The organism is Arthrobacter sp. P1_H7 (assembly GCF_056405215.1).
The window spans coordinates 1-56,584 of sequence record NZ_JBFUCO010000015.1 but is presented as its reverse complement, the minus strand read 5'-3'; the positions used below and the strand labels follow the sequence as shown (position 1 = coordinate 56,584).

Below are 56,584 nucleotides of genomic sequence, written 5' to 3'. Positions count from 1 at the left end.
GGGGCAGCGACGCGCTGGCCGCCGGTCGCCTGTCCGCCGGACGGCCGCTGGCCGGCCTCCCGGGTGCCCTGCAGCAGCCCCGCGAGGCCCTGCTGGACCATGCGCTCCGACGGGATGTCCAGCGAGGACGTGGCCTCGTCCAAGATCAGGACGGCCGGGCGGGCCAGGAAGGCGCGGGCGAAGCTGATCAGCTGGCGCTGCCCTGAGGAGACGCGGCCGCCGCGCTTGTTGACGTCGGTGTCGTAGCCGTCCGGAAGTTCCATGATGAAGGCGTGCGCCCCCACCGCCCTGGCCGCGTCCTCGATCTCCCCGCGCGAGGCTTCGGGCCGGCCCAGGGCGATGTTGTCCGCCACTGAACCGCTGAACAGGAAGGCCTCCTGGGTGACCATCACGACATTCCGGCGCAGGTCCTCGGTGGTGAGCTGGCGCAGGTCCACGCCGTCGAGGGTCAAGGACCCGGCCGAGACGTCGTAGAAGCGGGCAATCAGCTTCGCGAGGGTGGATTTGCCGGCCCCGGTCTGCCCGACGAGCGCGACCGTCTGGCCGGCGGGGATGTGCAGGTCCAGGCGCGGGATGACGACCGGGCCCTCGCCGTAGCGGAATTCGACGCCGTTGAAGTCGATGCTGCCCCGCGCGTGGGGCAGGGCCGCGGGTGTTTTCGGCGGCCGCACCGTGGGGACCTCCTCGAGCAGGCCCGAGACCTTTTCCAGGGCCGCCTGGGCGCTTTGGAAGGAGTTGTAGAACATCGCCATCTGGTCCACCGGCTGGAAGAAGCGCTTGGCGGACAGGATCAGGGCCAGGAGCACGCCCACCTCCAGGTCGCCGCTGAGGACCCGGAAACCGCCGGTGAGCAGCACGAGGGCCACGCACACGTTCCCGATCAGCACCAGCCCCGGCTGGAAGATGCCGTTGAGGTTGATGGAGCGGACGGTCGCGCGCCGGTAGTCCTCCGACAGTTCGGCGTAGCGCCCGGCATTCTCGCGTTCCTTCCGGAAGGCCTTCACGGCGCGGATCCCGGTCATGGTCTCCACGAAGTGCACGATCAGCCGGGCCGAGACCACCCGGGATTCGCGGAAGGCGATCTGGGAGTGCTTCTGGTACCAGCGGGCCAGGAAATACATCGGCACGCCGGCGGCCAGCACCAGCACGCCGCTGCGCCAGTCCAGGGCGAACACGGTCACGGCGGTGAAGGCCATGAACAGTGTTCCCGAGGCCAGCGAGCTCACGCCGGAATCCAGGAGTTCGCGCAGGGCCTCCAGGTCCGACGTCTGCCGGGCGATGATGCGCCCCGAGGTGTATTTCTCGTGGAATTCCAGGCTCAGCCGCTGCGTGTGGCGGAAGACCCGGACCCGGAGGTCCAGCAGCATCGCCTGGCTGAGCCGCGCCGTCGAGGTCACGTACAGGGCCGTCAGGCCGGCCGCCACGATGGCCGCGGCAAGGTAGGCGACGCCGGCGAGCACCAGGGGAAGGTTGTTGCCGGCGCGCACGGCGGGCAGGGCGTGGTCGATGCCGAAGGCGATCAGCGCCGGCCCGGCAACGCGGGCGGCCTGGGACAGCACGACGGCGCAGATCGTCAGCCAGAAACGGGCCCGGACGGGGCGGATCAGGGAGCCCAGAAGGGTCAGGGAACGCCGCCGGACGGCCTTGCTTTCGTTCCTGGTGAGGTGCGCGTTGTCCTCATTGGCGGTGCCGAACGTGGCGCTGCTCATCGGGAAATCTCCTCGGACTGGTCCTCGAGGGCGGACAATTCTGAATCCAGGTCCCGCGGTTCCGGGTCCAGGCTGGCGATCACGTAGCGGTAATGGCTGTTCGTGGCGAGCAGTTCCGCATGGGTTCCGACGGCGGCGATCCGGCCATCCTCGAGCAGGGCCACCCGGTCGGCCAGCGCCACCGTGGAGGGCCGGTGCGCCACGATCAGCGTGGTGGTGTCCGCGAGGACCTTGCGCAGCCGCGCCTCGACGAGCACCTCGGTGTTCACATCCAGCGCCGAGAGCGGATCGTCCAGGACCAGCACGGCCGGTTTCGCGGCGATGGCCCGGGCCAGGGCAATGCGCTGGCGCTGGCCGCCGGAGAGGCTGAGGCCCTCCTCGCCGATCAGCGTATCCACCCCGTCCGGCAGGGAGTAGGCGAAGTGGGCCTGGGCGACGTCGAGGGCTTCTTCCAGGGCCGCGTCGCGGCCTTCCGCCGATCCGGCGTCGGGCGCGCCGAGCAGGACGTTGTCCCGGACGGAGCTGGAGAACAGCGTGGTGTCCTCGAACGCCACCGCGACCACGGTGCGCAGGTCCTCCACGGCGAACTCGCGCAGGTCCACCCCGTCGATGGTGATGGCACCGCCGGTGACGTCATAGAGGCGGGGGACCAGCTGGATCAGGGCGCTTTTGCCGCCGCCCGTGATGCCCACGAGGGCCATGGTTTCGCCGGGGCGGATGTCCAGGGTGATGTTCTTGAGGATCGGCTTGTCCGGCGCGTCCTCGAACGCGAACGAGGCATTGCGGAAGCTGAGGGCACCCTTGAGGCCGGCCGGGCGGCGGGGCTGGTCCGGGCTGGTGATTGTGTTCTGCGCGTCCATGACCTCGAAGTGCCGGTCCACCGCGGACTTCGCGGTGAGGGCCATCGCCAGCAGCATGCCGCAGAACTCGACCGGCGCGGCAACCACGGCGGCGGTGGCGAAGAAGGCCACCAGGGAGCCGATGGAGAGCTGGTTTGTGGATGCCAGCAGGATGCCGACGACGAGGCCGGCGCCGAGGGCGAGCTCGGGCAGGAGCGTCACCACCAGGCTGAAGGTGGCCAGGTGCTTGGCCTTGGCGATCTCGGTCTGCCGGAGTTCCTCGGCCTGTTCGTTGAAGTTCTCCAGCGCCTCGCGGCTGCGGCCGAAGGCCTTCAGGACGCGGATGCCGTGCACGGATTCCTCGACCGTGGTGGCGAGGTCCCCGGCCTGGTCCTGGCTGCGGCGGGCCACCTTGCTGAACCGGGTGCGGAAGCGGAATCCGTAGATCATGATCGGCACGGCGGCGGCCAGGAAGATCAGGGCCAGCTGCCAGCTCATGGCAAACATCACCGCGACGCCGATCACCACGGTGAGCGTGGTGACCACCAGCATGATGGCGCCGAAAGCCATCCAGCGGCGCAGGAAGTTCAGGTCCGTCATGGCCCGGGACAGCAGCTGCCCGGAGCCCCAGCGGTCGTGGAAGGCGACCGTGAGGTCCTGAAGGTGCCCGTAGAGCGAGACCCGCATCCGGGTCTCGACGGTGGTGGCGGGATTGATGACGAACTGCCGGCGCAGGGCCACGAGGCCCGCCTCGGCGATGCCCAGGACCAGGATGATGAGCGAGGCGGTCCAGACGGCTTCCGCGCTGCCGCCGGGGGTCAGGGACTCGTTGACCAGCACGCGCAGCACCTGCGGGATGGCCAGTGCCATGACGCTGGCCAGCAGTGCGCAGAGCAGGCCCAAGACCAGCCGGGGCAGGATTGGCCTGACGTGCGGGTAGAGACGGCTGATGGAGGTGAAGAATGAAGTCTGCTTGGCCATGCCTGCTTCTTAAGACGCCCGTGCATAGATCGCACCGTTGAATGTAGTTTCCTGTAGCAACTACCCTAGGCCATCGGGTGACCGGATTCACACGTTGTTCAGAGCTCCCAGCATCTCGCCCAGTCATTACGATCCGCAATGGGGTACGGGCGGCGGGGGACCCCGGGACATGTCCAGTGGTGGCCGAGTCCGGGGGGCATGTCCGGTGGTGGCGGCGAGTCCGGGGGGACATGTCCAGTGGTGGGGCCGAGCCCGGCGGGACATGTCCAGTGGTGGCCGTGGCGGGTGGGCATTGTGGGTCTATGCCCATTGCTCGCGGCCAAGGGAGGGCATATCCCGTGGGCGCGGGCGCGAGGGGAGGGCATGTCCACCCGCCAAACCGGAGGACCCGCCGGACCGGAGGACCCGCAGGTCGAGGATGACGGGCAGGACTGGCTGCGGCCAGGCCTAGGCGCGGGAGGTCAGTGTGAGCAGAACGGCTTCGGGCCGGCAGGCGATGCGGACCGGGGCGAAGCGGGACGTGCCGATGCCGCCCGAGACGTTCACCGGCGTCGTCCTGCCATTGCTTTCCCAGGTGTGCAGCCCCCGGGCGCGCCAGGAGGGCAGGTCGCAGTTCGTGACCAGGGCCCCGTAGCCCGGGACGCAGATCTGGCCGCCGTGGGTGTGGCCGGCCAGGAGAAGATGGGCGCCGGCTTCGGTGAAGTGGTCCAGGACGCGCTGGTAGGGTGCGTGCGCGACGGCGATGCGCAGGTGCGGGTCGGCGTCCCGGCCCTTGGTGCCGCGCGGCCAGCCCGCGTACCGTTCAAGGCGCAGGTGGGGGTCGTCGACGCCGGAGAAATCGAAGCGCATGCCCTTGAGCACAACGGACTGGCAGCGGTTGGTCAGGTCCAGCCAGCCGGACATGCCGAACTCGGAACGCAGCCGCGGCCAGTCGAGCTTTTCCGGGTCCTTGCGCTCGCCCGAGGGCCCGAACAAATATGACGCCGGGTTCTTCAAGCTCGGGCCGAAGTAGTCGTTCGAGCCGGGCACAAACACGCCCGGGAATTCCAGCAGGGGCCGCAGGGCCGCCACGAGGGGTTCCACGCCTTTGGCATGGCTGAGGTTGTCGCCCGTGTTCACCACGAGATCCGGCTGCAACTGCGCCAGGGAGGACAGCCACCGCGCCTTCCGGTCCTGGCCCGGAACGAAGTGGATATCGGACAGGTGCAGGATCCGGAACGGGCCGAACCCGGCCGGCAGGATGGGGAGGGTTTCCTCCCGGAGCATGAACTGGTTCTTCTCCCACAGCCCGTAGCCGGTGGCGGCCGCCCCTGCCGCCGTTCCGATCGCGGCGGTCACGGCAAAGCCGCGTCCGATGCTTCGGACGCGGCTCGCCAGATCATTGCCCAGGGTCATCGGCTACTTCTTGCCGGACGACTTCGTAGGCGCCGGCGCCGGGTCGGCGGACGGTTCCGAGGACGGTTCCGCGGCCGGCTCGGTGCTCCGGCTGGTCGGGATGGAGATCCGCGGCGGTGCTACCGGGGTCGGGGCGTACAGCATGTCCGACGGCGGAGCCGGGAACGGATCGGTGCCGTAGGCCGGCGCCACCTGTGCCATGTAGTTCGAGAACTGCGGACCGGCGATCATGTAACCGTCGATGCCCTTGTAGAAGTTGCCGTTGATCGTGACGTTCTGCCCGGCGCGCAGCTGGTCGCCCAGGGGATCGCCAAACCAGGTGGCCGTCGCCAGGCCGCTGGTGTAGCCCGCCACCCAGGTGGAGCTGTTGTTGTCGTTGGTGCCGGTCTTCGCCGCGATGGGGAAGGTGGTCTTGGTCGATATCCGGGGCACGATGAGCGCGCCCGAACCGCGGTTGAGCACTTCCTGCATGGCGTAGGCGACGCCGTGGGCCACCTCGGGCTTGACCGCGTCCCTGCAGTTCGGTGACTGGGCCGGCAGCTGGGCGCCGGTTGCGTCCGTTACCGACTCAATGGCCATCGGTTCGCAGTACTTGCCGTTGTTGGCGAAGGTGGCGAATGCGCTGGCCATGGTCAGCGGCGCGGTCTGGCGGGAGCCGATCAGGCTGCTCAACCGGGTCATCGGAACCTTGGGGTTGGGATCGTCACCGTTCGGGCTCGGCAGGCCTTCGTGGATCCCGACGGCATCCACGATCTTCTGGATCCCGCAGAGGTCCACCTGGGCGGCAGAGGCGAACGTGATGGTGTTGATGGAGTTCGCCAGGCCGTCAAGGACCGACATGTACTTGTAATGGTTCTCGTCCGCGTTCTGCAGGTCGTGGCTGCCGGGGACGGTGTCGTCGTACGAGTCGGTCGTCGGTGTGGGGCAGGTGTTCTTCCACGGGAAGCCGGGGGGGTATCGGCGCACGGCGCCGTTGAGCTGCGTGCTCATCGACTTGCCCTCATTGAGCCACTCCGCGAACGTGAACGGCTTCATGGTGGAGCCAGGCTGGAAGCCACCGAGGCCGTTGAGGTCATTGCCCTTGGCGTCCTGCACGTCCACGTTGAAGTTCTGTGTCTGGTCGAACTTGCCGTCGGCCGGGAACCAGACGGTGTTCTGGGCCATGGAGACGATCTTGCCCGAGCCCGGCTGCACGGACACCAGCGAGGCGCCCCACTTGTCCGGGTTCGCGCCGGCCGACCCGTCCACCTGGGCCTGGGCCACGGACTGGGCCTTCGGATCCAGCGTGGTCTTGATGGTCAGGCCGCCGCGGAAAATCTTCCGCTCACGCTCGGCAGCGTCGGCCCCGTAGGCCGGGTTGTTCAGGAGCAGGTGGAGCACGTAGTCGCAGAAGTACGGCGCGGTCTGTGAATAGGCACAGCCCTGCCGGGGCTGGGTGACCTTGGTCTGCACCGGCGTCGCGACCGCTGCGTCGTAGTCGGCCTGCTTGATCTTGCCCTGCGTCAGCATCGCACGGAGCACGAGGTCGCGGCGGACCTTGGCGTTCTCCGGATTCGTGATCGGGTCATAGTAGGACGGGCTGTTCACGACGCCGGCCAGCAGGGCCGCCTGGGGCAGGGTCAGGTCCTTGGCCGTGGTGCTGAAGAAGAACTTGGACGCGGCTTCGATGCCGTAGGCGTCCCGGTTGAAGAACACGATGTTCAGGTAGCCCTCGAGGATCTGCTCCTTGGTGAACTTCTTCTCCAGCGCGATGGCCAGCTTCATTTCACGGAGCTTGTCCCCGACGCCCTTGTTGACGCCGTTGAGGAGGACCTCGTCGCCCTTGCCTTCGGCCTCCAGCGAGGAGTTGATGACGTTGTTAACGTACTGCTGCGTGATCGTGGACGCACCCTGCTTGTTGCCGCGGGCGGTGCTCACGAGGGCGCGCAGGATGCCGGTGGTGTCCACACCGCCGTGCTCGTAGAAGCGGCTGTCCTCGATGGCGATGATCGCATCTTTGATGTGCGGGGACATCTGGTCCAGCGAAACACGGGTGCGGTTTTCCGCGTAGAGGTTGGCGATCGGGCTGCCGTCGGACGCCAGGATCGTGGTCGACTGGCTCGGCGGATCGACCTTCAGCTCTGCGGGGAGAGTGTCAAAGAACTGAATCGAACCGCTCGCCGCGCTGCCCGAAACGGCCGCCGCGGGGACCAGGAGGCCCGCCACCAAGACACCGCAAATAGCGCTCACGCCCAGGAAAAGAAAGATCTTTCCGAGGGTGGTGGCCGTGTCGAATAAAGGGTTCTTGCCAGTCGCCATGTTTTCCACTTTACCGGCAACGACTAGGCTTTATGTCATGACCAAATGGGAGTACGCCACGATTCCGCTCATTATCCACGCCACAAAGCAGATCCTGGACCAGTGGGGCGAGGACGGCTGGGAGCTCGTCCAGGTTGTTCCGGGACCCGATGGAAACGGCCTGGTTGCCTACCTGAAGCGGGAGAAGCAGTAGCCATGAGCACCCCCTCAGAAGCCGTTCCGGCCACGCCGGGCGGCGCCGAAAACATCTCCGAAAACACGGCCGGCGCAGAGAGCCGCACGGGCGGCGCGGGCGCGTCGTCCGCCGTCGAACAGCGCCTCGCGGAGCTGGGCCTGACGCTCCCCGACGTCGCGGCTCCGGTCGCGGCGTATGTTCCCGCCGTGATTTCCGGCAACCACGTCTATACCTCCGGGCAGCTGCCGTTCATCAACGGCAAGCTCGAGGCCACCGGAAAGGTTTCCACCGGTTCGGCGGGCGCCTCCGACGAATCGACGGTGTCCCCGGAAGACGCGAAGGCCTACGCTGCCGTCTGCGCCGTCAACGCCCTGGCTGCCGTCAAGAGCGTGATCGGCGACCTCGACCGCATCACGCGGATCGTCAAGGTTGTCGGATTTGTTTCCTCCGACCCTTCCTTCACCGGGCAGCCCGGTGTCATCAACGGCGCCTCGGAGCTGCTGGGCCAGGTCCTCGGCGACGCCGGCCAGCACGCGCGTTCCGCCGTCGGCGTATCGGTCCTGCCACTCGACTCGCCCGTCGAAGTCGAATTGATCGCTGAATTCGCCTAGTAGACCGGTTACTTCGTTGCCTCAGTTAGAACGCCGCCTGTTTGTCCTGCCCCCAGATCTTGAGGGGGCAGCGCGCAGCTGGATTGAACACGGTGAGCGGACGCCCCGCGCGCCCCGTTTTGCCTCCTCGGTAATCCTCCTGCGGGATTCGCCCACGGGCCTGGAGACCTGGCTCGGCTACCGGACGGGATCCTCCCCGCTCGGTGTCCTCGCCTTCCCCGGCGGATCGCTGGAAGCCTCCGACGACGACGCCGTCGGCTGGCTGGGCCCCTCACCCCAGCACTGGGCCGAGCAGATGGGGACGTCCGACGTCGGGCTGGCGCGCCGACACGTCATCGGTGCCATCCGTGAACTGTTTGAGGAGACCGGCATCCTGCTGGCCGGCCCCGACCTGTCCACCACGGTGGAGCTGACCTCCAGTGCCGAATGGATGCGCGCCCGCGAAGCTGTGGCCGAGCAGGAGAAATCCTTCACCGACCTGCTCGCCAAGCGGGGGCTCTCGCTGCGCACTGACCTGCTCAAACCCCTGGTGAACTGGCTGAGCCCCGATTTCGCGCACCGCCGGTTCAACACCCGGTACTTCGCCGCGACGGTGCCCGTGAACCAGCAGCCCTCGCTGCTGGCCAGCAAGGGCGTCTGGGGCCGCTGGGTGTGTGTCCGGAAGGTTGTGCTCGAGCGGGAGACCACCGTGCTGGGTGACGAGGTGGGGCAGGAGAACACCGTCGGCCGGACCCTGGGCGAACTCCTGGTCCCCGGCTCAGAGATCATGCTCGAGAAGATGGCCAAGGCCAACGGCTGCATCGCCTACCTCAGTTACAAGCGCAAGGCCCACGTCTACCAGCCGAAGCTCGTCGAGGAAGACGGCCGGCTCATGCTCGAAGTCGAAGCAGCCAAAACGATCGCCGGCGAACCGCAGCGGGAACGCTAGGCCACGGGGCGCCGACGCCACGGAGGCCAGGCTTCGGGCTGGCGGCCGGTTAGGGCTTGAGCGGGGAGCGCGGGCAATCCCGGGACATGCCCCGCCCTGCTCCTCAGCACTGGACATGTCGCTTCATGCCGCGCGCCGGCCCGGGACATGCCCCGCCCTGCTCCTGAGCACTGGACATGTCCCTTCTTGCCGCGCCCTGGCCCGGGACATGCCCTCCGTTGGCCCTGGCCCGTGGACATAGTGGCGTTATGTCCAGTCCTCGCGTCCGGGGCTGGAGATGTCCCGTCTTGGCGCGTGCCGGCCCGGGACATGCCCCGCTCTGATCCTCAGGACTGGACATGTACCGCGGACAACCAGCCGGGACCGCCGACAGTTAACGGCAGAAGGCCGGTCCCGTTTCCGGGGCCGGCCTTCGTGGTTGCTGCTGGGGATCCCTAGCGGGAACGCTGGCGCAGGCGCTGCATGTCAAGGATGACGACGGCCCGCGCTTCCAGGCGCAGCCAGCCGCGCTGCACGAACTCAGCCAGAGCCTTGTTGACCGTTTCACGGGAGGCGCCGACCAGTTGGGCGAGCTCTTCCTGCGTCAGTTCGTGGGCGACCAGAACTCCGTCGGTCGCCGGGCGGCCGAAGCGGTCGGCCAAGTCCAGCAGCGCCTTGGCCACACGGCCCGGCACGTCGGAGAAGACGAGGTCGGAGAGGGAGTCGTTCGTGCGGCGCAGGCGGCGTGCCAAGGCCTGCAGCAGCTGGGCCGAAACCTCGGGGCGAGTGCGCAGCAGCGCGTTGAGGCTCTCGTTCTTCAAGCCGGCGAGACGCGTCTCGGAAACGGCAGTGGCCGTGGCCGTGCGCGGGCTGGGATCGAAGAGCGCCATTTCGCCGAAAAGTTCGCCCGGGCCGAGGATGGCCAGCAGCGATTCGCGGCCGTCCGGCGACGTGCGGCCGAGCTTCACCTTGCCGGAGACAATGAAATAAAGCTGGTCACCCTGATCGCCTTCCCGGAATACCGAGGCACCGCGTGAAAGGTCCACCTCGGTAAGTTCGTCCGTCAGCAGACGGAACGCCTCGTCGTCGAGCGTGGCGAAAAGGGGTGCGCGGCGCAATACCTCGATATCCATGAAATCTCCTGACTAGCTGTGTCGGCTGGGGCGCTTCAGCCATTCTTTCAGAATTTTGGAGCTTCTGTGACGTAGTTGGCACGGAAACGCCCGAAGGGGCCGAAAGCGCACGGCTGGGAAAGTCCGCGCAGATCCCTGTGCAGGCTGGCGGCCGGTCGGCAAACGTTCAGCTTACACCGGTACAATCGTCGCTGAACTGTCTGTGAGGAGCCCCGGTGTTTGGCTTGACCATTTTGGACCTGGTGTTGGTTGTGGCGCTCTTGTCCTACCTGATCCACGGCCTTCGCAACGGCTTCCTCGTGACGCTCGGAGGCATCGCGGGATTCGCGGCAGGCGCCGTCGCCGCATTCGTCTCCGTTCCCATCGTCAGCGGCCTCGTGGAGGACAGCGGCTGGCGCCTGACCGCCATCGTAGCCACCGCGGTCCTCCTGATGATCGTAGGCAACGGCCTTGGCACCATGATCGGGCGGCGGATCCGCAGTGTGGTCCCCTTCAGCCCCCTGCGGGCGGCGGACCGCCTCGTGGGCGGAGGCGTGAACGTGGTGGTGTCGGCCCTCGTGATGTCGATGCTGGCGTTCAGCATCGGGGCCCTGGGCGTGCCCTTCGTATCCCAGCAGCTCGCGGAATCCAAAGTCATCAGGTTCATCGACGGCGTGACGCCGATGCCGGTCAAGGCATCGATGGCCCAGCTGCGCTCCGCCGTGATCGGCGAGGGCATCCCCACCCTGCTGGACGGCTTCGGCCAGAGCCAGCCCGTTGCCGTTCCGGACACCAGCACGGACACGCCGGCGCTGAACAAGGCCGCCGCGTCAGTGCTCAAGATCGCCGGAACCGCCTACCAGTGCGGCCAAAACCAGACCGGAACAGGCTTCGTGGTCGCCCCCGGGCGGGTGGTGACCAACGCCCATGTGGTCGCCGGGGTCGACGAACCGGTGGTGGAGACGCCCGGCGGCCGCGCACTGCCGGGGCGCGTGGTGTACTTCGACGCCCAGCACGACCTCGCCGTCGTGGCCGTTGACGGCCTGCGCTCGGAACCCCTCGCGCTGGCCGCTGACCTGCCGTCCGGCAGCGCCGCGGCCTTCGCCGGCTATCCGCACGGCGGGCCCTTCCAGTCCAAACCGGCCACAGTCCAGGACATCGCCACGGTGCTGGTCCCGGACATCTATGGCAAAAATGCGTCGCCCGAGGACGTCTACCGGCTGGCGGGCGACGTGCAGCCGGGCAACTCCGGGGGCCCGCTCCTGACCATGGACGGGCAGGTGGCGGGGGTGGTCTTTGCCAAGGCCACAACCGAGTCCTCGCTCGGATTTGCGATCACCATGAATGACCTGAGCCCCGTGGCGGCCCAGGCGCCGGGTCTGGGCAGCGCCGTCTCGTCCGGACAGTGCATCAAGAAATAGCCGGACCGCCACACTGGCTGGCGCACTCAGGCTGGCGCCGCGCTCAGGCTAGAGCCACTCCAGGCTCTGCCCGTGCGGGCCCGTGATGGCCGTCGGCTGGCCGTCCTGCAGCAGCAGGAACCGGCCGCGGAGCCGGGCGTCATCCATTTCCGGGACCACACTGGACCCGTCCGCCTGCGCAACCACCATGTGGCCTTCGTTCGAGAGCCAATGGCAGCCCCGCTCCGCGGCAAGATCCGCCATGGTGCGCCGGAACCGGGCGCGGCCGCCGGCATCCAGGTACGCCATGACGGCGCTGTGGAATACCACCAGGACGGCGTCGGCAGGGGCGCGGCCGGCGAGTGCCACAAGTTTTTCGTTGAGGTCGCCGGCCACCAGCAGCGGCGGCCGTTCCCTGGCAATGGCGATCGCCTGGCGCAGCCGTTCAAGCCGGAACTCCTGCTCCGGCCAGACGAGGGCTTCGAGCCAGGCGACGTCGTCCGGGTTGCGCACGTCCAGGGGGTTGAGATCGATCCCGGCACGCCAAGCCACCCGGGGAATTTCCGCCGGCAGCGGCACCGGGCCCGAGGTGACGCAGCGCAGGACCGGAAACGTGCCAGGCTGGGCGCCATCCGGAACCAGCCGCGTCGTCCTTGCTTCCGCCGCCAGGCCCGCCCCCGGCTCATCCGGTCCGCCGGCCCCAGCGTCAACAAACTCGTAGCCGTAGCGGTCAGGGAACAGGGCCAGCCCGGCCGAGGCGCCCACCTCGATGAGGGCCAGCGGCCGGCCCTCCATTGCGGAAATCTGCGCGAGTGAGGGCAGCAGGGTGGCGCAGCGTCCGGCCTCGTTCGTCTGCGTGGACCGGGACAGTACGATTTCCGAGACCGCTGCCCAGTGACTGTCCAGGAATTTCCGGAAGTCGCGGTAGGGGCTGACCTGCGCGCCCAGGAAGCGGGCCGCGGCGAGGATCAGCAGCGGCTGGCGCTTGTTGTGCGGCCACTGATCGATCCGCCGGATCAGCTCGGCGTCCCCGGCGATCCCCACGGCCCACTCGGCATAGCAAGGGGAGGAAGCAAGCGCGTCGGTCGTGCCGAAGTGCCGGTACCACTGCGCCGTGTCCGAAACAGTGTCCGACGCCGTGCCCGCGGCCGGCCGCGCAACCGGTCCCGGATTCCCGGACGGATCTGCGGCAGGATCCCCGGACGCTTCCGACGCCGCCGCGGGTTCCACGGGGGACATGCTCAGTCCTCGGCCGCGTGCAGCCCGGCGAGGTATTCCACCGCGAAGCGGTAGCCCAGGATCCCGGCGCCGGCGATCACGGCCTTGCTGATGTCCGAAAGGTAGGAATGGTGCCGGAAGGGCTCGCGGGCGTGAACATTGGTGATGTGCACCTCGACCGTCGGCAGGGCAACAGCGGAAATGGCGTCCCGGATGGCCACGGACGTGTGCGTGTAGGCCCCGGCGTTGAGCACGATTCCCACCGCCTTCCCGCGTGCGGCGTGGATGGCGTCCACCAGGGCGCCCTCGTGGTTGGACTGGAAGCACTCGACGTCCAGGCCGTGCGCGGCGCCGGCGTCTTTGGCGAGCTGCTCGACGTCGGCCAGCGTCGCCGTCCCGTATTTCTCCGGCTCGCGGGTGCCGAGCAGGTTCAAATTGGGTCCGTTGAGGACCAGAATGGTGCCGCGGCCTGCGCCGCTGGCGGGGGTGGCTTCTGTCATGTCTGCAAATCTATCCCGCCCGCGGCCCGTGCGCGCTGTTCGTTACTGCCACACCGTGCGCCGCCGGATCGGTTGCCCGCCGCCGCGGCGACCGACAGGACCAACGCCGACGGCGCCGCCGAACCCATATCGGACGAGCCGGCTATTTCTTCAGCGACTGCGCAATCTGGGCCATGACCGTGTTGTCCGCCAGGGTGGTCGAGTCGCCAACTTCGCGGCCTTCGGCGACGTCTTTGAGCAGGCGGCGCATGATCTTGCCGGACCGGGTCTTGGGCAGTTCCGGGACCACGAGGATGGTCTTGGGTTTGGCGATCGGGCCGATCTCCTTGCCCACATGGTTGCGGAGTTCCTGGACGATCGCGTCGCCGGAGTCCACGGCGTCGCCGCGCAGGATCACGAAGGCGACGACGGCCTGGCCGGTGGTCTCGTCCGCGGCGCCCACGACGGCTGCTTCCGCCACCGCGGGGTGGGACACCAGTGCGGACTCGATTTCGGCGGTGGAGAGGCGGTGGCCGGAAATGTTCATCACGTCGTCGACCCGGCCCAGCAGCCAGAGGTCGCCGTCCTCGTCCTTCTTGGCGCCGTCGCCGGCGAAGTACATGGTCTCGAAGCGGGACCAGTACGTTTCCTTGAACCGCTCCGGGTCGCCCCAGATCCCGCGCAGCATGGCCGGCCACGGTTCGCGGATCACCAGGAAGCCGCCGTGGCCGTTGGGTACGGATTCGCCGAGTTCGTCCACGACGTCCACTGCGATGCCCGGCAGCGGGACCTGGGCCGAGCCGGGCTTGGTGGCCGTGACGCCGGGCAGCGGGGCGATCATCTGCGCCCCGGTCTCGGTCTGCCACCACGTGTCCACGATCGGCGCGGGGTTTTGCTTCCGCTCGCCGTTCTTGCCGGCGTTGCCGCCGATGACCTCGCGGTACCACATCCAGGCTTCGGGGTTGATGGGTTCGCCGACGGAACCGAGGACCCGGATCGAGGAGAGGTCGGACTTGGCCGGGATGTCGTTGCCCCACTTCATGAAGGTGCGGATGGCGGTGGGGGCGGTGTAGAGGATGGAGACCTTGTACTTCTCCACGATCTCCCACCAGCGGCCCTGGTGCGGCGAATCCGGGGTGCCCTCGTACATGACCTGGGTGGCGCCGTTGATGAGCGGGGCGTAGGCGACGTAGGAGTGCCCGGTGATCCAGCCGACGTCGGCGGTGCACCAGTAGACGTCGGTCTCCGGGTGGAGGTCGAAGACCGCCTTGTGGGTGTAGGCGCCCTGGGTGAGGTAGCCGCCGGTGGTGTGCAGGATGCCCTTGGGCTTTCCTGTCGTGCCGGAGGTGTAGAGGATGAACAGCGGGTGTTCGGAGTCGTGCCCGACGGCGGTGTGCTCGGCCGACGCGGTCCCCACGGTGTCCGCCCACCAATGGTCCCGGCCCTCGTGCCAGTCCACCTTCTGGCCGTTGCGCTTGACCACCACGACGTTCTGCACGGTGTGCCCGCTGCCGTCTCCCTCGTGGGACAACGCGTCGTCGACGGCCGGCTTGAGCGCGCTGGGCTTGCCGCGGCGGAAGGTGCCGTCGGCCGTGACCACGAGCTTGGCCTCGGCGTCGTCGATCCGGGAGCGCAGGGCCTCGGCGGAGAAGCCGCCGAAGACCACGGAATGGATCGCGCCGATCCGGGCGCAGGCCAGCAGCGTGATGACGGCCTCGGGAATCATGGGCAGGTACACGGCCACGCGGTCGCCCTTCGCCACGCCCAGGGACTCGAACGCGTTCGCGGCCTTCTTCACTTCCTCGGTCAGCTGCGCGTACGTGTACGTGCGGGTGTCGCCGGGCTCGCCCTCGAAGTAGATGGCCACCCGGTTCCCGTTGCCGGCCTCGACGTGCCGGTCCAGGGCGTTGTAGGCCGCGTTGACCTCGCCGCCGACGAACCACTTCGCGAACGGCGGGTCGGACCAGTCCAGCGCCTGGCTGAAGTCCTTGGACCAGCTGAGCAGCTCGCGGGCCTGCTTCGCCCAGAACGCAGGACGGTCGGCGTCGGCCTCGGCGTACTCGGCGGCGGTGACCACTGCGTTCGCGGCGAACTCGGCCGACGGCGCAAACCGGCGGTTCTCCTGGGACAGGTTTTCGAAGGCATCGCCCTGGGGCGCCTGCATTGCGGTGGATACGGGAGTCTGCTGGGACATGGTGAACCTCATCATTCATCGATCCGTGCTGCGCGGACGTTCGTGGTGCCTCCGCGCCGGGCCGCATGCGCGACGTCGGGCGGCGGCAGACCGCGGCAGTGCCGCTAGCGCTGTCTGGAATCAACACTAATACGTGGGTCCGACCAAACGTGCGCCCCGTCACAAACAGCACCGTGAGCGGTGTTTGTTAAGCGCCGAGTGGTCTGTCGTCGGCGCCGGGCGGCGGGCCGGGGCAAGCGTCCGGGATTCGGAAATCCGGGGAATTCTGCTGCGTCCGCCCTCGGCTTGTCAGCTAGTGATCGGCCATTCACTTGGCTAGGCTGAGATGAAGTTGTGACATCCGATGGAGGCGACAGGACCGCTGGCGGTTCTGTCCTTGCCTGCCGTTAGACGGCGCTGTCCAGGGCGCCGCCATGCTAAGGAGATACGGAATGAACGAGCAAGACAACGGGCAACTCCGGGCGCCCGCCCAGAACCAAGGTGGAACGGCGCAGCCGGGGCCCGCCGGGTTCGGGGATGCGCCACGCTTCACGGTGGACAAGAAGACCGGGAATAAGAACGAAGCCGTCCTCGGTCCGTTCACCATCCGTGACCTCACCGTTTTCGGCTCGACGCTCCTTCTTTTCATCGCCTCGCTGATTCCGATGTTTGCCTTCGCCTACAACCTGTGGAACCTGGGCAGCCTGTTCTTCCTGGGCCTGGGCATCGTGCTGCCGCTCATTGTCACCGCGTTGTTTGTGGCCCGCCGCCTCAGCCCGTCGACCAAGATCCGGATCGGATCCCTGTCGATCGACCAGTTCGCGTCCGTTGTGGCGTCCTTCACGCTGGCCTTCTTTTTCCTCGCGGCCGCCGGGGCGTTCGTGCCGAGCATGCTGATCGCGCTCCTGGGCGCCTTGGGGCTCTTCGCCGCCACGGTGCTGGCCCGCTGGATTCCGTTCTTTGCCGGCGATTTCCAGGGCCGGGAGGATGCGCCTGCCCACGTGGTTGCCCGCGAAGCTGCTGTCCCGGTGCGAAAGCCCCGAGCGCCTAAGGCGCCGAAGCAACCGAAACAATCCAAGCTGACCAAGGACGCCGCGGGTACAGGCGCAGCCGGGGCGGGCGCCTCTTCGGCGGCCGCATCCGGCGCGGCTGCGTCCGCTGCAGCGCCCAGCGCTGCGGCTCCCGGCGCGGCTGCGGGCTGGGCCAAGCGTCCGGCCACCGGCAGCCAGGCGGCCATGCCGGCGGCAACCACACCTGCCGGGCCCACTGCCGGGGCAGCTGCGGCGGGCGCGGCGTCCGCCGCGGCGCCCAGCGCTGCGGCTCCCGGTGCACCGGAGACCCAGGTCTCGGGCGTCGTGCCAGCGGCTGCCCCGGCACCGACGGCCTCATCGACGCCGTCGACGCCGGCCCAGACTACGGAGCCCGCTCCGTCCGCCGCGGACAAGACCCGGACCGCCGGCGTCCCTGCCGCCGGGGCTGCCGCGGGCGCCGCTGCCGGTGCCGCGGGCGCTGGTGCGCAGCCCGCTCCCGCCGGTGCCGCTGCCGCGGGCGCTGGTGCGCAGCCCGCTCCCGCCGCGGAACAGACCCAGGCCGCCGCCGTTCCGGCAACCGCCGGCGGCAGTGCCCCCACCACGGTCAACCCCCAGGTCCGGCCGAAGGAACAAGTCCGGCCGCAGGAGCCCATCGGCGCGACCGTTGATCCCGCCAGCCGGCCCGCGGAGGACGATGTCCACCCCGTGCACGAGGCCTTCTGGTTCGCCGTCGCGCAGCCCCGCACCGCCGTCGATGAGCGCACCGGTGCCCCGGCGTTCGTCATTGAACCCGGTGGCTGGGTCCTTGCCCTGGAGGACCGCGGCAACGAGTTCCTAGTCCAGCACACGGACGGCCGGCTCGGCGTTTTGCGGGACCTCAGCAACATCGAACGCGGTTAGTCCGCAGCCGTGACCACGGAATCCGGCCACGGGGTCCCCGGGACCCCGAACCCGGGGAGCGCCAAGCCGGGTGCGCCGCGGGCGTCAGGAGAGTCGGTGCTGGCGCTCAAGCGCCGCGCGCGTCGAATCAACCGGGAACTCGCGGAACAGTACCCCTACGCCCACGCGGAGCTGGACTTCCGCACGCCGTTCGAGCTCGTGATTGCCACCGTGCTGTCCGCGCAGACCACAGACGTGCTGGTCAACCAGATCACGCCCCTGCTGTTCGCGCGCTACCCGGATGCGCGGCGGATGGCGGAGGCGGATCCGGCCGAGCTGGAAGCCATCATCAAGCCCACCGGCTTCTTTCGCGCCAAGGCCCGAAATCTCCTGGCGCTGTGCACCCGGCTGGTGGACGAGTACGACGGCGAGGTGCCGGGCCGGCTCGCGGACTTGGTGACGCTGCCCGGCGTCGGGCGGAAAACCGCGAACGTTGTGCTGGGCAATGCCTTCGGCATTCCGGGCATCACGGTGGATACCCACTTCGGTCGCCTGGCCCGGCGCTTTGGCTGGACGGAGTCCGATGATCCGGTCCGGATCGAGTCCGACGTCGCCGCGCTGTTCGAGCCCAAGGACTGGACCATACTCTCGCACCGCGTCGTCTTCCACGGCCGCCGCGTCTGCCACGCCCGCAAGCCGGCCTGCGGCGCCTGCGCCGTGGCTAACTGGTGCCCCAGCTACGGTGCCGGCGAGACCGACCCGGAGAAGGCCCGGAAGCTGCTGAAGTACGAACTCGCCCCGGGGCAGGAGGAACTGCTGGCCCGGCTGCTGGCCGAAACGCACCGCGCCGCGGAAATCCGGATGGAATCGCAGAGGAAACAGCCGTGACCGCGCGCCAGGACCTCGTCGATCTCGTTGCCGCGGTGGAGGCGGGCACGGCGCCGGCCCCGGATCCGCGCTGGCGTGAACTCGCCGTCGAACCCGGTGAGCGGGTCCGCAGGGCCGCGGTGCTGATGCTCTTTGGTGCGCTGGACAACGTCCCCGCGGTGTCCGAGAAATTGCTCGCTCCGGCCGATTTGGACGTGCTGCTGCTGCAGCGGGCCCAGACGCTGGACGACCATCCCGGGCAGGTGGCGTTTCCCGGCGGCGGCATCGATCCGGGTGAGTCCGTGGTGGACGCGGCCCTCCGCGAGGCGGAGGAGGAGACTGGCCTGAACCCTGCGGGCGTGGACGTCCTCGGCGTGATGCCTGAACTGGCCCTGCCCCGGGGCAATTTCCTGGTGACCCCGGTCCTGGCCTGGTGGGCTGCCCAGTCGCCGGTCCGGGTGGTGGACTACGGTGAATCCGCGCAGGTGTTCCGTGTCCCGGTCCGGGACCTGCTGGACCCGGACAACCGGGTGATGGCCACGGTCAGCCGGGCCGGCCAGACCTTCCAGAGCCCGGCCTTCACCGTCAACGGCGTCGTGGTGTGGGGGTTCACCGGGATGATCCTGAACCAACTCTTTGAACAGCTGGGCTGGGCTGTGCCGTGGGACCGCGCACGGCTGTACGGGATCGATGTGTAGAGCCCGCAGGGCGCCGGCCTGCCGGCCGGTCCGCTAGCCGGCAGCCACCGGGCTGCCTGCCCGGGGAGCCAGCGCCCGTCCTCCCGACCTGCTGGTGGCGACCCGCCGGTGAGCGCCTGAACGATCCACAACCAGGCCGGTCGCGGCGTTCTCGCGCACGGCGTTGATGCCCGCCGCTGCGCTTTTGATGGAGCTGAAGAGCGGGGACACGGCCACTACTGTGCCATCCGCCGCCGTCAGCCTGAAGAAATATGCCTTGTCGCCAGCCTGCGCGATCTCAAAAATGCCAGCCAAACCTCTGCCTCCCCAATTTCCTTGCGTCGTTGCAATAGCCGGCGGATCGTACGGGAAATTCGCCGGCCTTTCCGAGGGTAGCCCGGTGACGGAGCGCACACAACGCTACCGACGGGTACGTTACAGGCGGTGACTTAGGTCACTCATTTGGCGTTGTCGTACGAGTCCACGACGGCCACACTGACTGGAAATTCGACCGGAATCCGGCCGAACAACAGCTCCTTGGCGGCAGCCGCGGAGTCCTCAATCACCTTGATACAGTCTCCGACCGCGCTTTCAGGGCAGTGCACCATCACCTCGTCGTGGAGGAAGAACACCAGTTCGCCAGCGGCGGAGCCTTCCGCCCGCACGGCACGAAGCCGGCGTCGCAGTTCCGCGAGCCAGCACGCCGCCCAGTCAGCGGCCGAGCCCTGGACCACGAAGTTCCGGGTGAAGCGGCCGCGGGAACGGGCGATCGAGTCCGCCCGGCGCTGTTCTTCCGCGGTGGTGGAGTGCTGGCTCTGCAGCCAGCGCTCCGACGGCGGCGGGCTGCTCCGGCCCAGGCGTGAGGTGACGGTTCTGCCGGCTTCGCCGTCGCGGGCGGCCTGCTCGACGAAGCCCACGGCGCGGGGGTAGGTGCGGGCCAGCTGGGGCATCAGCCGGCCGGACTCGCCCGTGGTCGCCCCGTAGATTGCCCCGAGGAGGGCCACCTTCGCCTTGGCCCGGTCGCCGCCGAAGCCTTGGGCGGCAATGCCGGCATAGAGGTCCTTGTCCCGCGCAGCCTCGGCCATTTTGGAATCCTGGGCCAGTGCCACGAGCACGCGGGGTTCGAGCTGCGAGGCGTCGGCAACGATCAGTTTGTGGCCGGGATCGGCGTGGACCGCACCGCGGACCTGGCGCGGGATTTGCAGCGCCCCGCCGCCCCGCGACGCCCACCGGCCCGAGACCACTCCGCCCACGACGTACTCAGGCTGGAACCTGCCGTTTTTCACCCAGGCATCTAGCCATGCCCAGCCGTTCGCCGCGTGCAGACGGGCCAGCTTCTTGTAGGCCAGCAGCGGCACGATCGCGGGGTGGCTGGATTCTTTCAGCTCCCATTGGCGGGTGGTTTTCACTTCGATGCCGTTGCGGTGCAGGGCGCGCATGAGCTCCTGCGGGGAGTCCGGGTTCAGCGCCGGCGACTTCAGCAGCAGCCTCAGTTCGGCCGTGAGCGATTCGAGTTTGGCTGGACGCTGGCCGGGAGCCGGGCGGGGTCCCAGGTGTTCCGCGATGATCTGCTCGTGGAGTTCCTCCCGCCAGGGGACGCCGGTGTGCTGCATTTCGGCGGCGATCATGGCCCCGGCTGATTCCGCCGCGAGCAGCAGCTGGAGCCGTTGGCGCCGGCCGGCGTCAGGAACGACGTCCGTGCCGGGCCCCGTGCCGGGCGCCGTTCCCGCCTGGCGAAGTGCCTCCTGCTGCGCGGCGTACTCGGCGCGGAGAGCCTCAAGGGTTTGGCCGGGACGCTGACCGGGGGCCGGGGCATCGAACAGGGCCCCCTGTTCCGGCGGCGGGGCAGGAGGCTGCAGCCCCCGGGGCGGCTGGTGTAGCTCGTCGTCCTGGGTCAGCTTCTCCGCCGCCTGGGCGTAGCCGGTGTGGGCGGTGAACTCCGAGTGGGCCAGGATCGAACCGCACAAGGTGAGGTCGTAGCAGCGCTCGAGCTCCACCCCGGCGCGCAGCAGCGCGGGATACCAGTCCTGCGTACGGTGCCAGATCCAGCGCGGCTGCCGCGCCTCAAGCTCGCGCACAATGCCGGCGAGGTCGCCGGCCCTGACAACCCGGGGTTCCGGATTGGCGGGTTCGGGCACGCCATCGGCCGTGAGTTGCTGCAGTGCCGCGCCGTCGGCGTGGGCGGCGAGCAGCAGGTACATAGGGTCAATTCTGCCCTGCTCCGGGACGTGGTCCGTGCCCATTCCCCGGCGGCGGGTGCAGGAAAGCCGCCAGACTTGTCCACATAGCCCACGACGGCGGTTCCGCCGCGCTTCCGGCCCGGGCACAGTGGCAGCATGAACAGGCACCAGCACCGTGTTCCAGGCTCGCCGCCACAGCGGGCGCATGAGCCCTGGACCCCCGGGGATTCCGCGGAAACCCTGCTCGTTACCGGGGTCGATGCGCTGCGCAACGAGGTGGAACGCATCGTGGCAGCGGCCGGGGGCCAGCTGCGGACGGTGCAGGACGTTGCCGAGGCCGCGCCGTTTTGGGACGCGGCGGCTGCCGTGCTGGTGGGCAGCGACATCCGCGGGTTGCCGCCCCGGCGGAGGGCCCCTGCGGTGCTGCTCGGCCTCGAAGGTGATGGAGAAGGGTTGTGGCATCTGGCCGCCGCCGTCGGGGCCGAACGCGTCGCGTTGCTGCCGGACGCGGCGGCCTGGCTGGCGGAATACCTGAGCCGGTCCCGTGCGCCGGAAGCCGGCGGACTCGTGCTGGGTCTCACCGGCGGCTGCGGCGGTGCCGGGGCCACAACAGCTGCCATCTGGATCGCGCAGGCCGCCGCCGGGGCCGGGGTCCGGGTGCTGCTGATCGACGGCGACCTCTGGGGCGGGGGCCTGGAACTGGCGCTGGCCGCCGAGGACGCCCACGGGCTGCGCTGGCCGGATCTTGCCGGGGTGAGCGGCAGTATCGACCCCGCCCAGCTGGAGGAGTCGCTGCCTGTCGCCGGTGGATTCTCCTTCCTGTCGTGGCCGGGAACCCGGGACCGGGCCGCCGGCGTGGACGCGACCACCGTGGCCGCGGTTCTCGACGCCGCCCGCCGCGGCTACGAATTGGTGGTGCTGGATATCGGCCGGGAACGGGAAGCCTTGCGGACCTTCGCCGGCGAATGCGACCGGATCATCGTCGTGGCGCCCGCCCGGCTGCGGGCCGCTGTCGCCACGGCCTGGCTGCTGCAGGAGCTTCCACCCGTGGACACCGCGCTCGTGGTCCGGGCCAGTCGCGGCGCCGCCTTGGATGCGCCGCTGATCGCCGGCTCCGTGGGGCTTGTCCTTCAGGGCATCATGCCGGACATCAAGGATTTGGCCGGGGCAACGGAACTCGGCCGCCTGCTCGAAACCGGCCGGCACCGCGCCGTCCGCCGGTTCGCGGCCGGACTCCTTGAGCTGAATGGAGGAGATGACGCATGAGTGCCCGTTCGGCCGCAGGACCGGCAGAACCGGAACGTCCGGCCCGCCGCCGCTCGCTGGGATTTCTCGACGAGACGCTGCTGGAGTCCGTGCGCAAGTCCGTCATGGCAGATGCCTCACCGGTGACCGCTTCAAGGGTCGCGGCGGCGGTCCAGGCGAGCGGGCGGCTGCTTGGCACGGCCGGCGCCCTGGCCGCAGTGGAGAGCATCAGCGCGGAACTGAACGGACTGGGTCCCCTGCAGCCGCTCACCCGGGATCCCGCCGTGACGGACATCTTCGTCAACGGGCCGGACTCGGTCTGGCTGGACCGCGGCCGCGGCCTGGAAAAGGTGCCGGTCGTCTTTTCCGGGGAACCGCAGATCAGGGCCCTCGCCGCGAGGCTGGTGGCAGCCGGCGGCCGCCGCCTGGATGACGGTTCGCCCTGCGTCGATGTCCGGCTCGACGGCGGCTACCGGGTGCACGCGGTGCTGCCGCCGATTTCCACGGCCGGGACACTCCTGAGCGTGCGGATCCGGCGGGCCACGGTTTTCTCCATGCCCGAGCTGAGGCGCGCCGGCATGTTCGGGACCGGGACGCTCGGGAGCCTGGTCCAGTCCGTGCTCGAACGCATGGTGGCGTCCAGGCTGAGCTTCCTCATCAGCGGGGCCACCGGTTCGGGGAAGACCACGCTACTGGCGACGCTGCTGGGATTGTGCCACCCCGGGGAGAGGCTCGTCCTAATCGAGGACGCCGCAGAACTAAATCCCGTCCACCCGCACGTTGTCTCGCTGGAATCCCGGCACGGAAACCTGGAAGGTGGTGGCGCCGTGGACTTGGGCGAACTGGTCCGCCAGGCCCTCAGGATGCGGCCTGACCGGCTGGTGGTGGGCGAATGCCGCGGCGCTGAGGTCCGCGAGCTGCTCTCGGCTATGAACACCGGACACACCGGAGGCGGCGGGACCATCCACGCGAATGAGGCGGCGGCTGTGCCGGCCCGGCTGGCGGCCCTTGGCGCGCTCGCCGGCATGGGCCAGGACGCGGTACGGCTGCAGGTGGCCAGCGCGATCGACGCCGTCGTGCACGTCGAGCGGACCGAATCGGGGCGCCAGGTCGCCAGCGTTGGAATCATGGAGGTCCAAGACTCGGGCCTGGCTGTCGCCGCCGCACTGGAGATCCAACGGGGCGAGCTCCGCTTCGGCGGGGCCTGGCCGCTGCTGGCGCGCCGTCTCGGCATGGATCCCGGGTTGGCCGGGGCGGGCCCCTCCGATCTGCCGGCGGCGCCGCCGGCAGGACGCCCTCCGGGTTCCGGGCACGAATCCGTACAGCCATGGGCACAGCGATGACCGGTTTCCTCATCGTCGTCTTGGTCCTGGCCGTGTGGTTGGCATTTCCCTCCCCGCGCGCGGCCGGCCATCGTACCCGCAGGGCATTGCAGGCCGCGGGCACGCGAGGTCCGGCGGCTCACGGGCCGCCGGGATCCCGGCAAGGACGAGCCGTCTGGGGCATGGCCCGTCGGCTCGGTGGGGGATCCGCCGATGCCGGGCCCGTCCCCATGACAGTCCTGGTCCAACAATTGGCCGCGCTGCTGAGGGGAGGGCGCGTCCCCGCCCGACTGTGGGATGAACTGTGGGCCCTGTACGGCGGGGACGCCGCACGGGACTGGCCGGCGGCGCAGGTCGCGGTTCACGGCGCCGGCCGCGATCGCCCCCGCGACCGCACAGGGGACGGCGCCGGAACGGTCCTCGGCCCGGAGTCACGGAGGATCCTTGCAGCCGCGCGTGGCGCCGCCCTGCGCGGGTCCTCCGTGGCCGCGGCCATCCGCCGCGAGGTCTCCGCGGTTTCTGCCGGTGAGGGCACCGTCGTCGCGGTCACCAAGGGTGCCGTCGGCATCCGGGCCCGCCGCGACGTGCGCGTGTGGGGTGAGCTCGCCGCATGCTTTGACACCGCTGAGGCCAGCGGTTGCCCCCTGGCCGATGTCCTGGCGCGTTTTGCCGCCCACCTTGAGTCGGAGGACGACGCCGAGGCTGCCCGGCAGACCGCCTTGGCGGGGCCCCGCGCAACCGTCCGTCTACTGACCTGGCTGCCGCTGTCGGGTCTGGGCCTCGGCCTGCTGCTCGGCGTTGACCTGGTCGCGACACTGCTGGGAAATCCATGGGGCCTCTCGGCGTTGGCCGCAGGCGTGGCGCTCACCGTCGTCGGCCGGCTGTGGTCCGCAAGGCTCGTCCGCGCCGCGGCGGAAGCCCCAACGTGACGCAGCGGCCGCCGTGAGGCCAGAACTTGCCGGATTCGTGATCGCAGCGAGCCTTGCCGGGGCAGCCGCCGTGGTCCTCGCCCGCCCGGGCCGTGTCCGCCGGCGGCTCCGGCGCCAGCTTCGGGCACCGGCTGACGGGGCCGCGCGACGCCCGACGGTCCACGACGCAGGCCGGGGACGTCACGGCTTCCAGGGTCTGCGGGACACCGCCATGATGCTGGAACTGATCGGCGCGATGCTGGATGCGGGAGCCGGACTTGGCCGGGCCCTTGAACTGGTGGCCGCCCTCATGCCACCGGAACTCGGGCGGCAGCTTCGGCCGGTTGTGTCAGCCCTCGCAATCGGTGCGGACTGGGGCACGGCGTGGCGCAGTTCCGGTGCCCAGGCGCCCCAACTTCATGCCTTGCGCGACGCCCTTTCCTTCGCCGCCCTCACCGGCGCCCCCTCCTCAGCGCTCCTCTATGCCCAGGCGGCCCGGCTTCGCCGCGAACGCAACAGGACCGCCGAGCAGCGCGCGGCGGCGCTCGGCGTGAAGCTCGTCGTGCCGCTGGGCCTGTGCTCCCTGCCGGCGTTCGTCTGCCTCGGCGTCGTGCCCGTGCTCCTGGGCCTGCTTCCGACGTGATGCCGGCAGCCCGCGGATCACCCGGACCCAAGGTTTATTCAAGTTGCTGGGGGATACCTTGGGGGCAGGCACCGTCGGAGTATGAGCGGTCTCGTGCGTCGGCTACTCACAGCACTTCCTTGGCGCCTCGAATCCCGGAGTATCTGGGGTCTCGTACTAACTGGGAGCCACGCCAGGGGGGCAGATCAATGATTCGACTGTATAAAGCGGGTGTGATTGCAGCGCTCAACTTACTAGTGTTGACCGGTTTGGCGGTGGGAGCCAGTCCGGCGTCCGCCGCCGTGACCTGTCAGCCGGGAACACCCCAACCGACCAACCAATACCCTGGCACAACGGTGATTGCCACGAACTTCGAGTCCGGAAGCCTCACCACCGCCGGCTTCGGAACCGTTTTCACCGCTGGGACAGGTACGGCCGATGTTTCCTCGGCCCGGCAGCACTCGGGCCGCTGCTCAGCCTATGTTCACGTCACCACGGATGCCGGGTCGGTGGCCAATTTTTCCGCACCACTTCCTGCCGGAAACAATGAGGTATACGCCGACGGCTGGTTCAACATCACCAAAGAGGGCGTCGCCGGCAACAACGTCCCGTACTTCCGGTTCTTCAACGGGACTACCCGGTTCATAGACGTCTACCGATCCAACGGCGGCCTCGGCCCGATGTGGCTGCGCGTCGCGGCGCCCGACGGAACCCTCCGCTACACCCCGATGAAGGTGAACGTTCCGCTCGGCACCTGGCACCATCTCGTCACACACGTCGTCGCAAATGGGGCCTCCTCCACGGTCGAGGTGATCTTCGACGGCAAGCTCGTGTATTCCAGCAAGCAGGTCGCCACGGCCTTTACCGCGGTCACCAAGATGCAACTCGGCGCCGAACACCGGCGGCAGGCCGGCGACAGCTTCATTGACGACGTGGTCATCAAGGCCAAAAAGGCGGCCGGCCAGCTTCCCGGGACGTTTACCCCGATTGCCCCACAGCGGTTCCTCGACACCCGGAAAACGTCGCCGGTGGGTGCCGACAAGGCCGTCTCCTTCCAGGTTGCAGGGGCCAATGGGATCCCGGCAAATGTCGCGGCGGTCGTCTTCAACCTGACCGTCACTGAGGCAAAATCCATTGGCTACATCACCGCCTACCCCTCCGGGACAGTACGGCCTAATGCATCCAATGTGAACTTCCGCGCCAACCAAAACGTGCCTAACATGGTAACGGTCAAGGTGGGTGCGGACGGCAGAGTGGCGCTGTTCAACAGATCCTCCGGCACAACCCACCTCATCGCCGATGTCACCGGCTACTACGTCACGGGGGCTCCAGCGACGCCGGGCGCCTTCCAAAGTCTGGCGCCAAAGCGGCTGCTGGACACCCGGTCCACGACGGCGCTTGCAGGGGATTCCACCGTGTCCCTGCAGGTTGCGGGGACCAACGGCATACCGACAACTGCCGCCGCTGTGGTCTTCAACCTCACAGTGACCGAGCCAACAAGGATCGGATACATTACGGCCTATGCTTCGGGCTCGGCGCGTCCGGACGCGTCTAACCTCAACTTCAACGCCGGACAGACAGTGCCGAACCTGGTCACGGTCCCCGTCGGTCCAGACGGAAAAGTCACACTGCTCAATCGTTCGTTCGGGCGTTCGCACCTGATCGCAGACGTTGCCGGCTACTACCTCGGCGGCACGCCGTCAGCCACCGGTGCGTTCAAGGCCACCGGTCCATCCAGGATCCTCGACACCCGAAACACAACGGCTGTACGCCCGGACTCCACGGTATCCTTCCAGATTGCCGGGGCCAACGGCATCCCCTCGAGCGTCCTGGCGGCTGTCTTCAACCTGACGGTCGTCTCGCCCCAGTCCATCGGCTACATCACCGCCTACCCCTCCGGTTCCACCCGTCCGGACGCGTCCAACCTGAACTTCTCCGCCGGACAGACTGTGCCGAATCTGGTCTCGGTCCCCGTCGGCTCAGACGGAAAGGTGACGTTGTTCAACCGTTCCTCCGGATCCTCACACCTCATCGCCGACCTCGCGGGATACTTCCTCCCTTAGGAACGCGCGGGTGACCCGCACCAACTGAACCCGAGGGGCTGTTGTCGCAGTAGGGACCGCAGCCCCTCGGGTTCAGCCCTGTCTGGGTCCGGGCAGGGTGCTGGCGGATCCGGGCTTGGCGTTCGGCGTCTGTTGGCCGCCCGGAATGGGCCAGGCACTTCTCCTCCACAGGCCGCCACGACGTCATCTTCGGGCACGTTTTCCACTTAGCTGCCATCGGGGCTTTTGATGCGACGTACAAGCCGGGAGAGTCGAATCAGCCGGCGATCACGCCGGTGTCCCGTGGAAGGAAAGCAGATGTCAACAAATCAGGACACTCCCGCTGCACGTCGCATTGACGCAGGGGAGGGCGGCGTTGCCGAGGTCTATGAGATCTACCCCGGCGCCAGCTCGGTTGTTCCCGTTCAACCGCAGAGACGCACAGGGCCGCCGGCCGCGCAGGCGGGCATGGCTACTGCTGAATATGCCATCGCAACCCTGGCCGCCGTGGGCTTCGCCGGGGTCCTCGTGTTCATCATGCGCAGCGATGAGGTCCGCGGGTTCCTCCTGAACCTCATCCGGACAGCGCTCACGTTGCCATGAACGGACTCTGGCGCGCACGGGGGAGCGGCGGCCGGAGGGAGCCGCCGCCAACGGCGGAGTGCCGCGGGGCCGTCACCGCTGAGTTCGCCGTCGCGCTGCCCTCGGTCGTCCTCCTGCTCTCTGTGCTGCTCGCGGGTTCGGCGGCCGGGGTGATGCAGCTCCGCGTCGAGGAGGCGGCCCGTGGCGGTGCCCGGGCGGTGGCGAGGGGAGCCGCGGCCGGCGAAGTCGGTGAGATTGTCCGCCGTCTCGCCGGCGAAACGGCGGACTCCGAGGTGACGCACGACGGCGATGGGCACAGGGTCACCGTTTCCGGCCGCGTCCCCGGGGCTGTTGCGTCCCTGGTTCCCTGGTCCCTCAGCGCCAGCGCATGGGCGCGTGCTGAGGCCCCTGGCGCGGCACAACGGCCCGGGCTGGACGAGTCCGGACTGAAGGGCGTCTCCCGGTCCCCGTGGCGGAGCGGCACGTGATGTCGCGTGTCCGTATCCGTATCCGTGTCCGGGCCCGCGGGCCGCGACCCCGGAGCCCGGATCCTGCCCACGCCCGGCACCGGTGTACGTCTTTAGAGCGGGGGTCGGGGACCGTGCTGGCCCTGGGACTCGGGCTGGCGGTCATCATGGCGTTGGCCCTCCTGCTGCTTTTGGCCCAATCGGCCGTCGCGGCATCGAGGGCTGCGGCGGCTGCCGATCTGGCGGCGCTGGCTGCCGCGGATGCCGCGCGGGGGATCACGTCCGGCGAGCCCTGCGCTGTGGCTCGAGAGGTCGCGCTGAAGAACAACGCCAGGCTGGCCGCCTGTGCTGAAGGACCGGACGCCACGGTTCAGGTCCGCACCGAGTTCGGCGCCGGTCCGTTCCTCGGGGCGGCCACGGGACGGGCAAGGGCGGGACCGCCCCCCGCGGCCGGGAACGGGTCCGCACCTTGAATGATGCTTCGTTTCCGGCGGGTTGCCGGGAGACGTGTTCAGGCGCGGAGCGGCTGTGCGGGCTTATCGTCCGAGGTCCCGGCCGCGGCCGCCGTTGTGCCGGGATTGCCGGCGTGCATAAGGTCGGCGGCGTCTTGGAGCAGTACATCGATCAGTGTGACGGCGGCGTCCTTGTCGAGCGGGTTGTTCTTGTTGCCGCACTTGGGTGACTGGACGCAGGAGGGGCAGCCGGACTCGCATTCGCAGGCCTTGATGGCGTCCCGCGTGGCGGTCAGCCACAACCTGGCCTTGTCGTAGCCGCGTTCGGCGAACCCGGCCCCGCCGGGATGGCCGTCGTAGACAAAGATGGTGGGCACACCAGTGTCGGCGTGGATGGCCGTGGACACTCCGCCGATGTCCCAGCGGTCGCTCGAAGCCACTAGTGGAAGGAGGCCGATGGCCGCGTGCTCGGCAGCATGCAGTGCGCCGGGGAACTGTGCCTCGATGAGCCCCGCGCCGGTCAGCGAGCGGTTGTCCACAACAAACCAGACCGCCTTGGTAAACAGGTCCCTGGCGCCCAACTCCAACGGTTCTTCGCCGAGGATCTCATTCGAAATCAACGCCTTGCGCTGGAAGGACACCACCTGGGTCGTCACTTTCACATCGCCGAAGTGCACAGCCACATCGCCCCACTGGGTGGTGCGTTGCGTTTCGAGGACCTCGATCTGGGTCACGTCCCGGGCGGTGGTGTAGTAGTCGGGGTTCGCCCGGCGCACCACCACACAGTGATCATCCTCATTCAAGTCTTCCACCACGTAGCTGTCGCCCTGGTGGACATAGATGGCGCCGGTGTGTGCCTGGTAATGGGTCTGCGGCGAATCCATGGTGCCGAGCAAGGAGCCCGTCTCGGCATCCACGATGCTCACCGGACCTCCGCCGTCGGCCCGGAGGTTCACCATGGCTGCGGCATTTTGCGGATGGGTCCAAAACCATCCGGCCGGCCGTTTGCGCAGGTAGCCCTGCAGGACCAGCCGGTCCAGCAGCTTCTCTGCGGTGGCCCCGAAGAGCTCCAGTTCGGCGAACCCGAGGGGAAGTTCCGCGGCGGCTGCGCACAGGTGCGGGCCCAGAACATATGGATTGGAGGGATCGAAGACCGTGGCCTCCACCGAAACATCGAAAATCGCCTCGGGGTGGTTCACCAAGTAGGTGTCCAGCGGGTCGTCGCTGGCCACGAAGGCCGCGATCGCGTCCTGCCCGGCGCGTCCTGCCCGGCCGATCTGCTGGAACAACGACGCGCGGGTGCCCGGCCAGCCTGCGACCAGGACGGCGTCGAGACCGGAAATGTCGATGCCCAGCTCCAGCGCGGACGTGCTCGAGACGCCCAACAGTTCACCCGAGCGCAGCGCCTTTTCCAGGGCCCGCCGCTCTTCCGGCAGGTAGCCCGAGCGGTAGGCGGCCACGCGCTGCGGCAGGCTGGGGTCCACCTCGTCGAGGAGGCGTTTGGCGATGGAGGAAATCGTCTCTGCCCCGCGCCTGGACTTGATGAACGCAATGGTCCGGGTCCGGGAGGAGACCAGGTTGGCCAGCAGGTCGGCGGTCTCGGCGACGGCCGTCCGGCGCTCCTTGGCACCGTTTTCGCCCCGGACTTCGGTCAGTGCCGGCTCCCAAAACGCCACCGTGGTGGACCCGTGGGGGGAACTGTCTTCGGAAACGGCCCGCACCGGTGCGCCGATCAGCCGGCCGAAGGACTGCCCGGGTTCAGAGGCCGTGGCGGATGCCGCGATGAACACAGGTCCGGGATGCGAGCCGCCCGGGCTGTAGTAGGCACAGATCCGACGCAGCCGGCGCATGAGGTTTGCCACATGGGAGCCGAAGACGCCGCGGTAGCTGTGGGCCTCATCCACGATCACGTAGCGGAGGCGCCGGAAGAACCTGGCCCACCAGGCATGGTTCGGGAGGATGCCGAAGTGCAGCATGTCCGGGTTGGCCAGGATGAAGTTCGCATGGTCCCGGATCCAGCGCCGGGAAGCGGGATCGGTGTCGCCGTCGTAGGTTTCTGCCCGGACTGTGGGGAGCTTCAGTGCGCTGATCGCTGCCAGTTGGTCGGCGGCGAGCGCCTTGGTCGGGGAGAGGTAGAGGGTCACAGCCCCGTCGTCGTGGATTTTCCCGGGATCGGACAGGACCTTGAGTTCGGAACGGTGGATCGCGTCCAGGGCCGGCAGCTGATACGCCAGAGACTTGCCGGACGCAGTGCCGGTGGCGATGACCACGTTCTTCCCGGCGTGGGCCAGTTCGGCGGCCCGGACCTGGTGAAGGTAGGGCTCGTGGATACCCAGGGAACCGTAGGCTGCCACGAGATCGGGGTGGGACCATTCCGGCCACGGCGCATTAACGGCCTGGCGGGCGGGGATCGTCCGCACATGACGCAGCTGTTCCGGGTCCGGACCTCGGCCCAGCAACGGAATCAAGGACTCATGCGGGTTCACTCACATATTCTTTCATCCGCCCTCAAATCGCCCGGCCGCCCACCGGGCAATGTTGCCCCGGGCGCCCGCCGCCGGACGGCAGACGCTCGCGGCGCCTCAACCCACGGAGCGGCGCCTCAACCCACGGAGCGGCGCCTCAACCCACGGAGCGGCGCTTCAACCCACGGACAGGTCGGACCCTTCGTCGGATGTTGACAACATCAGGACGTGGCACACCTCGCGCCAGCCGAGGTGTGAATAGAGTTTTTGGCCGTCAAGGGAGGCGAGCAGGAGCCCGGAGTCGACGTCGTGTTCGAACGCCTGGGCGGCCAGGGCCTTCATGATGAAGCTGCCCAGCCCCCGCCGCTGGTAGGCCGCCGACGTCACGATGTTGTCGAAGATGGCGGTGTGTCCCACCACAAACACGCGTCCGCTCGCGGCGACGTCCTCGCCGGCGCTGACGACCGCGTGGTGGACGCCGTCGGTCCGGGAGGTCTCGAGCCTGAGGTCGTCGTCCGAAAGCCAAGGGTCCTCCGAATCCTGGGTCTCCATGTCCACGATCATCATGGTTTGGGAGGCCGAGGTGACATGGAGGCCGTTCCGCTGTCCCAGCAACGTGTACCGGGCCGCATCGTTGGTGAGGATGGTGAGGACCCGGGCCGGTACTTCGGCCGTCTTTGCCGCCAGCGCCTCGAACTCCGCGTCGGACGGATCGTAGGCGAAATACTCCCATTCGTGGGTGGTGTCCGCGCGTAAGGCCGCGGGGAACCGTCCCTCCCTGCGCGTCTCGTATCCGCGGCAACCGGCCCATCCGGCAACCCAGATTTCCAGCAGGTGAGTGGTGTCTTCAACCATGGCGTCAAGACTCATGTGATGAGCGTATTCCAGCCGTGCCACAAGCAACAGGGGCCGCGTTGGGGGAAGCCGCTTGCTTATCCAATTGTGATTGTCGCCCGGCCGTCCGCGCCAGCAAGTACCCTTAAAAGCGTGGCTTTGAACAGGATTGTGCTTTTTTACGGATTCACCCCGCTGCCTGACCCGGACGCCGTCCGGCTCTGGCAGCGCGCCCTGTGCGAAAAACTCGGACTGACCGGCCGCATCATCCTTTCCAAGGACGGCATCAACGCCACGGTCGGCGGAGAACTGAACGCCGTGAAGCAATACGTCAAAACGACGCGGGAGTACAAGGGCTTCCAGGGCATCGACGTGAAGTGGTCCGAGGGCGGCGCGGCGGACTTCCCGCGGCTCAGCGTGAAGGTGCGGGACGAAATCGTATCCTTCGGCGCCCCGGGCGAACTCAAAGTCGACGCCGGCGGAGTGGTCGGTGGCGGAACGCACCTCAAGCCCGAGGAACTCCACGAACTCATTGAAGCCAAGAAACAGCAGGGCGACGAAGTCGTGTTCTTCGACGGCCGGAACGGCTTCGAGGCCCAGATCGGCAAGTTCAAGGACGCCGTGGTTCCCGATGTCGCCACCACCCACGACTTCATCAAGGAACTCGACTCCGGTAAGTACGACGCCCTCAAGGACAAGCCGGTTGTCACTTACTGCACCGGCGGCATCCGCTGCGAGGTGCTCTCGAGCCTCATGGTGAACCGCGGGTTCAAGGAGGTCTACCAGCTCGACGGCGGCATCGTCCGCTACGGCGAGGCCTTCAAGGACCAGGGCCTGTGGGAGGGCTCCCTGTATGTGTTCGACAAGCGCATGCACGTCGAGTTCAGCGGGGACGCCAAGACCATCGGCAAATGCGTCCGCTGCTCGGCACCCACAAGCAAGTTCGAAAACTGCTCGAATCCGTCCTGCCGGAATCTCACGCTCTACTGCGCCGGGTGCGCCGCGAGCCCTGACACCCTGCGGTGCCCCGAGGGCTGCGCCGCCTGAGGCACGATCCGGACTTTTGGCCGGCCGGCACCCTCAGAGACGGCTCACCCGGTACGCAAAGTTCGCCGGTGCGTTGGCGTCCACTTTGATCGAGAGCGACGCATCCGCAGCCAGTTGCACCACGTTCACCCTGGACGTCCCGCACCGGAGACTCAGGTCCACGAGTTCGTCCTCACCGTTCTCGATGGAAAACGACACGCGGCGGGTGCTGCGGCAAGCCAGGGTCAGGGCGTAAGTACCCTTGGGCAGCTGGGCTGTCGTCTCTTTCCGCTCCTCGTCGGCCTCCAGCGTCCCGAAACCGGTATGGAGGACTTGTCCCTCGGCGTCGGGCAGTACGGCATCGACCCAGTCATCCAGCTCCTCGCCCGTCACCGGCTCGTTGAGATGGGGGTCCTGTGGCAGGGCGGCGTCAGCGGTCGGCGGAGGGGCAGCGGAGGTCGATTCATCGTCCCAGTGGTCGGCGCTGTATTCATATGCGCAGCCGGACAGGACTGTCCCGAGAAATACCGCAACTGAAAGCACCACGGCGGCCGCCGGGGTGCGCCGTCGCGTCACCCTGCTCGCCGGCACTGTTGGCATACCCTGAGATTAGGGCCGCCCGGGGTCAAACGCCAGAGGCCAAAGGTCCGGGTCGGACAGGCCGTCAGAGGGCGCGGGGCCGGACGCCGCGGACCGGGCTGCGGCGCACGCTACTCGGACTCTGCCAGGTGGTAGGCGTAGAGAAGCGGGGCATCCACACTGGACGTGCTGAGCGTGACCTTGCCCGCGGCGGGCACTTTGATGCGGGCGGTTTCGCGGCTGCCGTTGCAGGCGGCACCGGCTTCGGCCAACTGGCTGCCGTCCAGGCTGACGGCGAAGAACGCCTTCCCGCCGCCGTCGCAGGTCATGGTCAAAATGTAGGTGCCGGCGGGGACGCCGGAAGCGGACTGGACGATCGGATCCCGGTTCAGGATTTTGCCGGCATCCTCCAGCACTGTCCCCGGGGCGGAGGGCAGCGCAGTGGCCTTCCACGCCGGGACGTCGGCGCTCTCAATCGAACCGGCCGGGGAACATGCCGCCGCGGCCAATACGACGACGGCGGCGGCCGTGCCGCTGAGCGTCCGCCGGGCCAGACGGGCGGCCGGGGCGTGGGAGGAAGGGAAAACCATGCCTCAAACTTACCGTCCCGCGGGCTGCCCTCCGGCCGCGCCGACGTCCCGGGCACCCTTCCCTCGCGGGCCCTTGACTTTGACGTTGCGTCAAAGTTTAGAGTCGAAGCACGGGCGGCAGCGGCCGGCCGGCACGGGATACAGCGGGGTCCAGGGGACCCGGGCCTCGAGGGAGCAGAAGGGTGGAGGCATGGACTGGTCCGTTCAGCAGATCGCGAAGTTGGCCGGCACCACCGGCCGGACTTTGCGTCATTACGACGACATCGGCCTGCTCAGGCCAAGCCGCACCGGCAACAACGGCTACCGCTACTACGGCCAGGAGTCCCTGGTCCGTCTGCAGCGGATCCTGCTCCTGCGCGACTTGGGGCTCGGGCTGCCGGCGATCGCGGACGTGCTCGGCAACGAGGCGGACGAGGAGCATGCACTGGGCCGGCACCTGGCGTGGCTGCTGCAGGAACAAGACAGGCTGGGGCGGCAGATTGCCTCGGTCCGTCACACCATCGAGGCATTGCAAACGGGAGGAAAGATCATGGCGGAGGAAATGTTCGACGGTTTCGACCACACCAAGTACCAGGAAGAGGTGGAGCAGCGGTGGGGCAAGGACGCCTATACGAAGTCGGACGCCTGGTGGCGCGGCATGGGGGCCGGGGAGAAGGCTGCCTGGACAGAACAGTCCCGGCAACTCGGTGCCGACTGGACGGCTGCTGCGGCGTCGCGAGTCCCGGCGGACAGCGCGCAGGCGCAAGACCTTGCCCGGCGCCACGTCGAATGGCTCAGGCGAATCCCCGGCACGCCGGCGTCACCCGCAGCGGGCGGCAGCCCGGCGACCGGTGGCGACATCAAGGGGTACGTGACGGGGCTCGGCGAGATGTACGTGGCCGATCCCAGGTTCGCCGCCAACTACGGAGGCGCCGACGGCGCCGCCTTCGTCCGGGACGCCCTGAAAATCTACGCGGAGACCGAGCTCTAGCCGGACCTGCATCGCCCGGGCCCACACCCGGGCGCCGTCTCCGGAATGAAAGGGGGCCCGGCCCCGGGGACTAAACTTGTCCGGTGACTTCCTCAGCGCAAGGCCCCGCCGCACCGGCTCTTTCAACGCAGGCTCGTTCCACGCAGGCTCCGGCTACCCCGTTCACGGCGGGCAATACTCCGGACGCTCCGCGCAGCGACCTCCCCGGCCTCCTCGAGGCCCTGGCCGGGGACCTGCGTGCCGTTGGCTACACCGTGGACGGGGTTGCGGAGCTGCTCGGCGAGGCCGCGCACTCGGCCCTGGGCCGGGACCAGCTCATCCCGGCCCTGATCGTCACCGGGCGTTCCCTCGGGGATCCGGCGACGGCGGCGCTCGCCGTCGTCGTGCGTCTCTGGCTTCTGTCTGAACCGCAGCCCGCGGCGACGCTCGACGCCGCCCTCCCCGGCATCCGTACCAGGGGGCTGATGGAACTTGGTCTCGTGGAGCCCTCGGGCGGGGACCTGGTCCAGGCGAAGGTGGACCTCAGGCCCTACGGCTGGGACCCGGCCGTGGGGGAGGACGGGACAAGTGCGGGCGGAGCGGACCTCTGGGTGGCCAGCGACCTCGCGGCGCATCAGCGCGCCGGCGTTCTCCGGCATGACCACGTCCTGGGGATTGGGCAGGCCTCCACCACCCTGGTCCAGGTCACCGCCCGCCGCCATGTTGCCACGGCCCTCGATCTCGGCACCGGCTGCGGCATCCAGACCTTCCACCTGCTGCACCACGCCGAGCACGTGACCGCCACGGACATCTCCGAACGTGCGCTGGCGTTCACCCGGTTCAACCTGCTGCTCAACGCCGCCGAACTGCACCTGGATCCGGCCGACCTTGATGCCCGCGTCAGCCTGCGGCTCGGGTCCCTGCTGGACCCGGTCGCGGGGCAGGAATTCGAGCTGGTGGTGTCCAACCCGCCGTTCGTCATTACGCCCCGCAGCCTGGGCGAGACCGCCACGGACCAGTTCACGTACCGCGACGGCGGCCTGCCGGGGGACGAGATTGTGTCCTCGCTGGTCCGCGCCCTGCCCTCGGTCCTTGCCCCGGGCGGAACGGCCCAGCTTCTGGGCAACTGGGAGATCACGGCGGGCGCCGGCTGGGCCGACCGGCCCCAGAGCTGGGCCGGCCCGGTTGCCGACGTCTGGTTCATCCAGCGCGAGCAGGTGGGCCCCGAGCAGTATGCCGAGACCTGGCTCCAGGACGCCTCGGAAGGCCGCGACCGACGGCTCTACGAGGACTCGTACGCGGCCTACCTGGACGACTTCGCCTCGCGCAATGTGGCCGGAATCGGCTTCGGCATGATCTGGCTGCGGCGGCCTGCCGACGGCGCGGGGCGGGTGCTGTCCCGTTTCGAGGAGATCACCTACCCGATCGAACAGCCGGTCGGGCCACACCTGGGCGCCGCCGTCGAGCGTGCCGACTGGCTGGCCGGCCGTGATCTGGCCGCCGCCCACCTGCTGGTCGCGGAGGACGTCACCGAAGAACGGCACCAGCGCCCCGGCGCGGAACACCCCGGCGTCATCCTGCTGCGGCAGGGTGCCGGGCTGCGCCGCACCAACCTGCTCAGTACCGAGCTGGCGGGCCTCGTCTCAGCGTGCGACGGCGACCTGTCCGTCGGGCAGATCATCGGCGCCCTCGAGGCGCTGCTGGGCGGCTACGAGGGGTTCGACGGCGCGGAGTTCCGCACCGGCCTGCTCGAAGAAGTCGGGAACCTCGTCCGCGACGGCTTCCTGCTGCCTGCCTGATACGGCAGCGGCCGCGCCCGCCAACGGCGGTTCGGTAGCGGCCGGCAAGGCCGCTTCTGCCGCAGCCCCGGCTGCCGCAGGACCAGTACCGGAGGCGGAATCCTCCCGGCCGAACCGCGGCAGGACGTACGCCGTGAGGGCGAGGGCTACCAGGGCCCCGGCGACGCCGGTGAGCACGAAGCTGACGCGCACCGGCACCAGGGCGCCCAGGAGGCCGCCCAGGGCCAGCGCACCAATGGAGACGGCACGCGTCATCCCGCCCACAATCGCCATCGCCTGGCCGCGCCCGCTTTCCGGAATCCGCAGGATCGCGATGGCCCCGAAACAGGCGTTCAGGACGCCGCAGGCCACTCCCGTCCCTGTGTAGGCGGCAAAGAGCAGTTCCACGCTCGGGACCATCCCGGTGAGAACCAGGCACGCCGAGGCTGCGGTCATGGAGGCCAGCAGCACGCGCAGCCGGACCCGTGGCGTCCTGATCCTGCCGGCCATCGCGGCCCCGGCTGCCATCCCGAGGCCGAAGGCCGCGGACAGGAGGCCGTACTGGATCTCGGTGGCGCCAAGTTCGTCGCGGGCCAGGAACACCTCGAGCACGTTGGTGGCTTCGCCGACGACGATGAAGAACATCGCCCCGAGGACCAGGGCCCAGACCAGGCTGTCCCGGCGGATCAGGCGCAGCCCGTCCAGCAGCGCCGGCTTCGCCTGCCCGGCCCGTTCGGCCGCCGTGCCGCGGCGGGTGCGGATTAGCAGCGCGCCGAGCCCCATGGCGACGTAGCAGCCGCTGGCCACGGCGAACACCAGCCCGGTCCCGCCCCAGCCGCTGAGCAGGCCGCCCGCGGCGGGGCCGGCCATGCCCGCGATCATGATGGTCGCCTGCAGGGTCCCCATGGCCCGGGGCGTGCGGTCCTCGCCGACGATCCGCGGCAGCAGGGCCTGCCAGGTGGGGCTGGCCACGGACTGGGCGGCGTCGAGCAGGAACGTCATGGCAAACAGCACGGGCAGATAGTTCTCCAGATACTGCATGCCGAGCCCCATGCCGGCGACGGCGGCGGCACTGACCGCGGAACTTGCCGTCGCCAGCGTGCGCGAATCCATGGTGTCGGCGAGGCGGCCGGCCCACGGGGCCAGGAGGACCAGCGGCAGCGCTGAACACAAAAGGTAGGCGGCCACGAGCCAGGGCCCGGCGACAGGAGTTTCGCCGGCCGCGGCCGCGTTCTGCAGGTGCAGCATGACGCTGACGACGACGGCGCCCATCCCCGCCGTCGCCACGAACCGGGCGGTGCCGGCAATCAGGAAGTCGTGGTTGCGCCACAGGGGCCGCACGCCGGTTACGGGGGCCGACAATTTATGAAGTGTCTGTTTCATAAAAAGGAACGTAGCCCGGCGGCAAAACAAATGTCAAGCATTTCTTTCATAGTTTGGCGGGGCTGGATACACTGGAGGAGTGAACGCAGAAACCCCGACGGCGGAGTCAACAGCTCCGCCGGCCACCAAGCGCCGGCACCGTCCGGAGAAGCAAGTGGAAATCACTGACCCGAAGGCGATCCGTGCCCTGGCCCACGCCGCCCGGCTGGAGGTCATTTCCGAGCTGTATTCCACCCAGGTGAGCCGGACGGCCACCGAGCTTGCCGCGCAGACCGGACTGACTCCCAGCGCCATGAGCTACCACCTGCGGGCGCTGCAGAAGTGGGGCATCGTGGTTCCCGCGGCCACCGCAGGGGATGCCCGGGAGCGGCGCTGGCAGGCCGCCGGTACAGATTTCACCATCCACTCGCTGGGGGGAGTGGCCAGCCCCGAACTCGCCGTCCTGGACCTGGAGCTTGACGCCTACCGCCGCCGGGTCCTTGCCTACGCCACGGCCCGCAACGCCCGGCGCGAGAGCGGCGACACCGCCGACGGCCCGTCCTCGGTGGTACTGGCCAGCAACCTGCTGTACCTGACGCCGGAGCAGCGGGCCGAACTGACGCGGCGGATCTTCGACCTGCTGCGGGACTACGAACTTGAGGATCCGGACCACGTGCCCGAGGGCGCCGAGCGCATGGCCACGATGTGGTCGATGATTCCGGACGACCGCGGACCGGCTGCAAAAGCCGCCCCCGGCAAGCCCGCCGCCGGCAAGGGCTGAGGCCGCCGCCGGGAAGGCCTGGACCGGTCGCGGGCACGGCGCGGGACTGCATCCGGGGCGCCCCCAGGGCCCGCCCGGCACCCGGCCTTTCTGCGGCCGGAAGCCGCGTCCGCTGGGCCGTCATTTCCGGCCGGATGCGCGGGATTCTGCAAAATATGGTGAACTAGGCGGGTATGGGCGCATCTGCCCGAGCCACCTTTTTCTGTAGGAGCACCGTGCCAAGCAAGGCCAAAACCGGCAAGAAACTCGTGATTGTGGAGTCTCCCGCCAAGAGCAAGACCATCGCCAAGTACCTCGGCGAAGGCTTCATAGTGGAGGCCTCCATCGGTCACATCCGCGACCTCCCGCAGCCCTCGGAGCTCCCCGCGGAACTGAAGAAGACCCCGCTGGGCAAGTTCGCCGTCGACATCGACAACGACTTCAAGCCCTACTACGTGGTGTCCTCGGACAAGAAGAAGAAGGTCGCCGAGCTCAAGGCCCAGCTCAAAGACGCCGACGCTCTCTATCTCGCAACCGATGGGGACCGCGAGGGCGAGGCCATCGCGTGGCACCTGCTGGAAGTGCTCAAGCCCAAGGTTCCCGTCTACCGGATGACCTTCGGTGAAATCACCAAGGAAGCCATCCACCGCGCCATGGACAACCTGCGCGATGTCGACCAGGACCTGGTGGACGCCCAGGAGACCCGCCGCGTCCTGGACCGGCTCTACGGCTATGAGATCTCCCCCGTGCTCTGGCGCAAGGTGGCCCGCGGCCTCTCCGCCGGCCGCGTGCAGTCCGTCGTTACCCGCATGGTGGTGGACCGCGAACGCGAGCGGATGGCCTTCAAGGCCGCCTCCTACTGGGACCTCACCGGCCAGTTCGGTGCCGGTTCCGGCTCCTTCAAAGCCAAACTCGCCGCCGTCGACGGCGCCAAGGTCGCCAGCGGCCGGGACTTCAACGACAACGGCGAGCTCACCTCCCGCAACGCCGTGCACCTCAACGAGGAACTTGCCGCCTCGCTCGCGGCGGGGCTGCAGGACGCCGAATTCCGCGTCCGCTCCGTCGACACCAAGCCGTACACCCGCCGCCCGGCCGCGCCGTTCACCACCTCCACGCTGCAGCAGGAGGCCGGCCGCAAGCTGCGCTTCTCCTCGAAGAGCACGATGCAGGTGGCGCAGCGGCTCTACGAAAACGGCTACATCACCTATATGCGTACGGACTCATCCGCGCTGAGCAACGAGGCCGTCACGGCCGCCCGGCGCCAGGCCTCCGAGCTGTACGGTCCCGAATACGTGCCGCAGTCGCCGCGGGTCTACAGCGGCAAGGCAGCGAACGCGCAGGAAGCCCACGAGGCCATCCGTCCCGCCGGTGACTCCTTCCGCACCCCGGCCCAGGTGGCCCAGCAGCTCTCCGGCGACGAATTCCGCCTCTACGAGCTCATCTGGAAGCGCACGGTCGCCTCGCAGATGGCTGACGCCAAGGGCTCCACCGCCACGATCCGCCTCGGCGCCGTCACCGTGGGTGACCCGGCCGACCGCCGCGACGCCGAGTTCTCGGCCTCGGGCACCGTCATCACCTTCCCCGGCTTCCTCGCCGCCTACGAAGAAGGCAAGGACGAAAGCCGCGGGGACGACGAGTCCGAGGAAGCACGACGGCTGCCCAACGTGGCCAAGGACGACGCGCTCACCGCCACCGACATTGTCGCCGTCGGCCACGAGACCTCGCCGCCGCCGCGCTACACCGAAGCCTCACTGACCGCAGAGCTGGAAAAGAAGGGCATCGGCCGCCCGTCGACCTACGCCTCCACCATCTCCACGATCCAGGACCGCGGCTACGTCCGGAAGCAGGGCTCCGCGCTGGTCCCGAGCTGGATCGCGTTCTCCGTGATCCGGCTCCTGGAGCAGCATTTCCACGACTACGTGGACTACGAGTTCACGGCCGACATGGAAGCGGACCTGGACAAGATCGCCAACGGCCAGGCGGCCGGACCGGCGTGGCTCAAGCACTTCTACTTCGGTGAGGACTCCGAGCCCGGCTTGCTGAGCATCGTGAACAACCTCGGCGAGATCGATGCCCGCGAGATCAACTCCATCCCCATCACGGACGCGATCACGCTGCGGGTCGGCAAGTTCGGCCCGTACCTGGAAAGCTCCACCGCGACGGTGGATCCCGAGACCGGCGAAGTGGTTGAGGCGGCCCGCGCCAACGTCCCCGAGGACCTGGCCCCGGATGAGCTCACGGCCGCCAAGGCCATCGAACTCATGGAGACCGCTGCCCCGGAGGAGCGTGTCCTCGGCGCGGACCCGCACACCGGGCACACAATCGTGGCCAAGAACGGCCGCTACGGCGCCTACGTCACCGAGATCATCCCGGAGATGACCGAGGAACAGTTGGCCAACCAGCCCGTTGAGTACTACAAGAACGGCAAGCCCAAGCCGCCGAAGAAGCCCGTCAAGGCCAAACCGCGCACCGGGTCCCTGTTTGCGTCCATGAGCGTGGACACCATCACGCTGGACGAGGCGCTGCAGCTCATGAGCCTGCCCCGCGTGCTCGGCCAGGACGCCGACGGCAACCCGATCACGGTGCAGAACGGCCGGTTCGGCCCGTACCTGAAGAAGGGCACGGACTCCCGCTCCATCGGCTCCGAAGAGGAGATCTTCACGATCACACTCGAGGCGGCGCTGGAGATCTACTCGCAGCCCAAGCAGCGCGGCGCCCGTGCCGCCGTGCCGCCGCTGGCCGAATTCGGACCGGACCCGGTCTCGGAGAAGAACATCGTGGTGAAGGAAGGCCGGTTCGGCCCGTACATCACCGACGGCATCACCAACATCACGGTGCCGCGCACCACCTCGATCGAGGAGCTGACCCGGGAACGCGCCGTCGAACTCCTCGCCGAAAAGCGGGCCAAGGGCCCGGTCAAGCGCACGACGACGGCCCGCAAGGCACCCGCTCGGAAGGCCCCGGCCAAGAAGTAGGCCAGCGCGCCGAAATCGCCGGAAACCTGCCGATTCGCCGTAAATTACCGGCGAATCCGCAGGTTTCCGGCGATTTCGCGTTTGCGGACCGGCCGTGGACGTGATCGAGTAGGAATATGACTGAACAGCCCGCACACCTGGACAACCAGCCGCTGAACGAACTCGAGGAGCAGCTCGCCCGGGGGGAGCAGCCGGACGCCAACCCGGTGGACGTGATCCTGGCCTTCCTCAACAACGAGGTCTATGTGGTCAGCTCCGACGCCCTGGAGGGCCCCGACTCGCAGGTGGAGCCGCTGGTCCTGGCCAACTCCTCCGGCAAGCCCGTCCTGGCCGTCTTCTCGCACCCGAGCCGCGTCACCGAGCAGTATCTCGCCGCCGCCCCCAACGTGCTGGGCACGCAGGGCGCCGCGATCATCGGCAACCTCGGCGCGGAACTTGGCATGGTGATCAACCGCGGTATTCTTCGCGAATACCGCCGKCGCAGCTAGGCCGGCCGGTCCGTGGGGGGAATAATGGCAGCATGCGTCTAGGCGTCCTCGACATCGGGTCCAACACTGTCCATCTCCTGCTGGTCGACGCCCATCCCGGCGCCCGTCCGGTCCCCTACGCCTCGCACAAGCGGCAGCTGTCGCTCGTGCAGTACCTCGATGACGACGGCAACATCGACGACGAGGGGCAGCATGAACTTGTCGAGTTTGTCCTCGAGGCGTGGGAATTCGCGGCCAAGCACAAAGCCGACGACCTCCTCGCGTTCTGCACCTCGGCCATCCGCGAGGCCACCAACGGCGCTGACGTCCTGGCCCGCGTCAAGCATGAAACCACCGTCACCCTCCGGGAGCTCACGGGCAGCGAAGAGGCATCCATGACGTTCTTCGCCGTCCGGCGCTGGTACGGCTGGGGCGCCGGGCCCATCCTGAACCTGGATATCGGCGGCGGCTCCTTCGAGATGGCCCTCGGACAGGACGAGCTGCCCGAGCTGGCGATGTCCGTTCCGCTCGGCGCCAGCCGGCTGACGCGTGACTGGCTGCCCGAGAACCCGCCCTCGGCCAAGAGCATCAAAGAGCTGCGCCGCTACATCCGCTCCACGCTCAAACCCGCGGTGCGCAAATTCGAGAAGCTGGGCCCGCCCAACCTCGTGGCGGGCACGTCCAAAACGTTCCGGTCCCTCGCCAGGATTGCCGGGGCCGCCCCCAGCGGCGCCGGGCCCTACGTCAAGAGGGAGCTTCTGGCCCTCGACCTGGGGCTCTGGGCGCAGCGGATCTCGGCGATGGAGATAGAGGACAGGCTCCACTTGCCCGGGGTCTCCGAAGCCCGTGCGCCGCAGGTCCTCGCCGGCGCCCTCGTCGCGGAAGCGGCCCTGGAGATGTTCAAATTCGACAGCATGGTGACCTGCCCGTGGGCCCTGCGTGAGGGACTCATCCTCCGCCGCCTGGACCAGCTGGTGTTTGAGGGGCCGGTCGAGCCCGCGCCGCATGTGACAGAGCAACCGCCGGCGCGGCTCCAGTCGCCGGCAAAAGCTTCCTGAGACCACTCCGGCCAGCCACGGTGTCGAGACTGTGTAGATCCGGAGCGTCCTCGATCGTGTAATTGCTGAGAGGCCGGCACGCCGCCGGCTGATTCGACAAGGAGGCACCCGAAATGACGCAGTACCTGCTCAGCATTTACCAGCCGGACGGCCCTGCCCCGGACCCTGAGTTCCTCGAACCCATCATGCGTGACCTGGCAGCCCTGAACCATGAAATGCAGGCGGCGGGGGCCTGGGTGTTCGCCGCGGGGCTCCACCCGGCAGAGTCCGCGACGGTCCTGCGGCCCAACGGTGGCGAGATCCTGGTGACCGACGGGCCGTTCACCGAAGGCAAAGAGCACCTCGGCGGATTCACCGTGATCGAGGCCGAGGATCTGGACGCGGCCCTTGGCTGGGCGCGGAAGCTGGCCGGCGCCACCACACTTCCCGTTGAAGTCCGTCCGTTCCAGCATTAGCCGCCAGGCCGGGGTGCCGCTGTGGGTGACCGTCGTGCAAATGAGGCAGCGACCGAGGCGGACATTGCGCGGGTGTTCCGGCGTGAATACGGCCGCGCCGTAGCCGTTCTGACGCGGACGTTCGGGAACATCGATATTGCCGAGGATGCCGTCCAGGATGCCTTTGCCGCGGCGGTCCAGCACTGGCCGGCGGCCGGCATCCCGCCCAGTCCGGCCGGCTGGATCATCACGACGGCACGGCGCCGGGCGATCGACCGGCTGCGGAGGGAAGCCTCACGCGAGGACAAGCACGCACAGGCGGCCTTGCTCGCGGCGGCGCGGTCCGGGACCGGACCCGCGCCGGCCGCCGAAGAGCAGTTCCTGGCGGAACAGTCGGGGGTCGAGGACGTGGACGACGACACTTTGCGGCTGATTTTCACGTGCTGCCATCCCGCCCTGGCCGGGTCCGCCCGGGTGGCGCTGACGCTGCGGCTTCTGGGTGGCTTGACGACGGCGGAAATCGCCAGGGCCTTCCTGGTCCCGGAGGCGACCATGGCACAGCGGTTGGTCCGGGCGAAAGCGAAAATCCGGGATGCCAAGGTCCCGTTCCGGGTCCCGCAGGGCGCCGAACTGCCCGAGCGGCTCCAATCGGTGCTGGCGGTGGTCTACCTCATCTTCAACGAGGGCTATACCGCAGGCCCCGCCGACGGCCCGGAACGCACGGAGCTCTGCACGGAAGCCATCCGGCTCGGCAGGGTGTTGGCGTCGCTGATGCCGGACGAGCCGGAAGCGGCGGGACTGCTGGCGCTGATGCTGCTCATCGAGTCCCGCCGTGCCGCGCGATTCACACCCGACGGGGGACTGGTCCTGCTCACGGCCCAGGACCGGGGGCGCTGGGACTCCGCCCTGGCCGCCGAAGGCCGTGAGCTGGTGCGCCGGTGCCTGCGCCGGAACCGGCCCGGACCGTATCAGCTGCAGGCGGCGATCAACGCCGTCCACAGCGACGCCGCGACCGCCGGGGACACCGACTGGGCGCAGATCCTGCAGCTGTATGACCAGCTCCTGGCCGTCGCGCCGGGGTCTGTCGTTGCGCTGAACCGCGCCGTGGCCTTGGCAGAACTGCACGGGCCCGCTGCCGCGCTGGCGGCGGTCGAGGGCCTGGGCCTGGACAACTACTACCTCTTCCACGCCGTCCGCGCCGACTTCCTGGTCCGCCTGCGCCGCTATCCGGAGGCCGCCGAAGGCTACCGCCGGGCCCTGGCGCTTGCCGGCAGCACCGCGGAACGCAGCTTCCTGGAAGGCAAGCTCCGCAGCCCGGCGTTCGGCGGGGCCGGAGACGGCTAGAAACCGGGGGCCGGACCGCGCACCCGGTGCGGGCCCGTTTACTCCGGTTAAACGAGTAGGGCCGGGCGATCCGGAGCAGGACTTGGGGGAACTCTGCTGCAAATCGCCCGGCGCACCGCCGGCTCGGGGGAACCGGCTATCATCACTCGCACCTGTTGAGGCACTTTCCAAGGTAATGGCCGAACTTGGGCGCACAGCGAGATTTCCCTGTACGTTTGCTGGCAATCCGACGGCGTCCCCCGGGGTTGGGGCCAGCTCCGCCACGGGTCAAAAACGGCAAAGGTGTCTTAAACGGCAAAGGCACCGGCGGTCCGCTGCGGGAAAATGGGAAAACCCGCTGCAACCACCGGTGCCGCGCAGGCATCCGCATGCCTGCTGCATCACTCGCACCCTCAATGAGGTAGTTACAACGTTAGGTTCCAAAGTTGTGCGCTGACTGCGCTGAAGGTGGGAGCTGGCTGGGAATCACGTCGGACTGCAATGATGGGGACATGAGCAACCGAATCGCATTCCTGGGCTGTGGGTCAATGAACGAGGCAATCATGGGCGGGCTGATCGACGGCGGCGTCGACCCGGGCGACATCGTCGCGACCGTCCGTCGGGCCGAGCGCGCGGCCGAGCTGGCCCAGCGCCACCACGGGATCACGGCCATCGCGGGCGAAGAAGAGCCCGACAACAACAAACAGGCCGCCACCGGCTCCGGCGTCGTGATCCTCGGCGTCAAACCCGTGGGGATCGCGGACCTGGCCCGGGAAATCAGCGGCTCCCTGGCTCCGGACACGATCGTCATCAGCGTTGCCGCCGCCGTGTCCCTGGAACAGCTCGAGGCGGCGCTGCCGGCCGGCCAGCCCGTCATCCGCACAATGCCGAACACTCCGGCGAAGCTGGGCCGCGGCGTCGTCTCCGTCTCGCCCGGCACCAACTGCTCCGCCGCGCAGCTCCAGCGCGCCAAGGACATCCTCGCGGCCGCCGGCACGGTCGTGGAGATCCCCGAGGACCAGGTGGACGCCCTCTCCGCGATCAGCGGCTCGGGCCCGGCCTACGCCTTCTACCTGGCGGAGGCCATGGCCGAGGCCGGGGTGCAACTGGGCCTGGACCCGGAGCTGTCCCTGTTGCTGGCCCGCGAGACCGTCGCCGGGGCGGGCTTCATGCTGGCCGAGCCCGGCGCGGATCCCGCCGCGCTGCGCAAGGCGGTCACGAGCCCGAACGGCACCACGGAACGGGCCATCGCGACGTTTGACGAGCGCGGACTGCCGGCCATCATCGCCGACGGCGCCCGCGCGGCGGCCGAGCGCGCAGCCGAAATCACCCGCCAGCTCGCCTGAGCCGGCCCGGGCGGGCCATGGGGCGGCTGCGGGCTAGGGGCGGGCAGCGAACCGTTCGAGCAGGTCCACGTGCCCCGAAACAATGAGCATGTCCCGCGAGGAAACCTTGGTTTCCGGCCGCGCGTAGGTGAAGTCCTCGCCCGGGGACTTCACGCCCACAATCGTGACGCCGTATTTGGACCGGACCTTGGACTCATCGAGGGTGAAGCCCACGGTCTCGCGCGGCGGGTACATCTTCACGATCGCGAAGTCGTCGTCAAACTCAATGAAGTCCAGCATGCGCCCGGAGACCAGGTGCGCGGCACGGACGCCGGCGTCCGCCTCCGGGTAGATGACGTGGTTGGCGCCGATCCGGGTGAGGATCTTGCCGTGCGAGGGGGTGATCGCCTTGACCCAGAGGTGTTCGATCCCGAGGTCCACGAGGTTTACCGTGATCAGCACCGAGGATTCGATCGAGGTGCCCACGCCCACGACGGCGGAACTGAATTCCTGGGCACCGAGCTGGCGGAGGGCATCGATGTTGGTGGCGTCGGCTTCCACCACATGCGTCAGGACGCTCGCCCACTTCTGGACGAGGGTGCGGTCGCGTTCAATGGCCAGGACTTCCCGGCCCTGCTTGACCAGCTGCTCTGCGGTGGATGCACCAAAACGGCCCAGCCCGATCACCAGCACAGGGGCGTTGTGGGCGGGGCGGTTGACGGCGCCTGAGGAACTAGCCAATGATCGGTCTCTCTTCCGGGTAGTGGTACAGCTGGCTGCGTTGGCGCAGGGCCAGGCCGGCCGCAAGGGTGACCGTCCCGACGCGCCCGGCAAACATGAGCAAAGCGAGGACGTAAACCCCCGACGGCGGCAACTCTGCACTGAGGTTGGTGCTTAGGCCCACCGTGGCGAAGGCGGAAATGGTTTCAAACAGGACCCGGTCCAGGGAGGCATGGCTGATGTGCAGGAGCAGGAGGGCCGAGACCGAGACAAGGGTGGCACCGGCAACGATCACCGAGATGGCCACGCGCATCGTGCCCTCGGGGATGGTGCGGCCGTAGATTTTCACGTCGGCGTCGCCGCGGGCCTCGGCGGCGATCGCCAGGAACATCACGGCGATGGTGGTGACCTTGATGCCGCCGGCCGTGGATGCGGAACCGCCGCCGGCGAACATGAGGGCATCGGAGAGCAACATGGTGGTGGAGTCCATGTGGTTCTGGTCCACCAAGTTGAAGCCGCCGGAGCGCAACATGACTGAGGCAAACAGCGCATGCGTGATCTTGTCGCCGAGGTCCATGTCCCCGATGGTGCGCAGGTTGTCCCACTCCAGGAAGCCCCAGAGGACCGTGCCGGCGGCCAGGAGAATGAAGGAGACCTGGATGGTCAGCTTGGTGTGGAGGTTCCACTTCTTCCACCGCAGCCCGTTCTGGTGCAGCACCATGACCACCGGGAAGCCCAGGCTGCCCAGGAATACCCCGAGCATCAGCGGGACGAGGATCCAGAGATCCGTTTCGTACGGCACGATTCCGTCCGAATGCGGCGTGAATCCGGCGTTGTTGAACGACGAAATGGCGTAGAAGATCCCGTGCCAGATGGCCTGCGGGAAGCTCTCCCCGAGGATCAGGAAGCGGGGGATAAGAGTCAGCGCCAGGGCGGCCTCGATCACCACGGAGGTCACGATCACGATCCGGAGCAGCGTACCGACTTCGCCGAGCCGGCCGGCATTCATGGCCTCCTGGGCGATCAGCTTGCCGCGGACACCGAGTCTCTTGCTGACCATGAGCGCCAGCAGCGACGCGAGGGTCAACGTACCCAAGCCGCCCACGAAAATGCCGACCAGGATCACGAGCTGGCCGAAGAAGGACCAGTGCACAGCCGTGGAGACCACGGTCAGGCCCGTGACGCAGACAGCGGACGCCGCGGTGAAGAACGCCTGATGCAGTGGTGTAACTTGTCCCGTCGCGGAAGCTATGGGCAGCGAGAGTAAAGCGGTGAAAACCAGAATCACGACGCCGAACGCCGAGAGAGCCAGGCGGGCAGGCGAGCTGTTGGCGATGCCGTCAATGAAGTCGCGCAGGCGTGTGAAAATCCACAGGCCTTCCCGCTCCGGCATGCCTGGCTGCCAGTTGGCCGGGCTCGTGGACCTCGACTGGCTTTGCGTCATGTTTTTCCTCGGTTGAAACTTCTTCCCCAAGTAGTAAACCACTAAACACCGCGTAATGGCCGGGGATCCAACGTGCACGCGCGGGAAGCCGGGGACCGCTCGGGTAGCCTGTGATTGATGACATTCCTGCCCGGACTCGCTCAGACCGCGCTGCCAACGACGGTGGTGTGGGCCCCAGCCATGACTGCCTACAACTTTGGCCACTCCCACCCCATGGCGCCGGAACGCATGGAGCTCACCGCGAAGCTGGCCGGAAGCCTTGGACTGCTGGATCTGGACCACGTCACGGTAGCGGCTCCCGACGTCGCCACCGACGCGGAGCTCTGCGCAGTCCACAGCCCGGAGTTTGTGGCCGCCGTGCGGCGCGTGAGCGAAAACCCGGACACCCCCGACCATGCCAGGGGCCTCGGAACCGAGGATGACCCCGCCTTTGCCGGCATGCACGAAGCCAGTGCCCGGCTGGCCGGCGGCTCCCTGCTGGCGGCCGCAGCTGTCCTGGACGGAAGCGCGGTGCGGGCCGTGAACTTCGGCGGCGGGATGCACCACGCCTCCCGGGACCGCGCGAGCGGCTTTTGCATCTACAACGACGCCGCCCTGGCCGTCCAGCGGCTGCTTGACGGCGGCGTCCGGCGGGTGGCTTACGTCGACATCGACGCGCACCACGGCGACGGCACGCAGAGCATTTTCTGGGACGATCCGCGCGTCCTGACGATTTCGCTGCACGAATCCGGGCTGACACTCTTCCCGGGCACCGGGTTTGCCAACGAGATCGGCGGACCGAACGCCCAGGGCAGCGCCGTGAACGTCGCCCTCCCGGCCGGCACCGTTGACGCCGGGTGGCTGAGGGCCTTCCACGCCGTCGTGCCCCAGCTCATTGGTGCGTTCGAACCGGAAGTGATCGTCAGCCAGCACGGCTGCGACTCGCACCGGCTTGACCCGCTGACCCACCTGAACATCAGTGTGGACGGCCAGCGCGAGGCCGCCACCGCGATCGGCAACCTCGCCGCTCGCTACTGCGAGAACCGGTGGATTTCGACCGGAGGCGGCGGCTACAACGTCGTCAGCGTGGTGCCGCGGGCCTGGAGCCACCTCATAGCCATCGCCGCCGGCCGCCCGGTGCCGCTGCGCACCCCGGTCCCGGAGGACTGGCGCAACTACGTCAAAGACAAGTACGGCGCCAAGTTCGGCGTGGAGCCCCCCGAGACGATGGGCGACGACGTGGACCTCTGGTGGCGGTCCTGGGAAGTGGGCTTCGACCCCAACGACGAGGTGGACCGCACCATCATGGCCACCCGCAAGGAAGTGTTTCCGCTGCACGGACTGGACCCCTGGTTCGACTAAATCCCGACCGGGCCTAAGGCCCGGCACCAAGGCACCAATTCGTGGATGCCATCTGGCGTATATGTCGCTAGTGTGGAGGGCATGGTGACAGACGACGTATTTGCCGTCATTGCTGAGGCAACCAGGCGTGACATTCTGATAGCCCTCCGCAAGGGGGACAAAGCGGTGGGGGAACTGGTCCAGGAGCTTGAAGCAAGCCAGCCCACTATTTCCAAGCATCTTAAAGTCCTCCGCGAAGCGGACCTGGTGAGCATGCGCGCCCAGGGCCAGAAGCGGTACTACACGCTCAATCCCAAGCCGCTCGCCGGGGTTGCCAGCTGGCTGCAGGCATTCGACGTTGGCCCCGCCGTGACGGCGGACGCGGCCGCAGCCCTCCACCCCGAAACCGGCCCCACCGTCGTCCCGGATGGCCTGGCCGCCGCGGCTGTTCCGCAACCGGTTGTTCCGCAACCGGTCGCCGCGCAACCCGCCGCAGCACTGGCGGGCCGCCCTGCCGGCAGCCCGCTGAGCCCCGCCGTCGTCATTCCGGTGGGAACGGCAGGGGAGGACAAGATGCCCCAGCAGATCGGGCGGACCGTGGGCCGGGCGGCCACCAGGGCCGCCGATCTCCTGGCCAACCTGCCCAAGTTCGGCCGCAAGAAGTAACCTTTCCCGCCGCTGCGTATGCCGCGGCGGTTATGCGCTGCGGGGATGCGCTGCGGCCAGCAGCTCTGCCCCGCTGCGGACCAGGCGGACCTTGCGGGCGCCTAGTGCGCCTGGTGCGCTAGGTGCGGAGGATCCGAACGTGGTCGGGGGTGAGGTCCGCGACCCGGCTGACGCCCAGCAGGGCCATGGTGCGTTCCATGTCCTTCTCCAGGATTTGGAGAGTACGGTCCACGCCGGCCCGTCCGCCGGCCATGAGCCCGTAGAGGTAGGCGCGGCCGATCAGCGTGAAGTCGGCGCCGAGGGCGAGGGCGGCGATGATGTCCGTGCCGCTCATGATGCCGGTGTCCAGGATGATCGCGGCGTCGCTGTGGTCGGCCTTGAGGGCGGCGGAGACTTCGGGGAGCAGGTGGAAGGGGATCGGTGCGCGGTCCAGTTGGCGGCCGCCGTGGTTGGAGAGCACGATTCCGTCGACGCCGTGGTCCACGACTTTGCGGGCGTCGTCGACTGTCTGGATGCCCTTGACCACGAGCTTGCCCTTCCACGTCTCGCGCAGCCAGTCGAGGTCGGCGTAGGTCAGGGTGGGGTCGAACATGGAGTTGATGAGGTCCGCGACCGTGCCGGTGTACCGGGAGAGGGATGCGAAGGTCAGTGGCTCGTGGGTGAGGAAGTTGAACCACCACGCGGGCCGGTAGGAAGCATCCAGGACGGTCTTGAGGGTCAGGGCGGGCGGGATGGTCATGCCGTTGCGGACATCGCGGAGCCTGGCGCCGGCGACGGCGGTGTCCACCGTGACCATGAGGGTGTCATTGCCCGCCGCGGCGGCACGCTGGATCAGTTCCAGGGAACGGTCCCGGTCCGTCCACAGGTACAGCTGGAACCAGTTGCGGCCGGTGGGTGCGGCGGCGGCCACGTCCTCGAGCGAGGCCGTGCCCATGGTGGAGAGGGTGTACGGAATGCCGGCGGCTTCGGCGGCCTGGGAGCCGGCGTATTCGCCTTCGGACTGCATCATCCGGGTGAAGCCGGTGGGCGCGATCCCCACCGGGAGGCGGGACGGCCCGCCCAGGATGTCAGTGCTGAGGTCGATGCTGGAGACGTCACGCAGGACCCCGGGCCGGAATTCGATGTCCAGGAACGCCTGGCGGGCGCGGCGGAGGGAGATTTCGGCCTCGGCGGCGCCGTCGGTGTAGTCGAAGGGCGCCTGGGGTGTGCGGCGCTTGGCCATGTCCCGCAGGTCCCAGATGGTGCTTGCCCGGCGGAGCCTGGCGGCCCGGCTGAACTCCGGCTTCTTGAACTGCATCAGGGGCGCAAGATCGGCGTATTTGGGCACCCGGCGCTTCAGCGCGGCAGGGAGCCCGCGCGCGGCCGCGGCTGTGTCGTGGCCGGATGCGGGGGCCCCGTGGCCAGGCGCAGTGGCCGCGGGTGTGGTCGGAACCTCGGGGTTGCGGGGCGGGACGGTCTGCGTCATGGCTGCCTCCGGTTATGCAGGATCTTAAGCGTGTGCTCCAGAACACTCTAATGGCCATGCTTCTGAGCCCCGGCAGGTGAGGCCCAGCGGTTGCCAGGGCGTTCGGGCCAGACCCGTGGGCGTCACCGACCAGCCTGGTGCCCGCAGGAACCGTTGACCTGCTGCCCGATGACGGGAATTACGCCCTGGCCCGGTGCGCCGGCGGATTGTTACGCCCGGCGTTTGCCCCGCCGCGGCTCCGGGGCTATGGTCGACGCTATGACTAACCGTTGGTATGCGTATTTTTCGTTGGCTCTGGAGGGGCCCGCGTCTAACTGACACGCATCCAACTTTCCTTCAGAGCCAACAGGGCAGAGATCATTCTCTGCCCTTCGCCATTTCTCCGGCGGGTTCTGATCAGGGCCCGCTCCGCACCCTGGACAGGACCCGAACATGAGCATCGAAGCAGCCGCCGGCCCCCAACACTCCACCTCGAACCTGCGCGTCAGTGAGTTCACCCCGCTGCCCACCCCGCAGGAGCTCATGGCGGAACTGCCCCTGGAGGCCCGCCTGGCCGAGGTGGTCGGGCGGGGCCGGGACGAGGTCCGGGCCATCATGGACGGTGTGGACGACAGGCTGCTCGTCATCGTGGGCCCCTGCTCCATCCACGACCCCAAGGCGGGGCTGGAATACGCCCGCCGGCTGGTCAGCCAGGCAGAGAAGCACCGCGAGGACCTGCTGATCGTCATGCGCACCTACTTCGAAAAGCCGCGCACCACGGTCGGGTGGAAGGGCCTGATCAACGACCCCCGGCTGGACGGCAGCCACGACATCGCCGCGGGCCTCCGCGCAGCCCGGGCCTTCCTGCGGCAGGTCACCGCCCTCGGCCTGCCCACCGCCACGGAGTTCCTTGAGCCCATCAGCCCCCAGTACGTCGCGGACTTGGTCGCCTGGGGCGCGATCGGCGCCCGCACCACGGAGAGCCAGATCCACCGCCAGCTGGCCTCCGGGCTGTCGATGCCGATCGGCTTCAAGAACGGGACCGACGGCGATCTCCAGGTGGCGCTGGACGCGTGCAGCGCCGCCGCCGCCGCCCAGGCATTCCTCGGGATCGACGACGACGGCCGGGCGGCGCTTGTGGCTACCGCCGGCAACCCGGACACCCACGTCATCCTCCGCGGCGGACGCAAGGGTCCCAATTACTCAGCCGCCGACGTTGAAGCGGCCTCGGCGAAACTCGCCGCGAAGCAGTTGAACCCCCGCCTGATCGTCGATGCCAGCCACGCCAACAGCGGCAAGAACCACCACCGCCAGGCCGAGGTCGCCCTCGAAATCGGTGCGCAGCTGGAAAGTGCCGGAGCCGCCGCCGGGGCCATCGCCGGCGTCATGCTGGAGAGCTTCCTGGTGGGCGGGGCGCAGACCCTTGACGTCTCAGCCGCAGGCAACACGGTCACAGGCGCCGGACGCGACGGGCTGGTCTACGGCCAGAGCGTCACGGATGCCTGCATGGATTGGGACGTGACGGCATCGGTACTTGGCCAGCTGGCCGCCTCGGCCCGCACGCGGCGGACGCTTGCCTGAGTCGGGAACCGGAGGAGGCCGGTGCTTCGAGTTTTTCGAGATTCCTGCGGAAATCGTGTGGGGATTCCTGAGGAAGTCTTTCACTTTGGCACCATGAGCAACTAGTGTTGCTAACACATGGTTGTTTGATGGCTCAGCATCGGCACACCGCCATGTCAACAGGTGGGGCTGCCGTTCGCTTGAGCAAAGGAATAGGGAAATGTCTACGGAGGCCAACTTCTCCAAGGCCCGTTTTTTGACCGTGGCCGAAGTCGCGGAACTTATGCGGGTATCAAAAATGACTGTGTACCGTCTTGTGCATTCGGGGGAGATGCCGGCCGTGCGGTTCGGCCGCTCCTACCGTGTGCCGGAAAACGCCGTCGAACAGTACCTCAAGGGTGCCGTCGTCGACCGGAACGACGGCCACGCCGGAACTGGCTGAACAGTCAGCGGCAACATTCACAGCGTGAATCGACTGCTTTGGGTCCCGCACGGGGCCCGCGGTCGTGGGGTGCCTCGCAGAGGCGGTACCCTGTTAAGGAACGTTTTACGTCATTGTAAGAACCTGTCAGTTGTTTTAGTCTGCTGCTTAGCCCGCGGACACTTCCCAACAGGCAGGTACTGCATCTAGCCGGTAAGGAACTTTCGTGGGTTCAGTTATTAAGAAGCGTCGCAAGCGTATGGCCAAGAAGAAGCACCGCAAGCTGCTTCGCAAGACGCGCCACCAGCGCCGCAATAAGAAGTAGCAATACTTCGAAATGCATGAAATGCCCGTTGCCTTCCAGGCGGCGGGCATTTTTCTTGCCCCGTCCCGGTGGGAAGATTTCGCACCGGATCAAGGACACGGGCTACGGAATCGGACACAGGCGGCCCGGATCCGCGGCGCCCGGGTCTGAAACCGCAACCCGGGTCCGAAACTGCAGCGGAAACCCCGGGGGCCTAGCGGCTGGGGCCGCGGAAGCGGGAGAACCCCCGCCACAGGCCGTAGATGGCCCCTCCGACCGTCGCGGCCTTGAAGCCCAACGTGGCGGCGCGCCGGCCGGCACGGAAGTCGTAGACCGGCCAGTTGTGCTCGCGGGCGTAACGGCGCAGCTTGGAGTCGGGATTGATGGCAACGGGGTGCCCCACCATGCTCAGCAACGGGATGTCGTTGTGGGAATCGCTGTACGCCCAGCAACGGCTCAGGTCCAGGCCCTGCTCCTCGGCAATTTGCTGGACTGCGACCGCTTTGGCCGGGCCATGAAGGATCTCGCCCACAAGCCGTCCCGTGTACGAGCCGTCCATGATCTCGCCCACCGTGCCCAGCGCCCCGGTCAGGCCCAGCCGGGCGGCAATGACCGTGGCCACCTCGATCGGCGTCGCCGTAACGAGCCATACCTTGCGCCCGACCCGGAGATGCTGTTCGGCCAGGGCCTTTGCCCCCGGCCAGATCCGCGACTCAATCATCTCGTCGTAGACCTCTTCGCCCAACGCCTCGATGTCCTTCGCCGTGATGCCGGCGGCCAGCGTCAGGGCCGAATCGCGGACGGCATGGACGTCATCCATGTTTTCGCCGCGCAGAACGAACATGAACTGCTTCCAGGCGAACCCGGCAGCCTGCGGCAGGGTGAAGGCGCCACGCTGGTGAAGCTTGCGGGCGACATGGAAAAGGCTTGCGCCCTTCATGAGGGTGTTGTCGACGTCGAAAAATGCGGCCTCGCCGTGCTGCGTCGATGCAGCAGGCTCATTGGCCACAATGACGTATTTCTCCTCGGGCATGCCACGAGTCTAGTCAATGACCGGCCCCCGGCCGCCCGCGGGGCGCGCGACGCGACGGCAGAACGGCCCCGGACCCGGGCGGACTGCGCCGCGCGTCGACGCCGAAGTGGCCGCCGGGCTACGGTGGACGCATGGCCAAACCCGCGTCTTTCCCCGATGTAGTTCTGATCACCAAAGCTGACTGTCACCTGTGCACAGAGGCGCGTGCCGCCGTCGGCCGCGTCACCGCTGCGCTCGGAATTGATTGGTCGGAGAAATCGGTGGACGACGACGCCGGGCTGCGGGAACGCTTTGCCGAGGAGATCCCGGTGGTGCTGGTCAATGGTGTCCAGCGGGATTTCTGGAAGATCGACGAGGCCCGCCTGACCCGGACCCTGCAACGGGTCCTCGACCAGTCCTCCTGACGGCGGGTGCTTTGTTGCGTGATGCGCGGGGGCTCTAGAGTGGGAAGCACAACGCGACGCAATGGAGCAGATAGTGACTTCGCTGGATTCATCTCCCGGGGCTGTCCCCGGGGGAGCCGGGACTGCGGCCAAACAGATTCCACCCGCGGCCGTGGCCCGGCTGACCATCTATCTGCGCGCCCTGACCACACTGCTGGCTGAGGGGGTGGACCGGGTCTCGTCCGAATCGCTGGCCGAGGCCTCCGGCGTCAGCTCCTCGACGCTGCGCAAGGACCTCTCCTATGTCGGCTCCTACGGAACCCGGGGCGTCGGTTATGAGGTCCAGTACCTCAACCGCAACATCGCGGCCGCGCTCGGGCTGACGCACGACTGGAAAGTCGCGATCGTCGGTGCGGGCAACCTGGGCAAGGCCCTGGCCCGGTACGGCGGGTTCGAGTCGCGGGGCTTTGACATCGTGGCAATTTTCGACGCCGACCAGATGGTGGTGGGCAGCGAGGTCGGCTGGCTGCGGGTCAGCGACGCCGCTGACCTTGAGCCGGTACTGCAGCGGACCGGCGCCAACATGGTGGTCCTCGCCTTGCCCGCCGCTGTGGCCCAGGACGTCTGCGACCGGGTGATTGCCGCCGGCGTGCGGAGCATCCTCAGCTTCGCGCCGGTGATGCTGCAGGTCCCCCCTGGGGTCAACCTCCGCAAGGTGGACATGGCAACGGAACTGCAGATTCTGGCCTACCACGCACAAAGGGCGCAGGACCCGGAAGACGCCGACTAAGGC

The 56,584-nt window shown here is 68.3% G+C and carries 49 protein-coding genes and 2 pseudogenes (1 of these 51 cut by a window edge); 32 read left to right on the top strand and 19 right to left on the bottom strand.

The window, feature by feature from the left end; translation table 11 throughout:
- The 4 genes from AC1DXI_RS15215 to AC1DXI_RS15200 form a co-directional block, all read right to left on the bottom strand.
- Positions 1-1,709 carry the 5' portion of an ABC transporter ATP-binding protein gene (locus AC1DXI_RS15215; protein WP_476939319.1) on the bottom strand. 196 nt of this gene lie to the left of the window's left edge, so the window shows 1,709 of its 1,905 coding nt (coding positions 1-1,709); it begins with the start codon at positions 1,707-1,709; its stop codon lies off the left edge, out of view.
- Complete coding sequence (locus AC1DXI_RS15210) at positions 1,706-3,529, bottom strand: ABC transporter ATP-binding protein (protein ID WP_476939318.1); 1,824 nt, start codon at positions 3,527-3,529, stop codon at positions 1,706-1,708. The genes AC1DXI_RS15215 and AC1DXI_RS15210 overlap by 4 nt, the downstream gene beginning before the upstream one ends.
- 447 nt (positions 3,530-3,976) lie before the next feature.
- Positions 3,977-4,924 (bottom strand): metallophosphoesterase, encoded by a 948-nt coding sequence (locus tag AC1DXI_RS15205; protein ID WP_476939317.1) that lies wholly within the window; start codon positions 4,922-4,924, stop codon positions 3,977-3,979.
- Between the two features lie 3 nt (positions 4,925-4,927).
- Positions 4,928-7,222: a transglycosylase domain-containing protein gene (locus AC1DXI_RS15200; protein ID WP_476939316.1), complete on the bottom strand. Its 2,295-nt coding sequence runs from the start codon at positions 7,220-7,222 to the stop codon at positions 4,928-4,930.
- Positions 7,223-7,259: 37 nt separating this feature from the next.
- On the opposite strand from AC1DXI_RS15200, the gene AC1DXI_RS15195 reads away from it, so the two are divergent.
- The 3 genes from AC1DXI_RS15195 to AC1DXI_RS15185 are packed head-to-tail and all read left to right on the top strand — an operon-like array spanning position 7,260 to position 8,936.
- A complete protein-coding gene (locus AC1DXI_RS15195) occupies positions 7,260-7,415 on the top strand; it encodes a DUF4177 domain-containing protein (RefSeq protein WP_009359196.1) in 156 nt (51 codons plus the stop codon).
- Between the two features lie 2 nt (positions 7,416-7,417).
- A complete protein-coding gene (locus AC1DXI_RS15190; RefSeq protein WP_476939315.1) occupies positions 7,418-8,008 on the top strand; it encodes a RidA family protein in 591 nt (196 codons plus the stop codon).
- Between the two features lie 16 nt (positions 8,009-8,024).
- Positions 8,025-8,936 (top strand): NUDIX hydrolase, encoded by a 912-nt coding sequence (locus tag AC1DXI_RS15185; protein WP_476939314.1) that lies wholly within the window; start codon positions 8,025-8,027, stop codon positions 8,934-8,936.
- A gap of 434 nt (positions 8,937-9,370) precedes the next feature.
- Here AC1DXI_RS15185 and AC1DXI_RS15180 read toward each other — a convergent pair whose 3' ends face one another.
- Entirely contained in the window at positions 9,371-10,048 is a 678-nt protein-coding gene (locus AC1DXI_RS15180; RefSeq protein ID WP_011693220.1) for a Crp/Fnr family transcriptional regulator, read from the bottom strand.
- 215 nt (positions 10,049-10,263) lie between these two features.
- Between AC1DXI_RS15180 and AC1DXI_RS15175 the strand changes: the two genes are divergently transcribed.
- On the top strand, positions 10,264-11,448 hold the full coding sequence (locus AC1DXI_RS15175; protein WP_026539137.1) for a MarP family serine protease: 1,185 nt from the start codon (positions 10,264-10,266) through the stop codon (positions 11,446-11,448).
- Between the two features lie 48 nt (positions 11,449-11,496).
- On the opposite strand, the gene AC1DXI_RS15170 is transcribed toward AC1DXI_RS15175, so the two are convergent.
- From AC1DXI_RS15170 to acs, 3 genes are all read right to left on the bottom strand, one after another.
- Positions 11,497-12,666 (bottom strand): DUF2332 domain-containing protein, encoded by a 1,170-nt coding sequence (locus tag AC1DXI_RS15170; RefSeq protein WP_476939313.1) that lies wholly within the window; start codon positions 12,664-12,666, stop codon positions 11,497-11,499.
- 2 nt (positions 12,667-12,668) lie between these two features.
- Positions 12,669-13,145, bottom strand: coding sequence for a type II 3-dehydroquinate dehydratase (aroQ, locus tag AC1DXI_RS15165; RefSeq protein ID WP_018776157.1), 477 nt, complete (start codon positions 13,143-13,145; stop codon positions 12,669-12,671).
- A gap of 142 nt (positions 13,146-13,287) precedes the next feature.
- Complete coding sequence (acs, locus tag AC1DXI_RS15160) at positions 13,288-15,318, bottom strand: acetate--CoA ligase (RefSeq protein WP_476939340.1); 2,031 nt, start codon at positions 15,316-15,318, stop codon at positions 13,288-13,290.
- A 431-nt stretch (positions 15,319-15,749) separates the two neighbouring features.
- Between acs and AC1DXI_RS15155 the strand changes: the two genes are divergently transcribed.
- From AC1DXI_RS15155 to AC1DXI_RS15145, 3 genes are all read left to right on the top strand, one after another.
- The gene (locus tag AC1DXI_RS15155; RefSeq protein WP_476939312.1) at positions 15,750-17,228 is read left to right on the top strand and encodes a hypothetical protein; all 1,479 of its coding nucleotides are present in this window, start codon (positions 15,750-15,752) and stop codon (positions 17,226-17,228) included.
- Positions 17,229-17,324: 96 nt separating this feature from the next.
- Positions 17,325-18,095, top strand: coding sequence for an endonuclease III (gene nth, locus AC1DXI_RS15150; RefSeq protein ID WP_476939339.1), 771 nt, complete (start codon positions 17,325-17,327; stop codon positions 18,093-18,095).
- Positions 18,092-18,772: an NUDIX hydrolase gene (locus AC1DXI_RS15145; protein ID WP_018775014.1), complete on the top strand. Its 681-nt coding sequence runs from the start codon at positions 18,092-18,094 to the stop codon at positions 18,770-18,772. Before nth ends, AC1DXI_RS15145 begins: the two co-directional genes overlap by 4 nt.
- A gap of 33 nt (positions 18,773-18,805) precedes the next feature.
- Here AC1DXI_RS15145 and AC1DXI_RS15140 read toward each other — a convergent pair whose 3' ends face one another.
- Positions 18,806-19,066: a YegP family protein gene (locus AC1DXI_RS15140; protein WP_018775015.1), complete on the bottom strand. Its 261-nt coding sequence runs from the start codon at positions 19,064-19,066 to the stop codon at positions 18,806-18,808.
- A gap of 143 nt (positions 19,067-19,209) precedes the next feature.
- Positions 19,210-20,952, bottom strand: coding sequence for a bifunctional 3'-5' exonuclease/DNA polymerase (locus AC1DXI_RS15135; RefSeq protein WP_476939311.1), 1,743 nt, complete (start codon positions 20,950-20,952; stop codon positions 19,210-19,212).
- A gap of 135 nt (positions 20,953-21,087) precedes the next feature.
- On the opposite strand from AC1DXI_RS15135, the gene ssd reads away from it, so the two are divergent.
- The 8 genes from ssd to AC1DXI_RS15095 all read left to right on the top strand — a co-directional run bounded on the left by ssd (position 21,088) and on the right by AC1DXI_RS15095 (position 28,592).
- On the top strand, positions 21,088-22,197 hold the full coding sequence (ssd, locus tag AC1DXI_RS15130; protein WP_476939310.1) for a septum site-determining protein Ssd: 1,110 nt from the start codon (positions 21,088-21,090) through the stop codon (positions 22,195-22,197).
- Complete coding sequence (locus tag AC1DXI_RS15125) at positions 22,194-23,519, top strand: TadA family conjugal transfer-associated ATPase (protein WP_476939309.1); 1,326 nt, start codon at positions 22,194-22,196, stop codon at positions 23,517-23,519. Before ssd ends, AC1DXI_RS15125 begins: the two co-directional genes overlap by 4 nt.
- A gap of 161 nt (positions 23,520-23,680) precedes the next feature.
- Positions 23,681-24,427: a hypothetical protein gene (locus tag AC1DXI_RS15120; protein ID WP_476939308.1), complete on the top strand. Its 747-nt coding sequence runs from the start codon at positions 23,681-23,683 to the stop codon at positions 24,425-24,427.
- A 13-nt stretch (positions 24,428-24,440) separates the two neighbouring features.
- A complete protein-coding gene (locus tag AC1DXI_RS15115) occupies positions 24,441-25,049 on the top strand; it encodes a type II secretion system F family protein (protein ID WP_476939307.1) in 609 nt (202 codons plus the stop codon).
- A gap of 335 nt (positions 25,050-25,384) precedes the next feature.
- Positions 25,385-27,091, top strand: a complete 1,707-nt coding sequence (locus AC1DXI_RS15110) for a hypothetical protein (RefSeq protein ID WP_476939306.1) — start codon at positions 25,385-25,387, stop codon at positions 27,089-27,091.
- A gap of 297 nt (positions 27,092-27,388) precedes the next feature.
- On the top strand, positions 27,389-27,673 hold the full coding sequence (locus AC1DXI_RS15105) for a DUF4244 domain-containing protein (protein WP_476939305.1): 285 nt from the start codon (positions 27,389-27,391) through the stop codon (positions 27,671-27,673).
- Entirely contained in the window at positions 27,670-28,140 is a 471-nt protein-coding gene (locus AC1DXI_RS15100; RefSeq protein WP_476939304.1) for a TadE family type IV pilus minor pilin, read from the top strand. Before AC1DXI_RS15105 ends, AC1DXI_RS15100 begins: the two co-directional genes overlap by 4 nt.
- Positions 28,140-28,592 (top strand): Rv3654c family TadE-like protein, encoded by a 453-nt coding sequence (locus tag AC1DXI_RS15095; protein WP_476939338.1) that lies wholly within the window; start codon positions 28,140-28,142, stop codon positions 28,590-28,592. Before AC1DXI_RS15100 ends, AC1DXI_RS15095 begins: the two co-directional genes overlap by 1 nt.
- 38 nt (positions 28,593-28,630) lie before the next feature.
- Here the strand turns inward: AC1DXI_RS15095 and AC1DXI_RS15090 are convergent, their stop codons facing one another.
- Together AC1DXI_RS15090 and AC1DXI_RS15085 are read right to left on the bottom strand one after the other, a co-directional pair.
- On the bottom strand, positions 28,631-31,057 hold the full coding sequence (locus tag AC1DXI_RS15090) for a DEAD/DEAH box helicase (RefSeq protein ID WP_476939303.1): 2,427 nt from the start codon (positions 31,055-31,057) through the stop codon (positions 28,631-28,633).
- A 156-nt stretch (positions 31,058-31,213) separates the two neighbouring features.
- The gene (locus AC1DXI_RS15085) at positions 31,214-31,906 is read right to left on the bottom strand and encodes a GNAT family N-acetyltransferase (protein WP_476939302.1); all 693 of its coding nucleotides are present in this window, start codon (positions 31,904-31,906) and stop codon (positions 31,214-31,216) included.
- Positions 31,907-32,023: 117 nt separating this feature from the next.
- Between AC1DXI_RS15085 and trhO the strand changes: the two genes are divergently transcribed.
- Positions 32,024-32,917: an oxygen-dependent tRNA uridine(34) hydroxylase TrhO gene (gene trhO / locus AC1DXI_RS15080; RefSeq protein ID WP_026266709.1), complete on the top strand. Its 894-nt coding sequence runs from the start codon at positions 32,024-32,026 to the stop codon at positions 32,915-32,917.
- 33 nt (positions 32,918-32,950) lie between these two features.
- On the opposite strand, the gene AC1DXI_RS15075 is transcribed toward trhO, so the two are convergent.
- Positions 32,951-33,496 (bottom strand): DUF6023 family protein, encoded by a 546-nt coding sequence (locus AC1DXI_RS15075; RefSeq protein WP_476939301.1) that lies wholly within the window; start codon positions 33,494-33,496, stop codon positions 32,951-32,953.
- Positions 33,497-33,606: 110 nt separating this feature from the next.
- The gene (locus AC1DXI_RS15070; protein WP_476939300.1) at positions 33,607-34,065 is read right to left on the bottom strand and encodes a hypothetical protein; all 459 of its coding nucleotides are present in this window, start codon (positions 34,063-34,065) and stop codon (positions 33,607-33,609) included.
- 190 nt (positions 34,066-34,255) lie between these two features.
- Between AC1DXI_RS15070 and AC1DXI_RS15065 the strand changes: the two genes are divergently transcribed.
- Both AC1DXI_RS15065 and AC1DXI_RS15060 read left to right on the top strand, forming a co-directional pair.
- Complete coding sequence (locus AC1DXI_RS15065; RefSeq protein WP_476939299.1) at positions 34,256-35,035, top strand: MerR family transcriptional regulator; 780 nt, start codon at positions 34,256-34,258, stop codon at positions 35,033-35,035.
- Positions 35,036-35,256: 221 nt separating this feature from the next.
- The gene (locus AC1DXI_RS15060; protein ID WP_476939337.1) at positions 35,257-36,813 is read left to right on the top strand and encodes a DUF7059 domain-containing protein; all 1,557 of its coding nucleotides are present in this window, start codon (positions 35,257-35,259) and stop codon (positions 36,811-36,813) included.
- Positions 36,814-36,909: 96 nt separating this feature from the next.
- On the opposite strand, the pseudogene AC1DXI_RS15055 reads toward AC1DXI_RS15060, so the two are convergent.
- A pseudogene (locus AC1DXI_RS15055) lies at positions 36,910-38,064 on the bottom strand (MFS transporter); the annotation flags it as partial.
- 190 nt (positions 38,065-38,254) lie between these two features.
- On the opposite strand from AC1DXI_RS15055, the gene AC1DXI_RS15050 reads away from it, so the two are divergent.
- From AC1DXI_RS15050 to proC, 7 genes and pseudogenes are all read left to right on the top strand, one after another.
- Complete coding sequence (locus AC1DXI_RS15050) at positions 38,255-38,935, top strand: ArsR/SmtB family transcription factor (RefSeq protein WP_476939298.1); 681 nt, start codon at positions 38,255-38,257, stop codon at positions 38,933-38,935.
- Between the two features lie 215 nt (positions 38,936-39,150).
- The gene (gene topA / locus AC1DXI_RS15045) at positions 39,151-41,889 is read left to right on the top strand and encodes a type I DNA topoisomerase (RefSeq protein ID WP_476939297.1); all 2,739 of its coding nucleotides are present in this window, start codon (positions 39,151-39,153) and stop codon (positions 41,887-41,889) included.
- Positions 41,890-42,005: 116 nt separating this feature from the next.
- Positions 42,006-42,347 (top strand): annotated as a pseudogene (locus tag AC1DXI_RS15040) (SseB family protein); the annotation flags it as partial.
- A 62-nt stretch (positions 42,348-42,409) separates the two neighbouring features.
- Positions 42,410-43,414 (top strand): Ppx/GppA phosphatase family protein, encoded by a 1,005-nt coding sequence (locus tag AC1DXI_RS15035; protein WP_476939296.1) that lies wholly within the window; start codon positions 42,410-42,412, stop codon positions 43,412-43,414.
- A 113-nt stretch (positions 43,415-43,527) separates the two neighbouring features.
- Positions 43,528-43,869 (top strand): YciI family protein, encoded by a 342-nt coding sequence (locus AC1DXI_RS15030; RefSeq protein ID WP_028277719.1) that lies wholly within the window; start codon positions 43,528-43,530, stop codon positions 43,867-43,869.
- A gap of 21 nt (positions 43,870-43,890) precedes the next feature.
- On the top strand, positions 43,891-45,192 hold the full coding sequence (locus tag AC1DXI_RS15025) for an RNA polymerase sigma factor (protein WP_476939295.1): 1,302 nt from the start codon (positions 43,891-43,893) through the stop codon (positions 45,190-45,192).
- 491 nt (positions 45,193-45,683) lie between these two features.
- On the top strand, positions 45,684-46,517 hold the full coding sequence (proC, locus tag AC1DXI_RS15020; RefSeq protein WP_476939294.1) for a pyrroline-5-carboxylate reductase: 834 nt from the start codon (positions 45,684-45,686) through the stop codon (positions 46,515-46,517).
- A gap of 33 nt (positions 46,518-46,550) precedes the next feature.
- On the opposite strand, the gene AC1DXI_RS15015 is transcribed toward proC, so the two are convergent.
- Both AC1DXI_RS15015 and AC1DXI_RS15010 read right to left on the bottom strand, forming a co-directional pair.
- Positions 46,551-47,189 (bottom strand): potassium channel family protein, encoded by a 639-nt coding sequence (locus tag AC1DXI_RS15015; RefSeq protein ID WP_026266712.1) that lies wholly within the window; start codon positions 47,187-47,189, stop codon positions 46,551-46,553.
- Positions 47,190-47,229: 40 nt separating this feature from the next.
- Positions 47,230-48,660 carry a TrkH family potassium uptake protein gene (locus tag AC1DXI_RS15010; protein ID WP_476939293.1) on the bottom strand — a complete coding sequence of 477 codons (1,431 nt, stop codon included), beginning with the start codon at positions 48,658-48,660 and terminating at the stop codon, positions 47,230-47,232.
- A 117-nt stretch (positions 48,661-48,777) separates the two neighbouring features.
- Here AC1DXI_RS15010 and AC1DXI_RS15005 point away from each other — a divergent pair, with 117 nt between their 5' ends.
- A complete protein-coding gene (locus tag AC1DXI_RS15005; protein WP_476939292.1) occupies positions 48,778-50,001 on the top strand; it encodes an acetoin utilization protein AcuC in 1,224 nt (407 codons plus the stop codon).
- 81 nt (positions 50,002-50,082) lie between these two features.
- Positions 50,083-50,646 (top strand): ArsR/SmtB family transcription factor, encoded by a 564-nt coding sequence (locus tag AC1DXI_RS15000; RefSeq protein ID WP_476939291.1) that lies wholly within the window; start codon positions 50,083-50,085, stop codon positions 50,644-50,646.
- A gap of 118 nt (positions 50,647-50,764) precedes the next feature.
- On the opposite strand, the gene AC1DXI_RS14995 is transcribed toward AC1DXI_RS15000, so the two are convergent.
- Positions 50,765-52,111, bottom strand: a complete 1,347-nt coding sequence (locus AC1DXI_RS14995) for an alpha-hydroxy acid oxidase (RefSeq protein ID WP_476939290.1) — start codon at positions 52,109-52,111, stop codon at positions 50,765-50,767.
- Between the two features lie 432 nt (positions 52,112-52,543).
- On the opposite strand from AC1DXI_RS14995, the gene AC1DXI_RS14990 reads away from it, so the two are divergent.
- The 3 genes from AC1DXI_RS14990 to AC1DXI_RS14980 all read left to right on the top strand — a co-directional run bounded on the left by AC1DXI_RS14990 (position 52,544) and on the right by AC1DXI_RS14980 (position 54,396).
- On the top strand, positions 52,544-53,671 hold the full coding sequence (locus tag AC1DXI_RS14990) for a 3-deoxy-7-phosphoheptulonate synthase (RefSeq protein WP_476939289.1): 1,128 nt from the start codon (positions 52,544-52,546) through the stop codon (positions 53,669-53,671).
- Between the two features lie 199 nt (positions 53,672-53,870).
- The gene (locus AC1DXI_RS14985) at positions 53,871-54,092 is read left to right on the top strand and encodes a helix-turn-helix domain-containing protein (protein WP_018775046.1); all 222 of its coding nucleotides are present in this window, start codon (positions 53,871-53,873) and stop codon (positions 54,090-54,092) included.
- Between the two features lie 205 nt (positions 54,093-54,297).
- Positions 54,298-54,396: a 30S ribosomal protein bS22 gene (locus tag AC1DXI_RS14980; RefSeq protein ID WP_003792170.1), complete on the top strand. Its 99-nt coding sequence runs from the start codon at positions 54,298-54,300 to the stop codon at positions 54,394-54,396.
- A gap of 193 nt (positions 54,397-54,589) precedes the next feature.
- On the opposite strand, the gene AC1DXI_RS14975 is transcribed toward AC1DXI_RS14980, so the two are convergent.
- Positions 54,590-55,408 (bottom strand): HAD family hydrolase, encoded by an 819-nt coding sequence (locus AC1DXI_RS14975; RefSeq protein WP_018775047.1) that lies wholly within the window; start codon positions 55,406-55,408, stop codon positions 54,590-54,592.
- Between the two features lie 131 nt (positions 55,409-55,539).
- Here AC1DXI_RS14975 and AC1DXI_RS14970 point away from each other — a divergent pair, with 131 nt between their 5' ends.
- On the top strand, positions 55,540-55,812 hold the full coding sequence (locus AC1DXI_RS14970; RefSeq protein WP_026537390.1) for a glutaredoxin family protein: 273 nt from the start codon (positions 55,540-55,542) through the stop codon (positions 55,810-55,812).
- A gap of 73 nt (positions 55,813-55,885) precedes the next feature.
- Positions 55,886-56,581 carry a redox-sensing transcriptional repressor Rex gene (locus tag AC1DXI_RS14965; protein ID WP_018775049.1) on the top strand — a complete coding sequence of 232 codons (696 nt, stop codon included), beginning with the start codon at positions 55,886-55,888 and terminating at the stop codon, positions 56,579-56,581.
- Positions 56,582-56,584 lie beyond the last annotated feature (3 nt).

What these genes read in the sequence shown, in the direction of transcription:
- AC1DXI_RS15105 (WP_476939305.1), top strand. Translation starts at nt 27,389, where the DNA reads ATGTCAACAAATCAGGACACTCCCGCTGCACGTCGCATTGACGCAGGG.
- AC1DXI_RS14990 (WP_476939289.1), top strand. Translation starts at nt 52,544, where the DNA reads ATGAGCATCGAAGCAGCCGCCGGCCCCCAACACTCCACCTCGAACCTG.
- AC1DXI_RS15010 (WP_476939293.1), bottom strand. Translation starts at nt 48,660, where the DNA reads ATGACGCAAAGCCAGTCGAGGTCCACGAGCCCGGCCAACTGGCAGCCA.
- AC1DXI_RS15005 (WP_476939292.1), top strand. Translation starts at nt 48,778, where the DNA reads ATGACATTCCTGCCCGGACTCGCTCAGACCGCGCTGCCAACGACGGTG.
- AC1DXI_RS15070 (WP_476939300.1), bottom strand. Translation starts at nt 34,065, where the DNA reads ATGGTTTTCCCTTCCTCCCACGCCCCGGCCGCCCGTCTGGCCCGGCGG.
- AC1DXI_RS15135 (WP_476939311.1), bottom strand. Translation starts at nt 20,952, where the DNA reads ATGTACCTGCTGCTCGCCGCCCACGCCGACGGCGCGGCACTGCAGCAA.
- AC1DXI_RS14975 (WP_018775047.1), bottom strand. Translation starts at nt 55,408, where the DNA reads ATGCCCGAGGAGAAATACGTCATTGTGGCCAATGAGCCTGCTGCATCG.
- AC1DXI_RS15035 (WP_476939296.1), top strand. Translation starts at nt 42,410, where the DNA reads ATGCGTCTAGGCGTCCTCGACATCGGGTCCAACACTGTCCATCTCCTG.
- proC (WP_476939294.1), top strand. Translation starts at nt 45,684, where the DNA reads ATGAGCAACCGAATCGCATTCCTGGGCTGTGGGTCAATGAACGAGGCA.
- AC1DXI_RS15000 (WP_476939291.1), top strand. Translation starts at nt 50,083, where the DNA reads ATGGTGACAGACGACGTATTTGCCGTCATTGCTGAGGCAACCAGGCGT.
- AC1DXI_RS15085 (WP_476939302.1), bottom strand. Translation starts at nt 31,906, where the DNA reads ATGAGTCTTGACGCCATGGTTGAAGACACCACTCACCTGCTGGAAATC.
- AC1DXI_RS15030 (WP_028277719.1), top strand. Translation starts at nt 43,528, where the DNA reads ATGACGCAGTACCTGCTCAGCATTTACCAGCCGGACGGCCCTGCCCCG.
- AC1DXI_RS15155 (WP_476939312.1), top strand. Translation starts at nt 15,750, where the DNA reads ATGAACGAGCAAGACAACGGGCAACTCCGGGCGCCCGCCCAGAACCAA.
- AC1DXI_RS15075 (WP_476939301.1), bottom strand. Translation starts at nt 33,496, where the DNA reads ATGCCAACAGTGCCGGCGAGCAGGGTGACGCGACGGCGCACCCCGGCG.
- AC1DXI_RS15205 (WP_476939317.1), bottom strand. Translation starts at nt 4,924, where the DNA reads ATGACCCTGGGCAATGATCTGGCGAGCCGCGTCCGAAGCATCGGACGC.
- AC1DXI_RS15170 (WP_476939313.1), bottom strand. Translation starts at nt 12,666, where the DNA reads ATGTCCCCCGTGGAACCCGCGGCGGCGTCGGAAGCGTCCGGGGATCCT.
- AC1DXI_RS14970 (WP_026537390.1), top strand. Translation starts at nt 55,540, where the DNA reads ATGGCCAAACCCGCGTCTTTCCCCGATGTAGTTCTGATCACCAAAGCT.
- AC1DXI_RS15125 (WP_476939309.1), top strand. Translation starts at nt 22,194, where the DNA reads ATGAGTGCCCGTTCGGCCGCAGGACCGGCAGAACCGGAACGTCCGGCC.
- AC1DXI_RS14985 (WP_018775046.1), top strand. Translation starts at nt 53,871, where the DNA reads ATGTCTACGGAGGCCAACTTCTCCAAGGCCCGTTTTTTGACCGTGGCC.
- acs (WP_476939340.1), bottom strand. Translation starts at nt 15,318, where the DNA reads ATGTCCCAGCAGACTCCCGTATCCACCGCAATGCAGGCGCCCCAGGGC.
- AC1DXI_RS15190 (WP_476939315.1), top strand. Translation starts at nt 7,418, where the DNA reads ATGAGCACCCCCTCAGAAGCCGTTCCGGCCACGCCGGGCGGCGCCGAA.
- AC1DXI_RS15065 (WP_476939299.1), top strand. Translation starts at nt 34,256, where the DNA reads ATGGACTGGTCCGTTCAGCAGATCGCGAAGTTGGCCGGCACCACCGGC.
- AC1DXI_RS14995 (WP_476939290.1), bottom strand. Translation starts at nt 52,111, where the DNA reads ATGACGCAGACCGTCCCGCCCCGCAACCCCGAGGTTCCGACCACACCC.
- aroQ (WP_018776157.1), bottom strand. Translation starts at nt 13,145, where the DNA reads ATGACAGAAGCCACCCCCGCCAGCGGCGCAGGCCGCGGCACCATTCTG.
- ssd (WP_476939310.1), top strand. Translation starts at nt 21,088, where the DNA reads ATGAACAGGCACCAGCACCGTGTTCCAGGCTCGCCGCCACAGCGGGCG.
- AC1DXI_RS15200 (WP_476939316.1), bottom strand. Translation starts at nt 7,222, where the DNA reads ATGGCGACTGGCAAGAACCCTTTATTCGACACGGCCACCACCCTCGGA.
- AC1DXI_RS15120 (WP_476939308.1), top strand. Translation starts at nt 23,681, where the DNA reads ATGGCCCGTCGGCTCGGTGGGGGATCCGCCGATGCCGGGCCCGTCCCC.
- AC1DXI_RS15195 (WP_009359196.1), top strand. Translation starts at nt 7,260, where the DNA reads ATGACCAAATGGGAGTACGCCACGATTCCGCTCATTATCCACGCCACA.
- AC1DXI_RS15100 (WP_476939304.1), top strand. Translation starts at nt 27,670, where the DNA reads ATGAACGGACTCTGGCGCGCACGGGGGAGCGGCGGCCGGAGGGAGCCG.
- AC1DXI_RS15180 (WP_011693220.1), bottom strand. Translation starts at nt 10,048, where the DNA reads ATGGATATCGAGGTATTGCGCCGCGCACCCCTTTTCGCCACGCTCGAC.
- AC1DXI_RS15095 (WP_476939338.1), top strand. Translation starts at nt 28,140, where the DNA reads ATGTCGCGTGTCCGTATCCGTATCCGTGTCCGGGCCCGCGGGCCGCGA.
- AC1DXI_RS15210 (WP_476939318.1), bottom strand. Translation starts at nt 3,529, where the DNA reads ATGGCCAAGCAGACTTCATTCTTCACCTCCATCAGCCGTCTCTACCCG.